Below are 57,671 nucleotides of genomic sequence, written 5' to 3'. Positions count from 1 at the left end.
TTTCACAGGATTGGCAGGAATTGACAATAATATTTACGTTCAGGTCGGACTCATCATGCTTGTCGGATTGTTGGCCAAAAACGCAATCCTTATTGTTGAATTTGCCGTACAGAGAAGAAATGCAGGAAGATCTTTACTGGAAGCTGCACTTCAGGCTTCGAGATTACGTCTGAGACCGATTCTTATGACCTCATTTGCATTCATCGTCGGGATGTTACCGCTTGTGTTTACGCAGGGCGCTTCTGCAAAAGGGAATCATTCCATTGGTTTCAGTACTGTTGGCGGAATGTTGACCGGTGTGGTATTCGGAATTTTCATCATTCCGGTAATGTTTGTGATCTTCCAGTATTTACATGAAAAAATGCCAAGCAGAAAGAAGAAAAGACTTCAAAGACAAAAACTGGAAGCTGAACTTTTAGCGACCCATTAAAAAAGAATTACCACTTTAAGAGATTTGAATTCAAACTAAAATTTTAAACGCAAAGATTTATTAACTCCAAATATTTCTTTGCGTTGAAAAAATTAAAAAAATTATAGCAGAATAATTTCGGAAGCAATCTCTCAAAGTTTTGTGATTCATTATAAATTAAAAATTATGAAAAGAATATTCAATATCATCATCGCTTTCGGACTGGCTCTGGGTTCGGTCTCCTGTGTGTCTAAACTGGCATACACAGAGCCTGAACTTGAGCTGCCTGAAACATTCAAATATACCGCAACAGCCGATACGGCAAGTGTTGCCAACCTGGAATGGAGACAGTTTTTTAGCGATCCAATGTTACAAACATTGATTGAAAAAGGAATTAAAAACAATTATGATCTACAGATTGCATTAAAACAGGTCGCTTCATCGCAGGAGAAACTAAAACAGGCTAAATACCTTCAATATCCTGACGTAGGCTTCGGAGTTTCTGCACAGATTTCAAAACCTTCGAAAAACAGCATGAATGGGCAGAGTTTGAATCTGTTTTTAGGAAAAAGCTATGTTGAAGATTATAATGCAGCATTCAATTTATCTTGGGAAGCAGACATCTGGGGGAAAATAAAAAACCAGCAGGAAGTTTCCAGAATGCAGTACCTACAGACTTATGAAGCCACGAAAGCAATTCAGACACAAGTTGTGGCAGCGATTGCCCAGGGGTATTACAATCTTTTAATGCTTGACAAGCAATTACAGATTGCTCAATCGAATTTAGAATTAAGTGCCAATACCCTTTCCCTGACCAAAAAATTATGGAAAAGCGGCGACACCACTTCGCTCGGCGTACAGCAGGCCACCGCTCAGAAGCAATCTACCGAACTTTTAATTACACAACTGGAACAGAATATTGCCATCCAGGAAAATGCTCTGAGTATTTTGGTCGGTGAAAATCCCGGTAAAATTACCCGAACCATTGAAATGTCTGAAACGTCTTTGCCACAGGATATCTCGGCAGGACTTCCGGCAGCGATGGTAAGCCGTCGTCCGGATGTTCGCCAGCAGGAACTGGTGTTGTTGGAATCCAATTCAGTTGTAGGCATTGCCCAGGCCAATATGTACCCTTCATTGAAAATCACAGCAAACGGCGGTGTAAATTCATTCAAGATCGACAACTGGTTTCAGATCCCGGCTTCCCTGTTCGGGTCGGTTTTGGGAAGCCTGACCCAGCCTATTTTCCAGAAAAGACAATTGAAAACAGATTTAAATGTTGCTAAAATACAAAGAGAGAAAAATGTATTGGCGTTCCGTCAGTCTGTTTTAAATGCGGTAGGAGAAGTTTCTGATGCTTTGGTTTCAAACGAAAGCTTAAAAGTACAGGAAGCGAAAGCAGCCGAACAAGTGACTACCTTAAAAGACGGCATCAAAAGTGCCGAAATGCTTTATAAAGGCGGAATGGCCAACTATTTAGAAGTCATAACCGCCCAGGGAAACTCTCTGCAGGCTGAGCTGAATCTTGCATCCGTGAAAAGACAGCGACTGAGCAGCATTGTAGATCTATATCGGGCTTTAGGAGGCGGATGGAAGTAGTAATTAAATTATATTTTGTTTTTGAATGCAGTCTTTAGGGGCTGCATTTTTTGTTTAAATGTGCTAACCGTTAAGATTTTGATTAAGAAATTAAGCTCAATTAAGAAAAACAAATAGATTTATGCAAAAAACGCAGTTCATCTTAAATATTAGCGATTTCTGACAGATATTTTTATGTTTAAATTAAACGCAAAAATCTCCAAAAGAATCTGTGAAAATCTGTGAAATCTGCGGGAGATAAAACTAAAGTTGTTCATTAATATATCCAATCAACCTATTAAAATTCTCCTGCGAGTATCCCAAGGACAAATAGTGAATATCATCCGCTTTCCGGTACCAGGTCAATTGTCGTTTGGCGTATCGCCGGCTGTTTTTCTTTATTTCGGAAACGGCAAAATCCAGATCCCATTCGCCATCAAAATACTTGAATAATTCAGCATAACCCACTGTATTTAAGGCTGTCAGATGTTTAAATTTCTCTAAACCTTTTGCTTCTTCCAATAATCCTTTCTCCATCATGATATCCACTCTCCTGTTGATTCTGTCATACAACTCTTCCCGCGGCGCTTCGATCCCGATCCTGATTGCATGAAAATCTCTGGAATCCTGAGAAACAGCGATCTGTTCAGAATATTTCTTATCCGTCTGCCAGATCACATCAATGGCACGTAAAAGCCTCCGGTGATTATGGATATCGACGATTGAAAAATAATCCGGGTCAAGTTCTTTTAATATTTCCTGAAGTTTTTCAATACCTTCATGCTCCAAAATTCCCTGAAGTTTTTCCTGATTTTTTTCGTCAGCTTCCGGTAAGTCATTCAGACCTTCAATGACTGCTTTCTCGTACATCATACTTCCGCCCACCAGAACAACAACATCATATTTTTCAAAAAGTTCATCAAGTTTTTTTAAGGCATCTTCTTCATATTGCCCGATCGAATAATAGTCTTCCACTGAAAGATTACCGATAAAATGATGAGGTGCTTCCGCCAACTCTTCTTCTGACGGTGAAGCAGTTCCGATTTTCATTTCCTTAAAAAACTGGCGGGAATCGCAGGAAATAATTTCCGTACCGAAATATTTCGCCAGATCAATAGCCAGCCTTGTCTTTCCAATCCCGGTGGGACCGACTACAGAAATCAACTTTTTCTTTTTCACATCGCTAATTTACGAAAATGAGTTTATTTAACCGGTTGGAAGATTGAAGTTAAAATCGGTATTCATTTATATCCACGACAATCTTCCCTATTCGTGCATCCAACTTCCAGCCTTACTACTTTAGCTAAACTATACACTTAAATGTTTATCTTTGTACAACAATAAAAAACTATGATTTTATCAATGACCGGCTTCGGTAGAGCCGAAGGTGTTTTTGAAGGAAAAAAGATTACCATAGATATTAAGTCACTGAACAGCAAAAGCTTTGATTTGAATATTAAAATTCCTTTACGTTATAAAGAAAAAGAATTTGAGATCAGAAAAATTCTTAACGACAGGATTATTCGTGGAAAAGTAGACTGCTACATCAACCTTGAGAATCTTGAAGAGTCTACTGATGTGAAAATTAATAAAAATTTAATTGATTCTTACATCAGCGAACTCCGTAATATCGCTTCAGACGGACCGGATTTCGAATATCTTAAAATGGCGGTAAGGCTTCCGGATGCGATCACCTCAAGACCCGATGAGCTGTCAGAAGGCGAATGGGAATCACTGGCGAAAATCGTAACTGCCGCACTCGACCGATTTGAAGATTTCAGAAAAACAGAAGGAAAGATTCTTCATGAAGAACTGGAAAGAAATTTGCAGAACATTGACAAAAATCTTGGTGAAGTTATCCCTTTTGAAGAAGAAAGAATCAATGCGGTAAGAGAACGTTACCAGAAATCTTTGAAAGACTTTGAAAATGTAGATGAAACACGATTCTACCAGGAAATGGCCTATTTTACGGAAAAACTCGATATCTCGGAAGAAAAAGTACGGCTTGCGCAACACTTAAAATATTATAAAGAGGTGATGGATAATGAAGATTTCAATGGTAAAAAACTGGGATTCATCTCTCAGGAAATAGGCCGTGAAATCAATACTTTAGGATCAAAAGCCAATCATGCACAGATCCAGAAACTGGTAGTCATGATGAAGGATGATCTGGAAAAAATTAAGGAACAAACGTTAAACGTATTATAATTAGTTAATAGGTTTTAGTTGATGGTTGTTGGATTTCTGCTGCGATCAACGAACAACCATTAACCACTAACAATATGAATAAAGTTATCATATTTTCAGCGCCGTCGGGAAGCGGAAAAACCACATTGGTAAAGCATTCCCTGGAGGTTTTTGATGAGCTTCAGTTCTCCATTTCGTGCACCACAAGGCAGCCCAGAGGGACTGAAGTGCATGCTGTGGACTATCATTTCCTGACTCCTGATGAATTCAGGCAGAAAATCGCGGAAGATGCTTTCGTAGAATTTGAAGAAGTGTATACCGATAAATATTACGGAACGCTGAAATCAGAAGTGGAAAAAATCTGGAATGAGGGTAAAACAGTAATTTTCGATGTTGATGTAAAAGGAGGAATTTCTCTTAAAAAATATTTCGGAGAACAGGCTTTATCGATATTTATTGAGCCTCCTTCCATCGAAGAACTGGAACGAAGATTGATTTCCAGGAATACGGATGATGCGGAAACCATTAAAACACGTGTCGCCAAAGCGGAAGAAGAAATGTCCTACGCCAAACAATTTGACAAAATCGTGATCAACGCCGATTTAGACATAGCAAAAAAAGAAATAGAAAGTTTAATAAAAAATTTCGTGAAAGAAACCAGAAGCTAGAAATTAAAAGTTAGTTTTTAAAAAGTAAAATTTTAACTAACATCTAATTTCTAAAATCTAACTTCTATAATAAAAAAACATTGAGGTTGATATGAGTACCGAAACATTAGAAAAAGCTAAATCTACGATTCCGGTAAAAGGATTTTTAGATATAAAAGATATAATAATTCCTGAAGGGGAAGAACTCGTGCAGGCTATTCTTCAGTTGAAAGAAGAAAAAAATGCGGTGATTCTGGCGCATTATTATCAACCCGGAGACATTCAGGATATCGCAGATTTTCTTGGAGATTCCCTCCAGCTGGCAAGACAGGCAAAAGATACGGATGCAGATATGATCGTATTTTGCGGGGTTCATTTCATGGCTGAAGCCGCTAAGATCCTTAACCCCACTAAAAAAGTAGTGCTACCGGATACGATGGCAGGATGTTCCCTTGCAGACGGCTGTTCAGGAGAAGGACTGCGAAAGATGCGTGAGCAATACCCCAATGCCCTGGTAGCCACCTACATCAACTGTAACGCGGAAACAAAGGCCGAAAGTGACATCATCGTCACCAGCTCCAATGCTGAAACCGTGATTGAAGCATTGCCTAAAGACAGACCAATTATTTTTGCCCCGGATAAAAACCTGGGACGATATTTATCTCAGAAAACAGGCCGCGATATGATCCTTTGGGACGGAAGCTGTATCGTCCACGAGGCGTTCTCCATGGAAAGGATTGCCAAACAGCTGGCCGACAATCCGGACGCGAAACTCATTGCCCATCCTGAAAGTGAAGAAGCGGTTTTAAAGCTGGCGCATTTTATCGGCTCCACTTCTGCCCTGCTCAATTATGTTGAAAAAGAGGACTGCCAGAAGTTCATCATCGCTACGGAAGAAGGAATTCTGCACGAAATGAAAAAGCGGGCCCCTCATAAAGAATTGATCCCTGCCTTGGTCTTCGACGAAACCTGCAACTGCTCAGAATGTTTCTATATGAAACGCAATACCATGCAGAAGCTGTATCTGTGTATGAAATACGAGCTTCCTGAAATCATTATCGATGAGGAATTAAGATTAAAAGCTTTAAAGCCTATTGAGGCCATGCTTGATCTTTCAAAAAGTATAAAATAAATGAGAAAGCGGGTTTTATACTCGCTTTTTTAAACTTTAAATCTGTACAAAATATTAGTGATGACTAAAATATTTCTTGAAGACGTAAAAATATATGCCTACCACGGCGTTTTACCGGAAGAAAATATCATCGGGACCTACTATCTTTTAAATCTCGAAATCCACACCGATCTATGGAAGGCCGCTGAAACCGACGAACTGGAAGACACGATCAGCTATGCCGATATTAACGGGATTATTCATAACGAAATGAAGATCAGATCTAAACTGCTGGAACATGTCGCAGGAAGAATCATCTTAAAAATTCATGAGAGCTTTCCTGAAATTTCTTACATGAAATTAAAAATCACCAAGACTGCTCCGCCTATGGAGGGTGAGATGAAAGGAGCGAGCATTGAGCTGGAAAAAAGCTTTTAAGCATGGTCATTTAAAAAAGTTGTAATTTTGATTTAAATACATATTACATTGAAATTCATCAGAATATTATTTCTTCTAGCTTCCATTACGGTTTTCGGACAAACAAAAGCCGACAATCAGGTGGCGGCGTACAATTTTCCGAAGCTGAAATCCAGCATTACGATGCCGGTTACCATACCGCTTTCTGAGATCAGCAATATGGTTAATGCTTCTGTAAAAGATCTTATTTATCAGGATGATTCTTATACCGACAACAACAATGACCAGTTTAAAGTAAAGGTCTGGAAAACCCGTCCCATAAGACTTGTCGGCGGCACCAATCAAAATATCCTCATTGAAGTTCCTCTGAAGATCTGGGCTGAAAAAGGAATCGGCACGCTCGGGATCTATACTTACCAGAATACGACTTTTGAAACGGTGATGTCTTTCAGTACCTCAATCGACCTAAAAAATAACTGGACGATTCTTACACACACCCAACCCAATGGCTTCAGATGGGTAACCAAGCCTATACTGGATTTTGGTGCCATAAAAATTCCCATCACTTCTCTGGTAGAAAAGAGCCTGAAGGAACAGCAGGAGAAGTTTTGTAAAACCATCGATCAGCAAATGAGCAGCCAGTTGAATTTTCAGAATTATGCGGTAGCTGCCTGGAATGCTTTTTCGAATCCTTTCCCTATTTCGCAGGAATTCAATACATGGCTGAAAATCACGCCGATTGGCGTTCATATTACACCACTGAAATTTTACGCCAACCAGCTCACTACCAGTTTGGGTATAGATATTTATTCTGAAACTTTTACCGGAAACCGGCCGGAGTCTTCACAACCTGTAAAGTCGGCTGCGGATTTTGGTTTTGTTTCGTCCCTTACCGATCAGTTTTTACTCCAGACAACAGCGAATGTTCCTTTTACGGAAGCAACAACGATTGCCCGTAATATGTTCTTAAACAAAGAATATGACGTCAGAGGATCATCCGTTAAAATTACGGATATAAAAGTATATGGCGTCGATGACCGGGTAATGATCGAAGCGCAGACGGAAGGCTATGTGAACGGTACGGCTTTCATTTCCGGAATTCCGGTTTATGATGATCTGAAAAAGAAAATTGTACTTTCCGATACAAAATTTAAGCTTAAAACTTCAAATATTCTACAAAAAACGGCCACACTGCTGTTCCGGGGAAGGATCGTAAAAATGATCGAAGACGAATATGGTATTCACACCCAGGATCTTGAAAATACCTCTAAAAAAAGTATTGAAGAAGCATTCAACAAAGAATATTATAAAGGTTTGAAAATGAGCGGACAGGTATTTAATTTAAAACCGGCAGATATCCTGATGAATCCTTTGGGCATCACGGCGGTTATCAATACAAGCGCTTCTTTAAAATTAATATTAAACGGAATGTAAAACTTATCTATTTAACCATGAAAAAAATATTAAAAATTGTAGAAAATAACAGAGCAACTTCCTGGAGCCGCTTCGGCAACTATATTATTGACAGGGTTGCTGTTCTTGCTTTCTTTGCGTTATTCGGATTTTTCGCTTCTTTTATGTACCAGCTTTTTGGCATCGAATACTTTATCAATGTAGCTACAGCATTAGGATCTGTAAATAAATTGATGGATATAATCATCACCTCAACCGTCTATTTTGTATATGCATTGCTGATGGAATATTTTACAAAAGGCAGAACCATCGGAAAGTACATTACCAGAACCAAGGTTATCTCAACGGATGGCACGGAACCTACTTTTAAAGATTATTTTATCCGGAACATATCACGTCTTGTACCTTTTGATGCATTATCTTTTTTAGGAGGAGGAAATGGTTGGCACGACAGCTGGAGCGATACAAGAGTCATCAACATAAAAAATTATAAAGCTGAAACCCAGATAAAAAGCGAAATAGAAAGCATCGGCACGAAAGAAATTGCCTGAAAAACTTTTGTCGAATCATATATTTTGTTATATTTGCACACCTAAAAATGGTAAAGACAGGGTACTTTGGCCGAGCGGCTAGGCAGTGGTCTGCAACACCATCTACAGCGGTTCGAATCCGCTAGGTACCTCACAAGCCTCTCTATATAAACTGGATTCCAGTAGATTATAGAGAGGTTTTTTTATTAAATGTCATTTCTATCATTCTAAAGCTGTTCCGGATTACTTATCCCATTTTCAACCATATCCTCTTGTAATTTAATTTTAATGCAAAATCCTCAGAATGCACCTGAGGATTAAAAAACTAATAACCATGAAAACTCAAATTGAGTATGAAAAAAGGCTACGTATATCGCCTGTAATTTATGTACGATAAATTAAGGAGCCTGGTTTTAAACATGGATAAAATTTAAATTTAACGGATCGTTCGACACTTTATCGGGCGAAATTCATCCTAACAAAAATAACTCCCATCCGGAAGCTATTTATTTTTAAAGATAATCAATTAACGTATAATTTTTTCTATGCCGGCTTTTGCACAGTTAAATGCGTCTTCAGCTTCTTCATGAAGGATATTAACTGAAATTTCAAAGCCACTTGCCATAAAAAAAGTCACATGCCCGTCAATATTGAAACTAAGAAAACCGATATGGTTTACATTAATAACCAATGGCTTGCCCAATACTTTGGCACCCTCGATAGAATTGGGCTTTTTTACAGTGATAACATTAGAAGCCTTTACATAGAGCAGGCCGTCTTCTGTTGTTTTTATAATATAAGACACTAGGTAATTTTAATGTAAAGATACATATTTTACCAATAGAAAAATCCCCGGCCAAGGCAGAGGATCAAATGAAAAAATTAATATTTAAGTGATGGTGTTTTCTTTAAAAATATTCTCAGATTGCTCCGAGAATATTGAATTGTAAAGTTCCCGTAGGATTTTTTAATAGTTGCATTTAGGTATTCAACTATTATGCCATGAATTCTTAATATTTATATTCCGTAAAAATTTATAAAATAAAGGAGGAGGCATTCGTGAAAAGAGGCATTACAAACAAAAAAGTCCCTGAATAACAGGGACTAAAAACTAATAACCATGAAAACTCAATTAAACATGAGAATCGGTACAAATTTATACATTATTTTTTTTAAAATCGTTGATTATGATCTATAATTTTCTGTATATTTTTCTTAGGCTATTTATGTTTTAAGTACATTTGTAAAAAACCGATGATATGACATTCAGCAAAGCATTAAAACACAAGAAAACAATTTTGAGAGAATCAAGCAATTTCACCAAAACTCTTTATGATTTCATCATTATACCTTCTATTGAAGAAGAGGGAAAGAGATTCCTTGAAGACTTCAGAAAATCACCATCCTCATTTGTTGACGAAAGCAGCAAGTCGTACAGCAGCAATTCAAGATTTAAATTATTTCTGTACTGTAAGAATCAAAATCCGAACGAATAACGCACAGGAAGGTATAGAAACCAAAATCATTTATTTAAACAAAAAAAGTCCTCATATTTCTACGAGGACTAAAAACTAATAACCATGAAAACTCAAATTAAACATGAGTGACTGCAAATTTAGTAAATGTTTGAGTGAATGGAAATGTTTTCTCCGATATATTTTATCTATTAACAAATTTTACCAATGATTAAAAAATATTTAAGCGCAAAAAAACAGCGGTATTCACCTTAAACAAAGCAGTTCAGGAATATTGGAAAGAAAATTAATTAACTAAAAATTTAAACAAACATTTAATTTATGTTAAACTCAATAAAAAAGGCTCTCAGAAATGAGAGCCTCTATAAGGTTGATATAAGAAGAATTATTCTTTAATGAATTTCTTCTGAACAGTTACCTGATTATCATCAATATCAATCACATACACTCCATTGACAAGCGTATGGACATCGATTTTGTTGTTTAAGATAACTCCTGAAGATACCAACTGACCTGCAGCATTGTAAATTTTATAATTCGCTCTACTACTGATATTTTTGACATTTAATACGGTTCTTACAGGGTTTGGATAAATAAGAATATCTGTCTGATTAACCGGGTTGGGAACAATCGGTTTAGAAATTCTTACAGTATAATCTTCTACCTCTCCATCCTGGAAGTTGGTACAGTTCACAGGAATTCCGTCCTTCTGCATCGCAACTCTCATTACGACATATTTAAAATCTGTCAGGCTGACGAATGCGTCTACAGGTACAGAGAAAGTTCCGCTTACCGTTTGCTGGTTATTCGGTCCTGAAACAAAAACCCTTTCATTAATATCGAAATATCCGTTTCTGTTGAAATCGATCCAGACAGCTACCCCGGCATTTGTACTGCCTGATATTTTCTTTTCAATAGTAATTCTATTATTGGAGGATCCCTGAATCATTTCGATAAACTTCGCTGTAATACCGGTATAATCAGTATAATTTGAACCTGCAGATTCGTTGATCTTTTCAGGTTTACCATTTGGCGTTACGGTTACTTTTGAAATATATTCGGAAGCAGAACCTGTAGAAGCCATCTGGCAATACGTTATCGTCGGTGTTGTAAACAAATACAGCAATGAATAATTACCAGGAGTACCGCCGCAAACATTGGCAACCTGCATCTCATATTCGGTAAGCTCAAGCAGGCCTGATAACGTTACCGTATTGGTATTTGAAGTAACAGTGGTCCAGCTTGGAATACCCACCTTTCTATATTTCAGGATGTATGTTGCTCCCGGGAAAGGATCCCAGGTTACCTGAGCGGTCGTGGTGGTAATATTTGTAATCGTTAACCCCGGAGGAGCAATATCACAAGTTCTTAATGTTTTAAATACTTTAGGATTAGACCAAGGATTCATTGTGCTTTCGTTATCACACATATTGGCAATCTGTACTTCATAACTCGTAAATACATCCAATGATCCCAAAGGATATGAATTAGCAGGTGCTGCTGGCAACGAAATCGTTGGGCTCCATCCACTGTCTCCACTTCCTACGATTCTGTATCTCATGAAATAATGTGAACTCGCTGCTAACGGAGACCAGGTAATTAATGCAGAGTTTGTCGTGATATTGCTGATTACCACATTCGGAGGTGTAGGATCGCATCTTGTGGTAAATGTATTGTTTGAAGGCGTTCCTTCAGTTCCGTTACAAACGGCCACTACCTGTACATCATATGAAGTTGCAGATAAAAGGTTATTTAACGTAACGGTATTGGTCGGCTGCGGATAAGGAGCTGCTGCCACACCGGTAGTCTGCCAGGTTGCTCCCGGCACCTGTGCTTTATATCTGACAATATAATTTGCCCCGCCAATATCCTGATTCCAGGTCAATACGATTGAGTTATGGGTTGGCGTACCTAATGTTACCACAGGAGTTGCGTTGCTGCACACTCTTAAATTGATATTGTCAATAGCCGCAGGAGGCTGTTCACCGCCGCCGCCGTCATTTTTCCATTCAAACACAATACGCATGGTGCTGCCTGCAAAGCTTGATACGTCTAATGTCGGATTCAGCACGGTTTGCCAGGTTGTTTGCGAATTATAATTGTTCCCTATCTGAATTCTGCCTGGTCCTGCATCGATCTGATTGCCTGAAGAAGGCATATACGTCGTAGGAACCAACCACACTCTTAAATAATCCCAGTTGGATTCTCCTTCTGCTTTCCAGTCAAAAGAGAAAGTCGCGGTAGTCGTCGTGGCTGGAATGGTAATATCTCTGTACGCATGCACTACACTCGACTCGCTGGTGTCGTACTCATTGGTAGAACCGTTGGTACTTGAAATATATAATGAGTTACCGGTATTTCCGGTTGCACTTCCATAAGTCCATTTGTTGGTTTGTGTACCGTTGGTATATCCTAAGTCACTTCCCGTCGTAAATTGCTGTACATATGGAATTGTTGCAGGGATTTGTGACGTGGTAAAACTAGGTCCCGCCATCCAGAAACTTGTATCTGAACCTGAACATACCGAACGTACCCAGAAATAATACGTTGTGTTCGGCGTCAGGGGAGACAGAGTTGCCGAAGTTCCCGTTGCACTTGAAGTGGGTGTACTTGAAGCTGTAGGAGGAACGTTAGTCGTGGTAAGATAAATCTGATATCCGCCGGCAGGTGCCGGTGAAGGAGCCGTCCAGCTGATGGATGCAGTATTGGATCCTACACTCGTTACCTGAATATTTTGAGGCACTTTACACGTTGGAATACTTAAATTAATATTATCAATGGCAACCGGAGGCTGTGTACCACCGAATCCGTCATTGGTCCATTCAAAAACAAGACGCACTACACCGCCTGCAAAAGAACTCAGGTCAAGCCCGGTGTTGAAGTAATTCTGCCAGTTAGACTGCTGATTTAAGTTTCCGTCAATTTGAATATTGCCTCCGCCGGAGGTAATCTCTGTTCCCGGATCAGGTACGTAACTTACAGGTACCAGCCAGATTCTTAAATAATCCCAGTTAGATTCACCTTCGCCTTTCCAGTTAAACATCAGTGTAGCATCAGTGGTTCCTGCAGGAACGGTGATATCCCTGAAAGCATGAACAATACTCGATTCACTGGTATCGTATTCGTTTGTCGTACCCCCGGTGTTGGAAATATACAATGAATTGGCAGGATTTCCCGTTGCAGAGCCGTAAGTCCACTGGTTCGTCATTGTTCCGTTACCAAGTTGAAGGTCATTTCCTGTCGAAAAGTCCTGTACGTATGGAATAGTTCCCGGGATCTGCGTTGTTGCAAATGGAGGTCCTGCTACCCAAACACTCTGATCCGTTCCACTACATACAGAACGCACCCACCAGAAATAGGTAGTGGCTGTCGCTAAACTACCAGGATTTGCCGTTGTTCCGGCATTCGAAATTAATGTACTTCCAGAAGCTGGAGGCGTATTTGTCGTACTGAGATAATATTCATATCCCACACCAGGTGCAGGCGTAGGCGCTGTCCACTCCAAAGTCGCACTATTAGGTGCTACAGCGGAAACCGTAAGAGCCGATGGCATGATACAGGTTGGAATACTGATGTTAATGTTGTCAATAGCAGCCGGAGGCTGAGATCCGAATGAATTATCGTTGGTCCATTCAAACACAAGTCGCATGGTTGATCCTGCATACTCACTGATATCCAAACTTGGGGTAGAATACGTTTGCCAGGAAGACTGCCCATTGAATTGTCCAACCTCAACAATTCCCGTACCCGTAGAGATGTTGGTCCCCACAGTAGGTGTAAAGGTATCCGGAACCAGCCATACTTTCATATGATCCCAGTTTCCTTCCGCTTCTCCCTGCCAGTCAAATGAAAAATTGGCAATAGTAGATCCCGCTGGAATTGTGAAATCCCTGTAAGCATGCACTATACTGGTTTCACCTGTGTCATACTCATAGTCAGCTCCATTATCGGAGATATACAAAGAATTGCCGCTGTTCCCAATAGCAGAACCATAAAACCATGCATTGGTAGCTGACCCGTTTAAGAGTGTAAAATCATTGCTGGTATCAAAGTCCTGTGAATAAGGTAATGTAGCTGGTGCTTGTCCATAGGCATCCGGTATGGCACCGAGATTTAACAAACACAGAAGAAGTACTAATAAAGTAGAAATTCTCTTCATAAGTTATCATTTAATATTAATCATTGCAAATCTAATTCGTTTTTTACTAATAAATACCATGCACTTAGATGTTTTTTCTAAATACTATGTTAATTAACAATCAGAAAATTTATTAAAACGAATAAAATGTTATTTTAAAAATAACGTACAAATCAAAATTTTAGTACTATTCAAGTATTTCTAATTATTAAAGAAATAAATCCTCCACTGATAGCATAATAATTATATCATTTCAATTATAAACTGTTTATGATTAATATTTATACACTCTCAATTTAAATATAAGACTGAATAATGTAATGAATCTATGATTTACAGTATTTCAGAAATTGAAATAATTTTATAGAAAAAATCCGTCTTACAACTGGCTGTGAGACGGATTCTTATAATGTTAACAATAAGCAGAACTATTCTTTAATGAATTTCTTCTGAGCAGCTACCTGATTATCATCGATATCGATCACATAAACTCCATTAATAAGCGTATGAACATCGATTTTGTTGTTTAGGATAATTCCTGACGACACTATTTGTCCGGAAGCGTTGTAGATTTTATAATTCGCTTTCTTACTGATGTTTTTTACATTTATCACGGTTTTTACCGGGTTGGGATAAATAAGAACACCAGTCTGATCTATTGAATTTTCTACCCTGGGCTTTGAAATTTTAACGGTGTAATCTTCCACTTCTCCATTAGGGAAATTGGTGCAGTTCACAGGAATTCCGTCCTTCTGCATCGCGACTCTCATCACAACATATTTGAAGTCTGTCAGGCTAATAAATGCATCGGCAGGTACAGAGAAAGTTCCGCTTACCTTTTCCAGATTATTGGGTGCTGAAACAAAAACCCTTTCATTAATATCGAAATATCCGTTCCTGTTGAAATCAATCCAGACAGCAATCCCGGCATTCGTACCGCCAGATAATTTCTTCTCAATCGTAATTCTGTTATTGGAAGATCCCTGGATCATTTCTATAAACCTCGCTGTAATACCGGTATAATCGGTGTAATTTGAAGCCTGAGATTCATTGATCTTTTCAGGCTTACCATTTGGCGTTACGGTTACTTTTGAAATATATTCGGAAGCAGAACCCGTAGAAGCCATCTGACAATAGGTTATCGTTGGTACAGTAAAGAAATAGGGTAATGTATAGTTACCAGGAGTTCCGCCGCAAACATTGGCAACCTGCAATTCATATTGCCCCAATTCCAATAAACCTGATAGTGTAATGGTATTCGTATTGGAAAAAACTGTCGTCCAACTTGGAATGCCCACCTTTCTATATCTCAATATATAAGTAGCACCCGGAAAAGGATCCCAGGTCACCTGAGCGGTCGTGGTGGTAAAATTAGTAATCGTTAACCCCGGAGGAGCAATATCGCAGGTTCTCTGCGTAGTAAACACCTTTGGATTAGACCATGGATTTAGTGTAGTTTCATTATCACACTTATTCGCAATCTGCACTTCATAGGTAGTATATACATTTAGTGATCCGAGAGGATATGAATTAGCAGGAGCTGCAGGCAATGGAATCGTTGCGCTCCATCCGGCATTACCACTTCCCACGATTCTGTATCTCATGAAATAATGTGAACTCGCTGCTAATGGAGACCAGGTAATTAATGCAGAGTTCGTCGTGATATTGCTGATTAAGACGCTTGGAGGTGTAGGATCGCATCTGGTGGTAAATGTATTATTAGAAGGCATTCCCTCGCTTCCGTTGCAAACCGCAACAATCTGTACTTCGTATGATGCTGCAGATAAAAGATTAGACAAAGTAGTTGTATTCGTTGGTGTAGGATATGGTGCAGCCGCGATACCTACTGATTGCCAGGAGGCACCCGATCCGACAGGTCTGTACCTAACGATATAACTTGCCCCGCCGCTATCCTGATTCCAGGTCAACACCACCGAGTTATGGGTCGGTGTTCCCACGGTTACTACAGGAGTTGCTTTACTGCATACCCGTAAGTTGATATTATCAATGGCCGCAGGAGGCTGTACACCACCAAAGCCGTCATTTCTCCATTCAAATACAAGACGCATGGTGCTGCCTGCAAAACTTGAGATATCCAGGGTCGGGTTAAGAACGGTTTGCCATGTAGTCTGTAACTGATAGTTGGCCCCGATCTGAATTCTCCCTGTTCCGGCAGCGATTTGAGTTCCTGAAACAGGCATAAAAGTAGTTGGAACCAGCCATACCCTTAGATAATCCCAATTATTCTCACCAGCTGATTTCCAATCGAACGAAAAAGTAGCCAATGTGGTTCCTGCAGGAATCGCAATATCTCTGTACGCATGAACTACACTCGAAGAACCATTGTTATAGGCATTTGTAGCGCCGTTGGTATTGGAAATATAGAGTGAATTGGCAGGATTTCCTGTTGCGCTTCCATAAGTCCATTTATTAACCTGATTACCATTGGTATATCCAAGGTCGCTACCGTTAGTAAATTGTTGGATGTAAGGAAGCGTCGCTGGGATCTGGGATGTTGTAAAACTTGGCCCCGCCACCCAGAAGCTTCTGTCTGATCCTGCGCATACCGAACGTACCCAGAAATAATACGTTGTGTTCGGCGTCAGAGGAGATAACGTCGTCGAAGTTCCCGTCGCACTTGAAGTGGGTGTACTTGAAGATGTAGGAGGAACATTGGCTGTCGATACGTAAATCTGATATCCTCCGACCGGGGCCGGTGAAGGGGCCGTCCAGCTGATGGATGCTGTGTTAGAACCTATACTCGTGATCTGGATATTCTGGGGAACTTTACAAGTTGGAATACTTAAATTAATATTATCAATAGCTATCGGAGGCTGTGTACCACCGAATCCGTCATTGGTCCATTCAAAAACCAGACGCATAACATTTCCTGCAAAAGAACTTAAATTGAGACTCGGATTGAAATAATTCTGCCATCCTGCCTGCTGATTAAAGTTACCGCCGATCCCAATTCTTCCGTTACCGGCAGTAATTTGCGTGCCGACCGTCGGTACATAATTTACAGGAACCATCCATACCCTCAGATAATCCCAGTTGGATTCTCCACTACCTTTCCAGTCAAACATTAACGTAGCATCGGTTGTTCCTGCCGGCACAATAATATCCCTGAATGCATAAACTACACTGGAAGAACCTATATTATACGCATTCGTTGTACCATTCGTATTTGAAATATATAGTGAATTGGCAGGATTTCCTGTTGCAGCACCATGAAACCATTTATTGGCTTGCGTTCCGTTAGAAAGCTGAAGATCATTTCCTGTCGAAAAATCCTGTGTATAAGGTATGGTTGCCGGTATTTGGGTTGTTGAGAAACTAGGCCCTGCAACCCATGCGCTTTTATCTATAGCACTGCATACCGACCGCACCCACCAGAAATAGGTTGTAGCGGTCGCTAATCCACCCGGGGTTGCTGTTGTTCCTGCATTCGTAAATCCTGTCGTCGCAGAGTTCGGAGGCGTGTTTGTCGTACTCAGATAATATTCATATCCTACTCCCGGAACTGGGTTGGGAGGCGTCCATGTAAGAGTAGCGGTATTCGTGGTTACTGTAGAGACAGCCATATTAGAAGGCATGATACATGTAGGAATACTGATATTAATATTATCCACTGCGATCGGAGGCTGGGTTCCGAAAAAATTATCGTTCGTCCATTCAAACACAAGCCTCATTGTAGATCCCGCATATGAACTAATATTCAAACTTGGCGTACTATAGGTCTGCCATGTAGATTGCTGATTAAATTGCCCCACCTGAACTCTCGCTGTACCGGCGGCAATATTACTGCCTGCAGTAGGTGTAAAAGCAGTAGGAACCAGCCATACCCTCAAATAGTCAAAGGTTGATTCTCCCTGCCCTTTCCAGTCAAAAGAAAAATTAGCAATCGTGGATCCCGCAGGTATCGTAAAATCCCTGTAAGCGTGTACTATACTGGTGGATCCGGTAGTATAGGCATTAGCACTGTTATTATTGGAAATATACAGAGAATTACCTGTATTCCCTGTAGCAGAACCATAAAACCATTTATTGACTGCAGAACCGTTTACGAGTGTAAAATCATTTGCAGTGTCAAAGTTTTGTGAATATGGCAACGTTGTTGGCGCCTGTCCATAAAGCACAGATAGGGATATAGACATAAATAAGCAAAAAAAACCTGAAAAAAACGTATAAATTTTCATCATAAGTTATCATTTAATGTTAATCATTGCAAATCTATTAGTTTTTTACTAAAAAACAGCACATAAAAGAATATTATTTACAAATAATCTATATAATTTTTGAAATAAAAAAACAATATAAGATAACCACTTTCACAAACAGTAGTGACAAAGCCGGGAATAATATCACAGATAAGTTTATGAATATAATATTTCCGACCTTCTTCTACTGTTTGAGAGAGAGCAAACGCCCAATAAATAATATAGGCTATCTTCCGAGAGGTATTCTTATTGCACGATGAAAACATCTTACCACGACCGGAATCACCTTCTAATAACGGACGATGAGAGATGTCTGCCCCGGCGGCGAAAGCATCTCTCAGAAAATAAAAACACATATCTTATTTAATTTATCATCAAAGGATCCTTTTTGCCCTCCCGGCATAATACATTTAAAGTGTAAAATACTAAATGATCCGACATAATGCCGGGTAAAAAAGAAAGCCTTTGAACTAAATATCCAAAGGCTTTCATTAAAAGTTTTATATAAGAGTAAATAATTACTAAAAGAATTTCCCCCTCTGTCTCATATTAGGATTGTGCATATGCTTTTGCATAGACGGCATTTTAAGCTGTTCCTTCATCATTTTGATCTGATCCGTCATCATTCCGGCACTGTCGAGTCTTTTCGCCTCGTCAAGCAACTTCTGTCCCTCCTGCTTTCTTCCTTTAGAGATTGCAGCAGCAGCAAGATTTAATGTGGCCATCGCACGGTCATGCTTCATATTCAGTCCATATTCCAATGCTTTTTTCATGAGAGGCTCTACTTTTGTCGGATGATCCTGGGCCTGTGTTAATCCCATCAGGTAGTGATAGTAGCCATATTGAGATTTATGAAGCTGTGCCTGATAATTGGTAATATTTTTCAGCCAGTCCGATGCTTTTTCCATATTCTGTTTTCTGAGCTGCCAGAAAGCCAGCAGGATATATTCATTTTTAAAGAAAAGCAAAATAGGTGCTGCCGCCAGAAGGAAAACCACAATACCCCAACCCAGATTTCTTGTAAAAAACATCATATAAAGTCCCAGTAAAATGAGAACTGCAGCAATGGCTATTTTTATATATTTATTCATTATTAAATTTTAGAAGTGCAAAGATAAGAAATTTGGTTGTTAGTTATTAGCTGTCAGCTGATGGTTCTCGATTAAAATTTCATCATTAAACAAACAAATACTACCCAACAATTTTTTCATACGTCTGAAAGCAAAAATCATATTGGTTTTTCTCGTCCTTTTCATGACATACCTCACCTGTTTTTTTCCATACTTTCGGATCGATTTTCGGGAAATAAGTATCGGCTTCAAGATCGGCTTTCACTAAAGTAACTTCAAGTTTATCAACAAGATCTATGGTCTGCTCATAGATATTGCCGCCACCGATTACAAAAACTTCCTCATCGATTTTTTTAGCAAATTTGAGTGCTTCCTTAATGCTTCCCACAATCAGGATTCCTTCTTCGAACCAGTCGGACTTTCTGGATACCACAATATTTGTACGGTTAGGCAGAGGTTTTCCGATGCTTTGATAGGTTTTCCTGCCCATGATCACCGGATGTTCTGATGTAATATCTTTGAAGTGTTTTAAATCTTTCGGAAGATGCCAAAGCAACTGATTTTCAAAGCCAATTTCGTTCTTCTCTCCCATGGCCACGACGATTGTTGTCATTAAAATTATTTTTTACAAAATTAGCACATAATTTGTATATTTGGTTAGCACAAAAATTTTTAAAAAAATTAAACTATGAAAAACAGAGGCTGTCTGAGCGCCGGAACCATCGGAATTGCTCTTCTGATCATCGTTGCCGTTTTATTCTTCTGGGGTAAAAGCGGCTATAACGATTTTGTAACTAAAGAACAGAACGTCAATACCAAGTGGTCTAATATTGAAACTGTTTACCAGAAAAGAGCGAACCTTATTCCTAATCTTGAAAGAACGGTAAAATCATATGCTAAATTTGAACAGGAAACACTCACAAAAGTTGTTGAAGCCCGTTCCAAAGCCACTTCTATAAACATAGATCCTACCAATATGACAGAACAGGATATGGCGAAATTCCGGGCTGCACAGGGTGAGTTATCCGGGGCATTAAGCCGGTTAATGGCTGTCGTGGAATCTTATCCTAATCTAAAAGCAGACCAGCAGTACATCAATTTCCAGAGAGAATATATTGCCATTGAAAACAGCATCCGTACAGAAACGGTATACTACAATCAGGCAGCTGAGCAATATAACACCGCGATAAAAAAATTCCCAAATAATATTTTGGCGAATTTCACCAATTTCAAGGAAAAACCTTATTTCAAAGCAGAAGCAGGAGCTGAAAAAGCACCTGATGTATTTACAGAATAATGGCCGGTAATTTCCTAACAAGTCAGCAGATAACTTCCCTTGTGGAAGCGATCCGGTCAGCAGAAGAACAATCTACCGGCGAAATCCGCGTGCACATCGATTCAAATACGGATAATGACAATGCTAAGACAGCATTTAAAGTTTTCGAAGAATTGTGTATGGATAAAACCACCGAAAGGAATGCCGTTCTTTTTCATGTCAATTTCGAACAAAAATATCTTACTATTATCGGCGACACAGGAATTCATGAAAAGGTAAGCCAGTCATACTGGGATCATCTTCATGATTTTATTACGTCTGAATTTGCTAAAGGAAATTACTACAAAGCCCTAAAAAGTGCTATTCTTGAAACCGGTCTTGAACTTAAAAAACATTTTCCTGTAACGGGACAAAACCCCAATCAGCTGTCTAATGAAATTACGTTCTCTTAAATCAGTACTTTCATTCATCCTTCTATGCTTTTACCTATTTGTATCAGCACAGTATACGGTTCCCAAAAAGCCTGCTGTTCTGTATCCGGTTTTTGACGAAGCCAATCTTCTTTCGGAACAGGAAAAGGATAATCTTAATAAAAAACTGATTGCTTTCTCAGATTCCACGTCGACTGAAATTGAAGTGGTCATCATCAAATCCACCAATGGAGAAGATGTGAATTTTCTGGCTAGTATGTTCGGGGAAAAATGGGGAATCGGGCAGAAAAATATTGACAATGGTGTTGTCTTTTTAATTGCAACTGAAGATCATACCATGTCGATTCAGCAGGGACGGGCAGTTGAACAATATTTAACAGCTTCTGTTGCCGGCCAGATCCTTGACTATATCGTCACCCCCAATTTCAAGCAGGGCAAGTGGTACGAAGGAATTGATCGTGGCACTACAGCCATTATGGAGGCCGTTCAGGGAAAATTCAAACCTTTAAAGGGAAACAAAAAAAGCAGTGATGGAGGCATCGTTAAAATCATGATTATCGCTTTTGTCATCTTCATCATCTTTGCAGTGCTTTTCGGAAACCGCGGTGGCGGAAGAGGCGGAAACGGAGACGACGATGATGTCATCCTTTCCAGAAGAGGGCGAAGAAACTATCCCGGCGGATTTTTTCCTTTTCCAGGCAGCTTCGGCGGTGGATTTGGCGGTGGAAGCTCTGGCGGAGGAGGCGGATTCGGAGGCTTTGGCGGAGGCGGAAGTTTCGGTGGAGGCGGCGCTTCGGGAGGATGGTAATCAGCAATACGGTCAGCATTAGCAAATTACAGTTCCCTGTAAAAATTTCAATATTATTTCGCAAAAAACCATTTTTACCGTACTTCTTTAAGCTTTATTAATAAAAATATTCAGTTATTGGTATTAAAAAATTAACAAACAAGGCTTAAAACTGTTTTTAATTTAAAAATTTTTCATTAAATTTACTGAAAACAGGTTTATGAAGAAGACATTGGTAGTTTTTGCGCATCCTTATTTAGAGCATTCAAATTCGAATGCAGAACTTATCAATTTCTATGTTCGTCAACAACATTTTACGCTTCGGGACCTGTACGAAGAATATCCTGATTTCCATATTGCCGCATTCAGGGAACGCAAAAGGATAAAAAACTACGAACGTTTCATCTTTCAGTTTCCTCTGATCTGGTTCGGAATGCCGCCTCTTCTTAAACTATGGATTGATGAGGTTTTCGACCGCGACTGGCTTAAAGAAGAGAATGAAAATCCACTGGAAGGAAAGGAAGTTTACATCCTGGTGACAACAGGTGGAAAGGAAAGATCTTTTCACAGGCAGGGAACCTATAAGTTTACGGTAGAAGAACTGATCAGCGGTCTTATCGTATCACTGAATGTTTTCAAGGCAGACATTAAAAATATCAAAATCGTTTACGAAGCCAATAAGATTTCGAAAAAAGAGATTATTTTACATAAACAGGAATTTTCAGACCTCCTAAATCAATAAAATATGGAAACAAGCCTAGCCATGAATACCCTTTTATTCCTGGGCGTTGCCATTATTATGGTTCCGCTGGCCAGGAAGTTCGGACTAAGCTCTGTAATAGGATATATTGCAGGCGGAATCATCATTGGCCCGTATGTCTTAAGATTGACGGGAAAGGATGTAAATGACATCATGCACGCCAGTGAATTCGGCGTCATCATGCTTCTTTTCCTGGTCGGACTTGAGCTTGAGCCCCGGAAATTCTGGGAAATGCGGAAGAAAATCGTAGGCCTTGGCCTCACCCAGATGCTTCTTACCATCTCTTTGCTTTTTCTTGTTTTCATTCTGGTCGGATGGCCCCTGGATAAAGCCATTGCCATTGCCATGTGTTTCGCACTTTCCTCTACGGCCATTGTTTTGCAGACCCTGCAGGAAAAAAACAACCTAAAAACCCTTGCAGGAGAAGCCTCGTTTTCCACACTCCTGTTTCAGGATATTGCCGTAATTCCCATTTTGGCCATACTTCCACTAATTGCCCATTACAAAGCCAGGCACCATGATAATGAGATCCAGGTTCTTATCCAGACACTTCCTGAATGGATGCAGTTTGCCACCGTAATTTTGGGAGTAGCCACATTAATATTATTAGGTCGCTATGTCTTTGTCCCCTTTTTAAGATATGTTTCAAAATCAGGAATGACGGAATTGCTCACCGCTTCATCCCTGTTCCTCGTCATCGGGGTTTCCGAGCTGATGGTGGCTATAGGCCTTTCACCTGCTTTAGGGGCTTTTCTCGCGGGAGTCATGCTGGCGAACAGTGAGTTCCGGCATGAGCTTGAGGCCCAGATCGACCCTTTTAAAGGACTCCTTCTTGCCGTGTTTTTCGTCAGTGTAGGATCAACCATGAATTTCAATATCATCCGGGAAGATCCCCTGTTTATTTTCAGTACCGTTTTTGCAGTCCTCGTGATCAAGTTTATTGTTTTGTTTGCGATCGGCCGGTTCTTTAAGATTGATACTCCTCAAAGTCTGTTTTACGCGTTTGCCCTTTCCCAGGTAGGAGAATTTGCTTTCGTTCTTATTAATTATGCCTCGAATCTGTATCTTTTAACACCCGAACTGAATGCGCAGCTGATGGCCGTAACAGCGATCACCATGTGCATAACACCGTTTCTTTTGATCATCAATGACAAGCTGGTTACCCCCAGGTTCATCAAGGAAATCCCTGATTCTGAAAACGATTTTAACATTCTGGACAGCACGGTCCGGCAGAAAAAAATCATCATCGTGGGATTCGGACATTTCGGGAGCACGGTCGGAAGGCTTTTAAAAGCCAATAAAATATCTGCCACGGTGCTGGACCGGGATTCTGACCGGGTAAAATTATTAAGAAGCTATGGCTTTAAAGTCTATTATGGCGATGCTACAAAAATCCCCACCCTGCGCGCCGCGGGAATTGAAGACGCTGAAATACTCGTTCTGTGCCTGGATGATCCCGACGACAATAAATTTATTGCCGATATTGTACGTGAAAATTATCCCAACGTGAAAATATTCGTACGGGCTAAAAACAGAATTGACGCCTATAATTATCTCAATAACGGCATCAATAATATTTATCGCGAAACACTTGGTACCGCTGTTGATATGGCTGTAGATGTCCTTCACGAAACGGGTATGCGCAAATACGCGGCCAGACGTCTCGGGCAGCGATTCATGGCCATCGACAAAGAATCGATCCGCAAGCTGGCGAAAGCGGATGAAGACGATGAAATCCATCTTTTTACCACAAAAGAAATCCTCCAGAGAGAGGAGGATTTATTGGCTTATGATAATCTTAACTTCGAAAATAAGCAATGGGAAGATTCTTCCAACGATGAGGATGAGGAAGAAGATAAGTAATTAATGGATACTTACACTTCCCCCGCTGCTCTCTTCTTTTGTTACCGAAGTTACGTTTCCTTTTTTGTAGACACTGACACTGCCCCCGGAAGAAGCTTCCGCAGAAATAGAAGAAGACGCACTGACATCTACACTGGCTCCACTGGATGCATCCACTTTAAGATGATCCGCTACAAAATCTTTAGCGGAAATACTGCTCCCCGATGACGATGAAATCTCAGCGTTTTTTGCTTTACCGGAAAGATCTAAACTTGATCCGGAAGAGGCTTCGATATCAAGATCTACCGCCCATATTTTTCCTGAGAAGCTGCTGCTGCTTCCGGTAGAAATTTCAAAATCATTGGCCTCAAGATTTCCGCTTACAGAACCTGCACTGGACACTTCGACCTCTGTTTTATCCTGAACGAATTTATCCATGACCGTAATCTCTGCGGCAGAATTGGCTTCAATCTTCGTAAAATCTTTAGCATAAATTTTTGCGGAAACATTATGGTTGTTCATGACCCTGATCCCTTTTTTATAATGGATATACAGCTTGCCGCCGCTGATCTCCACCAAAACATCATCCATGATATTTTCCGGAGCGGAAATGACTACTTTTTCCACATCGGATTTTATAATTTCGGCTTTAATAGCCTGGGAAACTTCAATCTCATCAAAATCTCCGGTAACCTGCTTCTGTTTTACAGGACCGTGATCCGTCGAAACGACATCCTTCACCCAGCTTTCGCCTTCATTGTCTCCATGTCTTTTGTCTTTCCGCCCATCACATGATGCCAGAAGTACAAATGCCGAAAAAATAAAAAGTTTTGTTGATTTCATATTCAGTTGAATTTTATGATTACTTAATTTATTGACAACTAATTTATAAAAAATATTACATCTCTGCCGATTATTACATAAGATTTGAATTGTCCCGAACCTTTCCAGATAAGTTTTTCTGTGAAACCAAAAGCTTAAGCTCTTTTTTAAACTAAGATTTAATATCTTTAGGCATTATTAATAAATCGTTTATGAAGAAGATTTCATCAGTATTATTAATTTCTGCATTAGCATTTAATCAATCCTGTACAACAATGAAAAGCACTGAAACCCAAAAGGAAGTCCCTTCACCGGACGCTTCCCTATCGTCAAATCCTTTCATGAAGAAAAGTAAACTTCAGTATGAAACTCCGGAATTTGATAAGATTAAGGACGAACATTTCAAACCCGCATTCGATTTTGGATTAAAACAACACGACGCCGAAATCCTGAAGATCGCCAACAACCCTGAAGCGCCAACTTTTGAAAATACGCTGGTAGCCCTTGAAAAAAGCGGTGAAATTCTGAAAAGAGCAATGATCGTATTTTCCAATCTTACCAGTGCCAATACCAATCCTACATTACAGGCTCTGGATGAAGAATATGCTCCTGTTTTCGCTGCACATTCTGACAAGATGTATCTGAACGAAAACCTTTATAAAAGAATAAAAGCAATTCCGGAAAGCGGTTTAGATACTGAAAGCAAAAGACTTCTGCAATATTATAAGCAAAATTTCGAAATCGCAGGAGCCAATCTTTCTGCTGCCGACAAAGAGAAACTGAAACAGATCAACCAAGAGCTGGCCTCACTGTCTACCCAATATTCCAACAAATTACTGGAAGCCAGAAAGCAGGGCGGCGTTTTCTTTAGTGATGCCAAAGAACTCGACGGTCTTTCTGCTGATGAAATCGCAGCTGCAGCAAGTGATGCCAAAAACGCAGGAAAACCGGGTCAGTATTTATTAGCTTTACAAAATACCACCCAGCAGCCTCTTCTGCAGAATCTGAAGAACAGGGCAACAAGAGAAAAACTGTTCAAGGCATCATGGACGAGAGCTGAAAAAGGCGACGGAAATGACACTCGGGAAACGATTGAAAAATTAGCGAAATTAAGACTTAAAAAAGCACAGATTTTAGGTAAAAAAAGCTTCGCAGAATGGAAACTTCAGGATCAGATGGCAAAAACGCCTGAAGCTGCCACTCATTTAATGAACCAGATCGCAACACCTGCCGTAGAAACCGCAAGACGTGAAGAAAAAGACATCCAGGATCTGATCGATCAGCAAAAAGGCGGATTCAAGGTAGAACCCTGGGATTGGAATTTTTACGCTGAACAAGTAAGAAAAGCAAAATTTGACCTTGATGAGAGCGAGATCAAACCTTATTTTGAAATCACCACCGTTCTGGAAAAAGGCGTGTTCTTCGCAGCCGAAAAATTCTATGGGCTTACGTTCAAGAAAAGAACAGACCTTCCCGTATACCATCCGGATGTGGTCACTTATGAAGTTTTTGACCACGATGGTAAATCGATTGCGATTTATTACCTGGATTTCTACACAAGAGATTCTAAAAACGGAGGCGCCTGGATGAGCAATTTCGTTGAGCAATCTTATTTATTGGGAACAAAACCGGTCATCGTAAACTGCTACAACTATCAGAAACCTGCTCCCGGAAAACCTTCTTTAATTAGCTTTGATGATGTTTCAACGATTTTCCATGAATTCGGACACTCGATTCACGGGATGTTTGCGAGCCAGAAATACCCTTCCCTGTCAGGAACCAACGTGCCGAGAGATTTTGTGGAATTCCCTTCGCAGATCAACGAACACTGGGCATTAGATCCTGTCGTTTTGAAAAATTACGCCCTGCACTACGAAACCAAACAGCCGATTCCACAAGCTTTGGTCGATAAAATAAAAAAGGCATCTACCTTCAACCAGGGGTATATGACCACAGAATTGGTTTCCGCGGCCGAGCTGGATATGGACTGGCATACGGTAACCAAAGAAAGTGATTTAATTCCGGTTTTAGATTTTGAAAAGCAGTCATTGGCAAAACACGGATTTACTTTGGCAACCGTTCCTCCAAGATATCACACACCTTATTTTGCCCATATCTGGGGCGGAGGGTATTCTGCGGGATACTATGCTTATTTATGGTCCGAAACCCTGGATAACGATGCCTGGGAATGGATCAAAGACAACGGCGGGCTGACCAGAGAAAACGGCGACCGTTTCAGAAAATATATCCTGTCGGTAGGAAATTCGGTAGACCTGAATCAGGCATTCAGGGACTTTACAGGACATGATCCGGATATCAAGCCTTTATTGAGAAACAGAGGTTTTATTAAATAGTAGCTTACCATAAAATATCGATATTAAAAATTATCGTCGGTATCTATAATAATTCTGACCTTTTCTTCATTCTGAAAACAATGAAGAGAGGTCAGAATCTTTTTATAATAGGCTACATTATAAATACAAAAACAACTGATATCAGATTTATCTAAAATTTCAAAATAAAAAAATTATAAATTAGCGTCGAATTTCATTATTAACGATAGCTAAATAGTGAAAGGAAAATAAGATATATTTTTAAATAACTATGAAAAAAATTCTTTTAAGCTCTTTAATTTTGGCATATGGTGGTGTTTATGCACAAAAAGTAAAACCACAAGCCCATAAAATTGATGAAAAGCTTGTAGGCCTATGGAAAGGCAGTGAAAAAGACCAGCAGATCGAAGGTGTTGAAAAACTGTGGATCATGGAAAGAAATCAGGACGGAACTTTTATGCTTCTTTTTACAACGGTTCAGGATTGCGAAGTGAATCAACATGTAGAAAAAGGCCAATGGTGGATTGAAAACGGAGAATTTCATGAATTGCATTACACCTCAGGGCAAACAGATACCTACACGTACGAGGTTCTTGACCCTTCACACATCAAATTCAAATCAAAACAACAATCTATGGAAATGGCGACCGATGACTATACTTTTATAGATACAAGAATTGAGGAAGAAGATCAGTAAAAATTAAAAGCATTCATTTTTGGATGCTTTTTTTAGTTTTTACACTAATGGCGCAATCTGCATCAATAAATTATTTTCTCTCGCTGATTTTGGAGATAACGCAGATTTAAATTAAATCGACAATCAAGCCCTTCAAAACTGCTTTTATTGATACAGGCTTTATTTCATTGGTGAAAATAATTCGCGTAATTTTGTGTCTTAAATTAAATAAATGAATTGTCCCTGTTGTTCCGGAAAAACCTACGAAGAATGCTGTAAGCCTTATCACGATGGCGTAAAGAATGCCCCGACTGCCGAAGCTTTGATGCGGTCGCGCTTTTCCGCATTTGCAATCCCGAATGGTGAATATTTAATGGAAACCACCCTTCCAAGCAAAAGAAAATACCACAATAAAAAGGATTTACAGGAATGGGGCGAAATCAATACCTGGACAAAGCTTGAAATCATTGACAAACCCTCCACAAATAAAGTCGAGTTTAAAGCCTTTTATACTGATGAAGACGGAACTCCTCAAACTCATCACGAACTGTCAACATTTAAAATAATCCAAAACCGATGGTTTTATGCCAGTGGAGAATTTCCTGAATAGCCATGTTTCTTTCTTACAGGATCAATAAAGTCATAATTAAAGCTTCAATTTCCATCTTATCCGTTCTTTATATTATCACCTGTTTACTTTCAATTTATAGTACGCATAGGTGAATCAGTCACGTCAGTAGCTCCTCCTGGAAATTGTTTTCAGGGTTAAATTGCATGAAAACATTGCCTTCTTCATTTAAACACCTTAAAAAAAACACACGTAACACACTGAAAAGTAACAAATTGTACTTGATCGCCTCTTCGGACTGGTTGAAGGCTTCTTCTAAACACTTGATTGTGCATTCGGACTGGTTGATGGCCACATCTGAGTGCCTGATTGCCAATTTGAAACACTTGATGACACATTCTGAGAGGTTGGCGGCCTTATCAAAGTAGTATATTGCCTGTTCGAAATCCCTGATTGTTTTGTTGAATTGATCTTTAATTCATAATGACACAAGACATGGTAAACCATTTTGCAATAAAATAAAAATAAGCTGTCCTAAAAGTCTGGATAGTAATTTTTTTACAATAGCCATAACTTTACCTGACAGTCAGGGTTTTTAAATAATTATTTTATAACATAGTGTAGGATTTGCTCCATCGGAGCAATATCTGTGTAGATCAGTATCATCATCTTGTACCAGAACTCCAGAGGAGTTCTATCTTATGATAGCACACGGCGTGCTTTCGATATTCTATTGTTTTTTTCTACTACACATATATTCCCCATACGGAGCATAAAAAATTTACCTGTTAAATTTTCAGGCGTAAAAAAAAGGCTGCCTAAACTTTTAGGACAGCCTCTTTATATTTGATTAGTGTGCTTCGTCTCCGTCGATCCCGTGGGCATGCCCGTGAGAAAGTTCTTCTTCTGTCGCAGGACGCGTATTTAAAATTTCTACCTGGAAATCTAAAACCTTTCCGGCCATTGGGTGATTGAGGTCGGCAATGACCGCTTCCGGTGTTACTTCCACTACGAATGCCTGGAAGTTATTGCCCTGATTATCGGATAATGGTAAAATAGCGCCCACCGGTGGTGTTCCCGATTCCTGGAACATATCGATCGGCAACTGAGCGATGGCATCAGGCTGTCTTTCACCATAAGCTTCTTCCGGCTGAATTACAAATGCTGCTTTATCTCCGGCTTTCAATCCCAGAATGTTTTGTTCAAATTTTGGGATCATCATTCCAACACCGTATAAAAACGTCAGTGGATTTTCTGCGGTGGTCTCTTCTACAAGAATTTTACTTCCGTCTTCTTCGATGGTGTGAAGGATGTAACTTACAGCTACAACATGATTGTTTTCGATTGTCATAATTTTTCTTTTTTTCGTGAATTTTCCACGATTAATGATACAAATATACTCTTTTTGGATTCACCGGCAGAAGAATAAGCGGCAAAGAAATATCCGTGGCGTTCTATTTCTGGTTTCTGGTTTCCTTTCTTTTTTTCTCCCTCAGCATAAAAAGATACAGACTTTCCACCTTGGTCCTGGCCCATGGCGTTTTCCTTAAAAACTTCAGCGACGAGCTGATACTCGGGTTATCCGTAAAGCATTTGATGTTGATCTGCTCACCCAGCCCTTCAAAACCCTGGTAATAGGCTACCAGTTCTTCCAGAATGGCATCAAGTCTTTTTCCGTGAAGCGGATCTTTAGATTGCTGTTCCATGCTGTAAAAATAGACATTAAATTGTATTTATGGCGAACAATCGTATCATAACAAAATATAATTATGATAATGGCCGGTTAAATGGAATTCATTACATTTGAATCATTAAATCATCATGCAGAATTTACCCCTTATTTTAAAACCCGGAAAAATAAAAAGCATCCTCTTAATGGTTATCAGTATTGGTTTTGTCATTTTAGGAATTTCCCTTTTAGACAAAAATCTTCTTATTGCCATTCTGAACATTGTTTTTTTCGGATTGTGCTTTGTAGTTTTTCTGATCAATTTTATTCCCGGCTCATCCTATCTTAAAATCGATGAAAATGGCATCGAGATGAAAAATCTTTTCAGGATCACTTTTATTCCGTGGGAAGCGGTCAGCACCTTTAAAACAAAATGGATCGTTTTTAACAAGCTTGTAGTTTTCGACCTCAACAAAACCCTGGTGGGCCATAAGATGAAGCTGCGACAGGGTGGTTTTCCGGATACGTACGGAATGCCTGCGGCCAGGCTTGCCGATCTCCTGAACGAGTACAAAGCAAAATTTGATCTTAAAGCATAAGTAAAAACTCCACTGAAAATCACTTCAATGGAGTTTTTGTTTTATTTAACCTGCGGGCCAACCTTTTCGCCGAATAATTCGATTGACGTTCTCATGATGTCATCAGCAGGATCTCCCACATCCATATGCCCGATGAATCTTGTAATTCCGAAAATCTCTTTCATATAAGCAATTTTGTCGGCAACTTCATTCGTATTTCCTATGAATAGAGCACCGTCTTTGCTTCTCCCGCCCTCATACTGCATTTTGGTAAAGGGCGCCCAGCCTCTTGAGGACCCGATCCGGTCCATCTGTGATTTATAATTGTTAAAATATCCGTCTACCACATCCTGATCATCACTGACAAACGTATGTGAATGAATGGCAATCTGCATCTCAGATTCGGGGTGACCGGCTTTCAGATATTCCTGCTTGTAGAATTCTATAAGATTTTTAAACTGTACCGGCATTCCTCCGATGATGGCTACCACCAAAGGTATTCCCAATTTTGCAGCGCTCAGCACAGACTGTGGTGTTCCGCCGACGGCTCTCCAGATGGGAAGCTTTCCGCCATTCTTTGCTCTGGGATAAACCGTCTGATTCTGCATCGGAGCACGCAGTTTTCCCGACCATGAAACATTTTCTTCTGAATTGATCTTTAAAAGCAATTCTAATTTTTCATCGAAAAGCTCTTCATAATCATTCAGAGAATATCCGTAAAGCGGAAAAGATTCAATAAAACTCCCGCGGCCTACGAAAATTTCGGCACGTCCGTCTGAAATTAAATCGAGTGTTGAAAAATCTTCGTACACTTTTACCGGTTCGGATGAGCTGAGTACGGTAACGCCGCTTGCCAGCTTTATATTTCGGGTAACACTTGCCGCTGCTGCCAGTACGATCTCGGGAGACGAAACCGCATAATCCGGGCGGTGATGTTCGCCCATGGCAAAAACATCAATTCCGACTTCATCCATCAGTTGTACCTGGCCAATGATTTCACGGATCTTGATTCCGGCGTCATTATATTTCCCGGTATTCGGGTCTATACCCAAATCACCGAACATTCCAATTCCTAATTCCATATTGTTGATTTTTATATGACAAAGATAGGTCAGCTAAAAACCTTATGCATTGATGTTTGATAAGAAAGAAATGCATCAGGACGGGTAGTTTTCTAACAGACTTCAAACAAAAAAGACAGAGACCTCAACACGTGAAAGATTCTCTGTCTTTTTTACATTTATTTTAGTGACAATTATTTTTTCAGATACAGATCAAAATAATCGGTTACTTTCTGCATCAGATGTACCCGGTCTTTTCCGATCACATTGTGCGGATGGCCGGGGTATACGAAATAATCCAGCTGTACACCGTTGTCAACCGCAGATTTGATAAACTTGATCGAATGCTGCCATACCACCACATCATCCTGTGCTCCGTGAATCATCAGCAGTTTTCCTTTTAAGTTCTGCACTTTATCAAGGAGATTAGCCTTTGCATATCCCTGCGGGTTTTCCTGTGGTGTATCCATATATCTTTCCCCATACATAATTTCATACATGCTCCAGTCGATGACAGGACCTCCGGCAACACCCACTTTGAATACTTCCGGATGACGAAGCATAAAGCTGGTCGTCATAAAGCCACCGAAGCTCCATCCGTGGATCCCCATTCTTTCTGAATCTACATACGGCAGCGATCTGAGGTAATCTACGCCTTTCATCTGGTCGTTCATCTCGGTGGTTCCCAGGTTTCTGAATACGGCCTGTTCAAATTTCAGTCCACGGTTAGACGATCCTCTGCCATCCATTGTGAAAATGATATAGCCATTCTGTGCCATGTATTCGTACCATAGATTTCCGGATGCCGGGAATGAATTGGTCACAAGCTGCAGATGCGGGCCATTATAGAGGTATACGATCACCGGATACTTTTTGTTCTGGTCAAAATTGGTCGGCAGAATGATCTTTCCGTATAGCGGAGTTCCGTCGTCGGCTTTTAAAACCACATTTTTAATCTCAGGGCGCTGATAGTTTTTCAATGGGTTCTCAGCGTTAAGAATAGTCGTGGATTTTAGTGTATTCGTATTGATGATATTGGCGATCCTTGGCGTATTTTCATTCGTATAAATATCATACAGATGGTTTCCGTCACTGCTTAGAATACCGGTGTGAACACCGTCGGTATTGTCCAGACGCTGCATCTTGAAATTGGTCCAGTTGATTCTGTATAAATGCTTTTCAAGCGGAGTTTCTTTGGTGGAAGCGAAGTAGATTTCCTTTTTCTTTTCATTAAAACCTAAAATATCGGTAACGAGCCAGTCTCCTTTCGTGATCTGGGCAACAAGACCTTTTTCCAGACTGTAATGGAACAGGTGATTGTAGCCTGTTCTCTGGCTCTGCCAGATAAAATCCGTATTGGAATTCGGGAAGAAAGTAAGCGGATGCTGCGGCTCAACGTATTTGTCACTGCTTTCTTCAAAAAGTGTTTTCACTAAATTTCCCGTAACGGCATCGTACTGGTTCATCTTCATGTGGTTCTGCGCTCTGTTCAAAACACCGACAAAAATGTATTTGGAATCAGGGCTCCAGGTAACGGCGGTCAGATATTGATCTTTCTCGCCTTCAATGTTTAAGAATACCGTAGACTGGGTTTTAAGGTTATAAACTCCTAATGTAACCTGGTGAGACGTTTGTCCTGCCATCGGATATTTGATGCTGTGGTTTACCGCAGGCGTTACCGACCAGTCGATGATCGGGTAATCGGCAACCATCGTCTGATCCATCCTGTAGAAGGCTACACTTTCAGAGTTCGGAGCCGGGAATATCCCGGTATCGATTCCGAATTCATTCCGGTGCACATTGGAAGCACCGTTCAGTATATTTTCATTGGTATCGTTCGTCACGGCTACTATTTTCCCGTTTTTACTGACGAATAAATTATTTTTCACGGTAAAAGCAAACGTTTCCTGATCCCCGAAAACTTTTACGTCAGAAGCATCCCGGTCTATTTCAACCTTGTTCTTTATTTTCCAGTCGCTTCCTGATTTTTCAACCCAGATCATTTTTCCTTCCGCATTAAAATATCCTTTCGTGTTGCTGGTGAATTTAATCTGCGGAACGGCTTTGAATTTATTTTCTGTAATGTTTTTATTCAGCTGCGTTAAAGAAACAAGAGTATCCTGCTTATTGGTTTTCAGATCTGTAATGAGGTAACCGCCTTTTACAGCCTGGATGTAAGACTTCCCGTCTCCGGACCATGAAAACTGGGAAATATTTTTCACGGCAAGATTGCTCCTTAATCCGTTTACAGCCTCCGCCATCGTAAATTTCTGGGTCTGGGCCCATGCAGAACCACCCAAAAACAGCATCAGTAAAGATATTTTATATAATTTCATTTGGTAAAAATTGAATCATCCAAAAGTAAGAAATAAATATGATTCGTTAAGAAGTGTTAAAATAAAAGATTTACTCCTAAAATCGTGGTAGCCAAGGAAAATATTAACTACCTTAATGAGGTTTAAATTAAATGTAAACTTTTAATTAAAATAACACCAAAATCATTTCTTATCCTACGTCAATGAATTGAACGTATCCCCTGCTATAAATTTGCATCATTAATAACAACCAAAAAATATAAATACAATGGCAACAAAATGGACTTTAGACCCAGCGCATAGTGAACTTACTTTTAAAGTAAAACACATGATGATTTCCAACATTAAAGGAAACTTCACCAACTTCACCGCAGAAATCGATGCTGATGACGATACTTTCGCCAATGCAAGAACAACCGCTACCATTCAGACCGATTCTGTCTCTACACACAATACAGACAGAGACAATCACCTGAAGTCTGCAGAATTCTTCAATGTTGAAGCCAACCCGACCATTACTTTCGAATCTTCTGCACTGAACAACGAAGTAACCGGAAATCTTACCATCAACGGGATTACCAAGCCTGTAACATTGGATGTAGATTTCAACGGAATCAATGTAGACCCATGGGGTAACACAAAAGCAGGTTTCTCTTTCGAAGGAAAAATCAACAGAAAAGATTTCGGATTAAACTGGAACGCAGCTCTTGAAGCGGGTGGTGTTATGGTAAGCGAAGAAGTAAAAATCGCCGGTGAATTACAGTTTGTAAAACAAGCTTAATTTATTCAGCAGAGTTTTTAATTCAACAAAATAAATTAAAACATAAAAGGTTCAGGGATCAAAAGTCTTGAACCTTTTTTAATAATGAACAAGAGATAAAAATGAACCTCAACGATCTTCAAAACATCAGTGATCTTTTCAGCAATACCGAAAAGATGCCTGTCTTATTTCTCGGACACGGATCTCCGATGAACGCTATCGAGGAAAACCAGTTTGTACAGGGATTCCGGAAAGCGGCGGCGGAAATCCCCACCCCTAATGCCATACTTTGTGTCTCTGCCCACTGGTTTACCCGGGGAACCAGGGTAACCGCCATGAAAATGCCCCGGACCATCCATGATTTCGGAGGTTTTCCGCAGGCGTTATTTGATGTACAATATCCTGCGCCAGGATCTCCGGAACTTGCTGAAGAAACGGCCGCCCTGCTGGCTCCCGTCATGGTAGAGGAAGACCATAGCTGGGGACTGGATCACGGTGCCTGGTCTGTGATTAAGCATATGTATCCGAATGCAGACATCCCGGTGATCCAGATGAGCATCGATTATACCCAACCTGCCCAATATCATTTTGAGCTGGCTAAAAAACTACATAAGCTCAGGGAAAAAGGAATTCTGATTATCGGCAGCGGAAATATTGTTCATAACCTGCGGCTTATCGACTGGAGGAACATTAACACCGTCGGAGCCGGGTGGGACTGGGCCGTGGAAGCACGCGAGAAAACCAACCACTGGCTGCTGGATGGCAATTTCAACAATATCATTCAATATCAGGATCAGGGAATTGCACTTCAGTATGCCGTACCGAGCCCCGATCATTACCTGCCGCTGATTTATACCCTCGGGCTGAAAAACCAGTCGGACGAATTGTCTTTGTTCAATGATGAACTGATCGGCGGTTCACTGAGCATGACCAGTGTAAGGATCGGATAAAATTTCACAAAAAAAATCGGAAGATAAAAATCTCCCGACTTAAGATATGCGTAAAATTGTTAGATTCTTGTGATCGCAACAACGTGTGGTTTACCCTGAGTTGGCTGATAGATTTCCACAATTGCCTGCCAAACCACATCTGCCGGTGGTACGGAAGCATCACATCTGAAACGGTAGTTGGTTCCGTTTACTACTTGTGTCGATACTTCAAGGGGAGTATATTTTACCCCAAGGAATCCCTGCATGGCTTCGTCAAATACTTTACGGTCTTCAGGAGTTAATGGGTGAAAAGCTGTCCACCCTCCTACTAGTGCTTCTTGTTGTTCTGTCATGATTAATATTTTTTGTTTCCTACTCTTATGGCCTTTCGGATACGCCCCGTTTTTTCAATGGTTTCTGGTCTCCACAGTTTTAGTTTTTGATATTGTGAAATAATTAAGTTCCAATACATCCATACCGGATGAGTACAAAGTATTAGATTCTTGTGATGGCCACAACGTGTGGGTTACCATCGATAGGCTGGTAAATCTCTACGACTGCCTGCCAGATCACTTCTCTCGGTGGCATAGATGCGTCACATTTAAAACGGTAGTTGGTTCCGTTTACCAATTGTGTCGAGACTTCAAGGGGAGTATATTTTACCCCTACGAATCCTTGCATGGCTTCGTCAAATACTTTCTGGTCTTCCGGAGTTAACGCGTGGAATCTTGTCCACCCTCCTACTAATGCTTGTTCTTGTTCTGTCATGATTAATATTTTTGTTTCCTACTCTTATGGCCTTTCGGATACGCCCCGTTTTTCAATGGTTTCTGGTCTCCACGGTTTTAGTTTTTTATATTTTTTTCTCATGACACCTATATTATTCTTTGTTATAAGCCCCTCATGATTAAAAATATATGGTTGTGATAACATGACAAAGCTACTTCAGATCACAGATATTCTGTAGAGTACATTTACTCATTTTTCGGAATACGTATAATTACTTAGAGCCTGTTCAGGTTCTTTAGCTTAACAACTCAGATTTTAAGCAATTCTTAAATCAATGTACTTGGCCTATTTACCTTGAGTATTGCTTTACTTACCTCTGGTAACGCTCTACTTACCTTTGGTAACAGTCTACTTCACTATGGTAACGCTCTACTTCACTCGGGTAACGGTTTACTTCACTTTGGTAACAGTCTACTTCACTTGGGTAACGGTCTACTTCACTTGGGTAACAATCTACTTCACTTGGGTAACGCTCTACTTACATCTGGTAATGCTTTACTTACCTTTGGTAACAGTCTACTTCACTATGGTAACGCTCTACTTACCTTTGGTACTGCTCTACTTACCTTGAGTATCATCTTACTTACCTCGGTAATGCTCTACTTATCTCTGTTCTCAGTCTACTTACCTTGATCTTGTCTCTTTTGCGACTTTTTGGTACAGCATCTGCCTTTTATCACTAAAAATTTAGTAATATTGTTTACCATGAAAAAAACAATCGTACTACTGCTCCTGTTATTTCCTTTTTGTCTTGCATTTGCCCAGATGATTAAAGGAACTGTTGTGAATGACGCCGGCATACGAATCGCCAATGTGAATATCTATATCGACGGAACCAAAACGGGAACGACCTCCGCCGAAGACGGAACCTTCGCCTTAAATGTTGCCGGGAAAAATTTGGGAAATGTTATTTTCAGAAAAGAAGATTATGAAACTTTTGTAACGCCGGTTTCCGGGGTTATCAATAAAACCCTGAAAGTGGTACTTCTTAAAAGCAATGACATAGAAGAAGTACGGATTGTACCGTATACCGAAGAGGCTTATACTAATTACATCAATTATTTCCTGGATAGTTTTATCGGCTTCGACAAGCAAAATGTGAAAATTAAAAACCAGCGCACCCTAAAGTTTTCCTTTGATAAAAAAACAAAGATCCTGAAAGTAAAAGCACCCAAAACACTCATTATTGAAAACAAAAACCTCGGCTACGAAATTGAATATAACCTGGTGAATTACTCTGCAGATTTTAATACCAAAATTGTCAACTGCTCAGGAACAAGCCTTTTTAAAGAAACAAAAAACACCAGCAAAACCAGGCTCAACAGGATGAATGCCTACGACGGAAGCATGCTTCACTTTTTCAGAAGCGTATACAGCAATACGGTGGCTGAGGATAAATTTATCGTAAATCATGTTGTAAAGATGCCCAATCCCAAATATCCATCGGAAGAAGAACTGAAAACACTGAGCGATTACAGAAGCATGATGACCAACGCAAAGGTGGCCAACCTTCCTGAAAACATCCGCGATATTGCCGCAAGGAAAAGCAGTGAAAGCCCATATTCCCTGGCGATCGTGAAAACATTGATCCCGGATTCCGAGTATGTAAAAAGAGATAACCATGAAGTTGTTTTTTCCTTTAAAGATATATTGCAGGTGAATTATAAGAAATTCGATTATGAGCTTAAAGGAAAAGATGTTGTTAAAAGTAATATCCCCGTAGTGCAGACTTCATTTCTTTATCCCGAAGGCGAAACGTTTGAAGTATCAAAAGACGGTAATATTTCAAATCCGGATCTCCTGATCACCGAAGGAGAATTTACAAAAAACAAGATTGAAAATATGCTTCCCCTGGATTATCAGCTGGGAGATTAAGATATCGTATTACCGTCTTTAATTGTTTTAATGTTTACTGCACAGCCTGCAGGACATTGATATTTCCATAGCCGTAGCTTGAATTCGGAGTCGGATAATAGGTGGCAGACTGTCTCATTTTATTGAGTACCTGATCTCTCGTCCATGAAGGATTCTTAGCCCATACCAAAGCGGCTATTCCTGCTGTGGAAGCAGTGGCTACAGAAGAGCCGCCCACGTAATCGGTTTGCCCGTTGTAATAGCTTAAGACCGGAATACTGTTCCCTGAAGCCCGCTCCATCTGGTAGGTAAAATCAATCTCGGCCCCGGAATGGCAGACCTCACACTTCTGATTGGATGTATTTTCTTTTACACCGGTTATCGCCTGCGTCTCTGGCATCCACGCCGGGAAGATCACGCCTACGAAATTGGTGAAACTGGTTGAAGTTCCGCCCGCACAGAAGATCAGTTTCCCTTTTGAATAAGCATACTTTACGCCGTCTTCAATTTTTCCTACGGAGAAGATATGCCCCATCGACATAGAAATGATCTTTACGCTATTGTTATTTGCCAGTTCGGTAAACGCGATCTTTACGCCGTTCTGCTCATGGTAGCCATCCAGCACAACATTGGAAGCCGCTCTGTAGGTTACGAGACTGGCATTGTAAGCGACGCCGACCGGTTGTCCCAAATTATTTCTGGGAGCTGCCACCGCCGAAGCCATGCTGGTGCCGTGACCGCATTGATCTGCAGGACCGTCGTACCCTGAGCTCCATGGCCATATCGAATCTACATACACTCCATGTTTACTGATGCTCCTGCCGGAAGAAAGACCGTTGTTAAAAGAAGATCCCAGTAAAGACTGCTCCGGAGAAACGCCGCTGTCGATGACTCCGATGGTGACGCCTGCTCCGGTACTGTAGCTCCACGCATTGATAATATTATGTTTGGTAAAAGACCACGGCGCCTTTGCATTGGGTGTAACCGTCGTATAATCTGCCGTGCTTAAAGCCGTAGATTCGAAGCCGCAGCCTGATGACGAACTACCGGATTTCGATGCATTGCCGAATTGCTTTTCATTTTCAAAATACCGGTAATCTGCGGGCTCTACGTAGCGGATGCTTTTCATTTTGCGTAAAGCGATGACCGTTTCCTGCTTTTCGATCGTGACATCCATCTGGTTGAGGTACTGATCGGATGAAAGAAGGAGCCTGCTGCTTTTTCCTTCATACTGTTCGATTACTTTCATAATCTCCTCTTCAACGGATTTGCTGTCGGGAGTCAGGCTTCTGTCGAAAGAAGAACCGAAACCGATGGAAGCAATTTTATTTCCCCGGAAAATAGCGCTCCACACAAAATGATCGGATGACTCTTTCCATGAGAACCTTCCTTTGGTCCTGATCGTTTCATTGATTTTCTCATTAATCTGCTTTGCCGTTAAAGGATCTTTCTGAACGACTTCCATGTTTGCCGCCGAATTCTGCAGATCGTCCCTGTTGCATGCCGTAAAAACAAAGAACAGCATGAATAAATAAAATACATTTTTCTTCATGTTAAATACTATTTGATTGGTAAAACCAAGATATCACTTTACATTGAAGTACAGAACATTAAATAAAAAAATCAAAACATTTTTTATTATGCCTGCAATAGGACTACAGAGGTTTTGTGTAGCAGACACTGGTCTCAACACCGATGTACTGCCCGTAATTCGGAATTCTGGTATAGCCGATTTTCTCATATACCGCCACCGCTTCGTTTTGCTTCAGGGATGTTTCAAGCACTGCTTTTGTGTAGTTTAATTCTTTTGCCCAGGCTTCGAGTTCTTTTACAATAACGGTGGCCAAACCTCTTTTCCTGAAATCCGGGTGGGTATACATCCTTTTGATCTCTACCGTCCTGTCATCAAATTTCTTGAATGCTCCACACGCCGCCGGAACGTCATCCATATAAACTACAATGCAGTTTTTAATGGAATCAAGTTTATTAAACTGATTAAAGAAAGCCTGCTTTTCGCCGTTGCGAACAGCCAGATCTGCATCTAAGAATTTTACGAGTTCCTGAAAATCTCTATCGGAAGAATCTGTTCTGTTTATCTTCATTTTTATCAAATTAATTTTATACTTCTATATAAAAACACCGGACTGTGTTGCAGAAATCTGCGAATAAAAAAGGCTTTCATTTCTGGAAGCCTTTTGATATCTGTTTAGATTAATTTACTACAAATTTTCTTTCGTTAATCAGTTCTGCGATGGCCAGCATATCTTCTCCGATGAGGCGGTCGTCTTCCAGCTTAGCCACTTTTGAGCGGAGTATGGCAAAGTTTTCTTCAATGATCTTTGAACATTTGGAAGGTCTTCTGAACTCTAATCCCTGTGCGGCAAACATCAATTCCACGGCTAAAATATTTACTAAATTCCCAAGCACCTGATTGAACTTTCTTCCTGAGATACTTCCCATGGAAACGTGATCTTCCTGCCCTAAACTCGTCGGGATCGAATCTGCCGAAGCCGGGAAACACAGCGTCTTATTCTCCGTCACCAATGCCGCTGAAGTATATTGAGGAATCATAAAGCCTGAATTTAATCCTGAGCTTTCCGTTAATAATCTTGGCAGTCCGTATTTTCCTTCCAATAATAAATAGCTTCTTCGGTCTGAAATATTACCGAGCTCAGCCGCCGCTAAAGTTGCATAATCCAATGGTAGAGCCATCAGCTGACCATGGAAATTTCCTCCTGAAATCGATTCTTCAGCGCTTAATACGATAGGATTGTCGGTTACGGAATTCAGTTCTGTTTCGGCCATCATCTTAAGATGTTCGAATGCATTTCTGCTGGCCCCGTGGACCTGCGGAACACATCGCATCGAATACGGATCCTGCACCCTTTCGCAATCTTCATGGGCCTGCAGGTTTTCCGAGCCTTTTAAAAACTTCAGCATCCTTGCCGCTACTTTTTTGCTTCCCTCGAAAGGCCTGATGTCATGCAGCTCTTTCCTGAACGGACTTGCCGAGCCTCTGTATGCTTCAAGGCTCATGGCGGCCGTCATGTCTGCAAGATCAAGTAAGTATTCAAATTTCTCCAGGCCTTTGATGGCGTGGGAAAGAATGAATTGTGTCCCGTTGATCAGTCCCAACCCTTCTTTTGGTCCTAAAGACAGAGGTAAAAGGTCATTTTTATCTAATATTTCAGACGTATTGAACATTTCATTTCCAACCCATACTTTACCCAATCCTAAAAGAGGCAGTACCAGATGCGCAAGGGGTGCCAAATCGCCGGAAGCCCCTACGGATCCCTGCTCGGGAACCACCGGAATAATATCTTTTTCCAGCATCAGGATCATTCTCTCGATCACTTCCAGGGAAACCCCTGAGAATCCTTTCGAAAGCGCATGAACTTTAGCAATCATCATGATCTTTGAAAGTTCTTTATCGATAGGTTTTCCTACCCCTACTGCGTGTGAAATGATCAGGTTATACTGCAGCAGCGCCGTTTCGTCTGCCGAAATCTTGGTATCGCACAGCGGCCCGAATCCCGTGTTGATTCCATACACACACCGGTCTGACTCTACAATTTCCTGAACATTCTTCTGTGATTTTAAAATCTGCTCTTTCGCTGCTTTATTAAGTTTAGCTTTATGAGGCGTTTTACAGATCTCCAAAACATTATGGAAACTCAAAACATCTACACCGTATATCATTCTCTAAATTTTGTCTTAAAATTACACATTTAGCCATAATTGGGAAAACTAATTTTCCGGACTGAAGATTTTATGAAAAGAAGAGGATTAATTTCCTATTTTTACCGCCGAAATAAAAAATTAATATCCTTATGAAACTAAAAATGCTGATGCTTGCACTGGCTCTGGCAAGTACCGCTTCTTTCGCACAGAAAGTAAAATACACCAAAGAAGAAATCAAAAAGATGGAACAATACCTTTTCAACGAAGGGTTCAATACGCCATCTCCTAAGAAAACATCCACAGTGATCCTAAAAGACGGAAGCATCCACAAAGGTTTCTGCAGTAAGACCGACACGAAAAAAGGACAGATCTTCGAGGTTGCCCTTAAAGATAGCATCACGAAAAAAAGCCAGACTTTTGAAGCAGACCAGATCGCAGAAATGTACATCTACCCGAGCAATGCCGAGAAAATGGCAAAAGTGGCCAAATACATGGGCAACATCAGAAACTACAGCACCCGAAAACTGACGAAGACCACCAATAATGACAGAATCTATTTTGTAAACCAGACCGTTTCGTTAAAGAACAAAAAAGATGACCAGGAGTTCCTGATGCAGGTGATCAATCCTGGGTTCGACGATATTATTTCCGTTTATCATGATCCCAGAGCGAAAGAAACCGGAGGGGTTTCATTTGGTTATGGTCCTCAGCTTGGCGGTGGAGTGATCAAATCGTTCTATGTAAAAAAAGGAGGTAAAGTGCTTTGGTTGCATAAGGATGATTTTGAAGACAACTATGATTTTCTTTTTGGGGATAACGCAGAATTCATGAAAAAATATCCTAAAAAATCGGTGGAGTGGGATTACTTCAGCTTCCTGGTCAATGAATATACACAGATGACCAACGGATAATCAAACCGAACTTATATAAACAATGCTGCTTTTTCAAAGGCGGCATTTTTTCTGCACATTTCCGGAATGCTGCGCAGGTTTATGGTAAAACGTAAGCATCTTTTACCCAAAACGTCGAAACCTTTTAAGTAAAACGTCGGGAGGTTTTCACCAAAACGTCGAAAGGTTTTGTTTAAAACGTCGGAACGTTTTCCAGCAAAGAAAATAACGATTGAAAATCAACACATTACACCAGCATCATTAAGTTTAAATCTTTCATCTTTTATCCGAATAGGTTTTATTTAAATAAAATCTGATTAAAACGTATCATTTATTTAAATAAATGAAGAAACCTCTTAACCCATAACTCACTGAGATACTTCCGAAACTGTGGTAGCGCAACGGCTTTTTTTTATGGCTTTAAATTCGCTAAATTTGTTATATGAATCCTTCTCTAGAATTACAGCTGAAAACTTTACCATCTGAACCGGGCGTTTATCGTTATTATGATAAAAACGACCAGCTACTTTATGTGGGTAAGGCTAAAAATCTGAAGAAAAGAGTCCTTTCTTATTTCAATAAAAATCTATCGGGCTACAGAACCCGGATCATGGTGGGCAAAATCCAGCGCCTGGAAACGACGATCGTCAACAGTGAGTATGATGCCCTGCTGCTGGAAAATAATCTCATCAAGGAACATCAGCCGTTTTATAATGTGATGCTGAAGGACGACAAGACCTATCCGTGGATCTGCATCAAAAATGAAGATTTCCCGAGAATATTCCTGACGAGGACCAAAATAAAAGACGGCTCCGAATATTACGGACCGTACGCCAAAGTGCGTCCTGCAAAGATCCTGCTCGATACCATTAAACATATTTACAAGCTCAGGACCTGCAACCTGAACCTCGCTCCGGCCAAGATCGAAGAAGGAAAATACAAGGTCTGCCTGGAATATCACATCAAAAACTGTGAAGGGCCATGTGAAGGACTTGAAAGCAAGCAAGATTATGATGAAAAGATTGATGCCATCCGCGGTATCATTAAAGGGGATTTCCGGAAAGCAAAAGAGTACCTGGTAAACCAGATGATGAAATATGCGCAAAACCTGAAGTTTGAAAATGCACAGATCGTAAAGGAAAGGCTGGATGCCCTGGAAGACTACCAGGCAAAAAATACCGTTGTAAACCCAAGTATCGATGATGTGGATGTTTTCGGAATGACGAGTGACGAAACGGCAGCTTACGTGAACTTCTTCAAGATCAGGAATGGAAATATCATCCAGAGTTTTACTACTGAAATCAAGAAAATCCTTGAGGAAACTGATGAAGAAATCATGGAACAGGCTTTAATTGAGATCCGTCAGAAGTTTGATTCCGATTCAAAAGAGGTTCTGCTACCCTTCCATCTGCCAATTGAAATTCCGAATGTTAAGCTGATCGTGCCTAAAGTGGGTGACAAAAAGCGTATCGTAGAACTTTCTGAAAAGAATGCAAAAGAATATCGCCTGGAAAAGCTGAAGCAGGTGCAGATCGTAGATCCTGAAAGACATACCAACCGCATCATGGCCGAAATGCAGAAATTGTTGAGGATGCCTGTAGAACCACGCCACATCGAAGGTTTTGATAACTCGAATATCCAGGGAACCAATCCCGTTTCCGCATGTGTTGTCTTCAAAGACGGCAAACCGAGTAAAGCCGACTACAGAATCTTTCACCCGAAAACGGTAGAGGGAGCAAACGACTTCGCGACCATGGAAGAAGTGATCTACCGACGTTATAAAAGGATGCTGGATGAAGGAGAAAGCCTCCCACAGCTGATCCTGATCGATGGCGGAAAAGGGCAATTGTCGTCGGCGGTAAAAAGTTTACGTCTTCTCGGTTTATACGGGAAAATTACCATTGTGGGAATTGCCAAAAGACTGGAAGAGATCTTTTTTCCCGAAGATTCTATTCCTTTATATCTCGATAAAAAATCCGAAACCCTGAAGATCCTTCAAAGAGTGCGTGATGAGGCCCATAGATTCGGAGTAAAACATCACCGGACAAGACGAAAGAATTATACCATAAAATCTGAGCTTGAGGAAATCCCCGGCGTGGGCGGAAAGACGATCGAATTGCTTCTATCGCGGTTGAAATCAGTAAAAAGAATTAAAGAATCCAGCATGGAAACCTTGGAGGAAATCATTGGGAAAAGCAAGGCGAAAATTGTTTGGGAATTTTTCAATACTCCTTGATTTATATTGAAATATTTACTAATTTTAGCCTATATTTTAAAAAAAATGAAAAAAACCATTTCTCTTATTTTACTGATTAGTATAAATTTTTATTATTCTCAGTTTTTTGAACGTGTAGGTGCTAAATATGAGCTGTCTACGACCAGCACCAAAGCAGAACTTTTAAATTATCCGGAAATCAAGGGATCACCTTACCTGAGCGAAGGTTTTACGACGGCGAAAGTTGCATGCTGTAATGAAGTATTACCAATGAGATACGACACCTACGCAGATCAAGTCGAATATTCAAAAGACGGACAAGTCTATATTTTAGCAAAAGAACAACCTTATACAAAAATAATTTTTAAGGATTCAAATACCACTCTTGTTTTGGAAAATGTTGAGAAAAACAGTGAGCCAAAATATTTTGTGCTATTAGCAGACGGAAAAAATTCTTTACTTAAGAAAGTAGGATCTATAATTCAGCAAAACAGTGCTACAACTGCTCTTAACAGGAATCCTGCGGCTTATTCTTCTGCTAAAGCAGGTGAAAAAGCTTCTTTTAAAATGGTAAACCTTATTTACTACCTGAAGACTGCTACAGGCAGGATTAGTGAGATTAAGGATAAAGGAGACGTACTTGCCCTATATCCTGATAAGACGAATGAACTGAATACTTTTTTCAAATCCAATAAAGTAAAGTTTAATAAAGAAGAAAGCTTAATAAAGCTTGTTACTTTTATCAATAGCCTGCCATAGATCCGTTTCGAAAAATACTGAGTTAGACTTAAAATAATTCATTAAGAATTAATGAATATTGATAATATTATTTAGTAATTAAAGAGACTTCCTTTTGTGACAGTCTCTTTAATTGTTTGCTATTTTTTAAGAATTTTATTCAGAAACTCTCCTTTATTCGTTTTGGTCTTTAAGAAATATATTCCTGAAGTCAATTCTGATATATTGACTTTTCCATTGAAGTCTGAAATATTTTTAACCAGTTTACCGCTCGCATCAAATAATTTAAGACTTTCGATTTTAGTATCGTCCTTAACTTTCAGCGCAAACTCATCCGAAACAGGGTTTGGATATACCTGAATGCCAGGGCTGACATTCTTCGCACCCGACACTGCATCATTCACAACTAAGTAAACAGGAAGCGGATCTGTAACTGTATACAATTCATTTCCATGTTCCTTGGTATAGATGGTCAAGAATAATTTTTCATTATCCGTACCCATCTTGAGAATATTTTCATTGGCGAGTAACTGGTTATCATCATTGGTAATAAAAATATCCAAAGGAACTGTACCTGTTGAAATCCCATTAGATCTCCACACCTTTTGAGAATCTCCATTCAGGAAATACAGATAATTATTAACGCAAGTCATATCTTTTATTGCAGAGAAATTGGCTCCTAAACTCACCGTTCCTGCGGTTGTACCATCAGTTTTCAACAATTCCGTCGAATTGTTATTGGTGAAAAACAATTGATTTCCACATTTTTTAAATTTAACATCACCAAAAAAATTAACCGGTGAAACTTGCGTGGTTCCGGCCACCGTTCCATCAGTAAAATACAGTCCTGACGGATATCCTGTAACGGCATAAAACAATTTATTATTCAAGATTTCCGTATCACTATTAATATTTGCCGAACCATATAAATCACTGTGAGATCTCAATAAAACAGAAGAAGCCAAATCACCATTGGAAGCAAAAAGCTCTGTATTCGAGATATTTGAGAATCCTTCTTTCCTCGTTGAATAAAATAGCTTGTTATTTAAACTTCCGACCACTTTAATATTTCCGTCTGTTCCATCCTGGAAATTAACCTGAATTGTTTTTGTTGTATTCGCTTCAGTTCCGTCCGATTTCCAGATGCCGAGTTTACCGTCCTGTTTGGCCACAAAATAAGCAAATCCGTTCAGCACAGTTGTTTTCGAGTCTGTATTGTACATACTTCCCATACTTTCCGTTGAAATATCTTTCACAAGAACCGCTGTATCCGAATTGTTATCAATTTTCCAAAGTTCTGTTCCTAATACGTTGTTGTATCCTGAAAACAGTAAGGTATTGTCATTAAGATTAACGTAGAATGAATTATCATAAATTACGGTATTTCCCGTAGGTATAACAGCTGAATTTGCAGAAGTTCCGTCTGTCCTGTAGAATCCACTCACCGGATTGGGCGTGTTGTTTTTAGTGTAGAGAAAGTTTCCGACTTTAAAAAGACTATCTTTAAAATTCGTATACATTCCCTGGCCAAAAGATCCATAGGTAAAATTGGTAAATCTTGTGATCTGCTGGGTGGTTTTATTTCTCTTGTAAAACTGGCTGTTGGATTCTCGGTCTGCCGCAATAAAAATCAGATCATTATTCAGCAATTCGTAGGAATGAGGCGAACTGCTTTCATATCTGCTGATATCCGATGCCAAGACAGCGGATTGCGCAGACGGATCCAGGGAATATAGTTCCATCCCATTCTTAGAGCTACTGCCAGCCAGATAAACTTTTGAATTATAGTCCACAACGCCGTTGGCTGCTGTCATGCCAATTGTGCTCATTTCAAATGTCTGGGCAGAATTTCCATTGGTTATCCAAAAGCGGTTCCATTCATTCGGTTTTGTAAGAATTAAATATTGTTCATCCGAACTTGTGCGGTATAAAACATTATTGGTAGGTGTATTAAATAAAACGGTTCCGGCTTCGGTGCCGTCTGTTTCCCAAATGTAATTGCCATAGCCCGGACTTATTCCGTTTGTGTTGTTGTCAAAGTAAATTTTATTGCCCAGTTTCAGAAACTTCTGATTGATACTCATAGAACTGGTCGTTCCGGGATAAATATCTTTTAAAATTTTTGTTCCTGCAACGGTTCCGTCTGAGATCCATGGCTCAGAACCTCCGGAAGCATTAAATCCCATAAAAACAAAATAATCTCCTCCTGAAGCGCCTTCCAGTTGAGGGGTATTCTGCATTGGGAGCAGGGGATTTGTGCCTGCCATAGTTCCGTCACTTTCATAAAGCACATACCCGTTCGCCGTATTCGCCATGAAATAAAACTTTCCATTGTTTAGCGTTAACATTTTAAAATCTGAAATACTGCTTCCGCTGTTAGGCGCAATATCTTTTACTAAAGAGGTTCCGGCAACGGTACCGTCGGATTTCCATATTTCTTTGCCCGAAATTCCGTCATTTGCCGCAAAGATCAACTGATTATTGTAGGGATATAATTTTACATCCCCGGAATATTCGAATGTTTTTAATAAAGAAAGGTTATTCGAGACTGTATCGAATGCCCAGAGTTCCCTGTTCTGATAATAGAAAATTTTATTTCCTACAACGACGAACTCATTAATGGAATAATTGGAATTGATATCCTGCCTTTTTACTGTTCCTGCAGGCGTTCCATTCGTTTCCCAAATCTGATATTCTGAATAATTTTGCTGTGCCAAAAAGTAGACTTTGTTATTCAGCTTTACAAATATGGAATTGGAAGGGATCCCGCTATTATGTCCGGCAAAAATATCTTTCAGCAATGTCGACTTCTGTGTTGCGGTATTATAAACCCAGGGTTCCAATCCTTCATCCGCATTTCGGGATGCTGCAAAAATAATGAGATCATTGAGTCTTATTAAATTGTACGGAGAACTTCCTGCTCCATAATGAATCTCATTCAGTTGGGTGTTAAGTATCTGAGCATATGAATATGTAGCAAATGCGATTAACAGAGTCGTACAAATCTTTTTCATGGTTCCTTTTTTTGGTAATCCCTGACTCATTCTTTCATTTGAGGAGGGGTAAAACATTTCTGTTTTATATTTCTAATTATTTCTTTGTAAATATCTCTTTAATATATGCTCCGTCACCCTTCGGAATTTCTATTACGATATTTCCGTTTTCATAATAGCCAAGTGTAGATTCTCCATTCTGAAGCTTTACTCTGAAAACATCATTTTTTGTTGTTGTCGTAAAGGTGGCAAACGGTGAGGAACTGCTTGAATTCACTAAGATATACTGAGCATTATCAATCTGAACCTTCTGCAGATCAATTTTACCATTGCTGAATCGTACGACAGAGTTATCGGCCATTGTTGAAGAAGAACGATCAGCTGACTCAGCTGCCGGAATCACTGCTTCCTTAACGCTTTCCTTAGTAACCGTATGATTATTAACTGGATTGGCAGTAGCAATAGATACAAACGTCCTGTTTAATGCGTCCTGGTAACCTTCCTTATATTCCTTGATGCTTGAAGCACCTTTTACAGAGGAGATTACTTTATCATTACAGTCTTTAAACTGAAGCATTACTTTATTTCTCAGGAAACCGCTGTCGTTTAATACATCAGCGATCAACACATCACAAGGGTTGGCCTTCGCTTCTGTCGGCCATTGTAATTTATCGGATGGAATTACAGTATAATTCTTAGACCGTAAAGTTTTCGTCAGAAGGTCTGCCAGTCCGAAATCTTCCTTAAAAGTTTCAAATTTTGCCGGAAGAGAGATGTATTTGTAGTCGGAAACTTTTTGTCCGAAAATCAGCATCGAACAGGCTGTCAGTATAGCAATTGATAATTTTTTCATTTTTTTTAATTTAATCATTTCTGAACTGTCCCATATCCAGTTTCAGGGAGAAAAAGTTGGAATAGAAATTCGATCCGCCGATTCCTGAATTGGTGATTGCATAGTCTAAAGTAAGCCCTCTGTAACGGATCCCGATCCCTGCGCTCGGCTGGAAAGAAACTTTTCTTCTCAGATCTTCGATATCGGTGATGGATTGGAATCTGTTGACCCCTAATCGTACAAAAATCATTTTCTGGTAGCCGAGTTCCGCTCCGGCGTAAGGCGTTAAACTGGCGAAATCCGTGGAAACCAAAGCCGCCGTTTTCGCAAAATCCACATTGATCCCAGCTTCCGGCAATACATACACACTGCTGTTGATTTCAAACATTTTGCTGGCGCCTACATTCAGTTTAGGCATGGTAAGCTCCATTTTGTCTTTCGGGGCCGGGTTGAATTCCTCACCGTTCACAACGGTGGAAAGTTCTTTCTGATTTACACTCCAGAAGTTTACCGTAGTCGTAGCGTCTCTTAACATCCCTCCAAGTTTCCAGCCGTTGTCCAGTTTGTAAATGGCTCCGACATCGAAACCAAAGCCGTATCCGTTGGCAAATTTCCCAACGTTCCGGTAGACGATTTTGGCGTTGATCCCGACATCCAGCTTGGTATTTCCCCCAGGATTAAAAGCATACGAAAGGATCGCCGCATAATCGGACTGAGAGAATTTCGTGATTTTATCGTAATCAATATTTCCTTCGGTATCGATCAATTGGGTCGTATTTAAGATGTTATCGACTCCCAATCTTACAACAGAAACTCCGAAAACGCCTGTTTCCAGCACTTTGGCATAAGCAAGGTAATCGTATTTTGCAATAGACTCAAAATATTCGGCGTGCATGGCAGCTCCCTGCCAGTCTCTTTCCACGCCCATCAAACCCGCCGGGTTCCACATCGGAGAATAGACGTCATCCTGGTTGGAGATTACCGCTCCTCCCATGGCCAGTCCCCGGGCACCCGCTCCGATGTTTAGGAATTCGTTGGAGTATTTCCTAATGATCTGGGATTGCGACATCCCAAAAACCAGGGCGAACACAAATAAAAGATATTTTTTCATCATATCAATTGATGCTTAATTTAAAGTTTTTTGTTTCTTAGCTTTTATCAATCCGTTGACAATGATTGCCAGTATCATAACTCCTGAAGCGATATAAAAAACCGGACTCATGTGTTCTGATTCTCCAAAGATAAAAAAAGCTAGTATAATTCCGTAGACCGGTTCTAAATTAACTGTTAAAATTAACGTAAACGGCGAAATATATTTCATCAGGTTCACCGATTCCAGCATCGGGAAAGCCGTGAAAACACTTGCCAGTAAGCCTATTAACGCAAGATCACGGTAACTTATTTCATTGATCTCAAAAATCTGTCCGCTGAACAGATAAAACAGCATCAAAATAAACCATCCTGAGAATATTTCGTAAAAAATAATGTTTCCGGAGCTCGTTTTCCCAAACATCTTCCCGTTGAAAACCGAAAATATCGTCCCGAAAACGGCACAGAGTACTCCGTAGAAAATTCCCTCTTTATACTGAAATTCCGTTTTGAAGATCAATAAAATGCAGGCTACGATCACCACGCCCATAATGACTTCCGAAATATCAATCTTCCTTTTAAAGATAACCGGTTCCAGAATCGAAGCAAACAGCGTCGACAGGGATAGGCAGCTCAGGGCAATCGAGACGTTGGAGATTTTAATCGAATGAAAGAAACAGTACCAATGCAGCGCCATCGAAAGGCCGATGGCTGCTAACTGAAAAAATACTTTCTTCGAAACCTTAATGCTGTCTTTTCTGAAAACACGAATATATACAAACAGACAGATGGCCGCAAACAGCATCCTGTAAAAAACCAGGATTTCCGCATTCGCATGAATCAGTTTTCCCAAAATTGCCGTAAATCCCCATAAAAACACAATCAAATGCAACCTGAAAAGAGCTAATTTATGCATATCCTACCTTCTTATACAATTTTTGCAAATTTACAAATAGGTTTTACAAATAGCATAATAAATTTATATTAAAACAATGGTTTTTTTTGAGAAAGTTTAACGGGTATTATTAGCAAAATTTTAGGAATAACAACAAAAGTTTTTAACGCTAACGATGCTAATAATAGGTTACGTTCTATCCGCATATTTTCCGGGCGCTAATGCATTTCATTCAGCAAATGATAGCACTGGATATTATTTAAAACTGTCTCTTAAAGATTACCGAAAAATTTTGAAATCCGTTAGGTTTATGTAGTCCTCCAATACATGGATTCTGATATTTCCAAGAGCATTCCGGAAAGCATTTATATGGATATATAAAAAAAACCCTGAAAATTTGTTCAACTTTCAGGGCCTTCAAATAATAAACTATTAAAAAAATAAACTAGGAACTAGAGAAGGGTGAGATATCACTCTCACTTTCTCTATGGTAAAGTTAGCAATTTACGAACCATAAAAAATATATTTTTTGTTAAAAATTTCATAAATTTCTGAAAACCAATTTATTAAACAATTGTTTACATCAACTTTTATTCCATCCAAAAAATAGTATCTTTAAAGGGAAAAAATTGAAATTTTTATGGACATTGAATTCAACAAAAGAGAAGATCAGAACAGATTAAAATTATCCGAAATCAATCGCCTGCTCTCAGAAATAAAAAAAGGGGGTGGTGAAAAGAGGCTTCAGAAGCTTCGTGAAGAAGGTAAAATGACAGCCAGGGAGAGAGTAGAATATCTTCTCGACAAAGATTCAGATTCCATAGAGATCGGTGCTTTTGCCGGTTATGAAATGTACGAAGAGCATGGCGGCTGCCCAAGCGGCGGTGTTGTCGTAGTAATGGGCTATGTTTCAAGAAGACAATGTATCATTGTTGCCAATGATGCTTCGGTAAAAGCCGGTGCATGGTTCCCGATTACCGGAAAGAAAAACCTGAGGGCCCAGGAAATTGCCATGGAAAACAGGCTTCCGATCATTTATCTGGTAGATTCTGCCGGGGTTTACCTGCCAATGCAGGATGAAATTTTCCCGGATAAGGAAATGTTCGGAAGGATTTTCAGGAACAATGCCAAAATGAGTGCGGCAGGAATTGTCCAGATTTCCGCAGTGATGGGCAGCTGTGTGGCCGGAGGGGCTTATCTTCCGATTATGAGCGACGAAGCAATGATCGTGGAAGGAACAGGATCAATCTTTTTAGCGGGAAGTTATCTTGTAAAAGCGGCGATCGGAGAAAGTATCGACAATGAAACGCTGGGCGGAGCAACCACACACTGCTCGATTTCCGGGGTTACCGATTATAAGGCAAAAGACGACAAGGATGCGTTGAACCGGATCAAAAATATTATGAAGTCTCTCGGAAGTACCGAGAAAGCTGGTTTCGACAGAATTGAAAGTGCCCAGCCGAAAGAAAAGCCGGAAAATATTTTCGGAATCGTGCCGGTTTCTAGGGCAGAACAATACGACACGTATGAAATCATCAAATGCCTGGTTGATCATTCGGAATACGAGGAATATAAGCCTGATTACGGTAAAAGCATCATCTGCGCCACGGCAAGGATTGACGGCTGGTCCGTAGGAATTGTGGCCAACCAGAGAAAGCTGGTAAAGAGCGGGAAAGGCGAAATGCAGTTCGGAGGTGTAATTTACTCAGACTCTGCAGATAAAGCAACCCGGTTTATTGCCAACTGCAACCAGAGAAAAATTCCATTGGTATTCTTACAGGATGTTACCGGTTTCATGGTCGGTTCCAAATCCGAGCACGGGGGAATCATTAAAGACGGTGCAAAAATGGTGAATGCCGTTTCCAATTCCGTAGTTCCTAAATTTACCATCATTACAGGAAACTCTTATGGAGCCGGAAACTACGCCATGTGCGGAAAAGCCTATGATCCGAGGCTGATTGTAGCGTGGCCATGGGCAGATCTTGCGGTAATGGGCGGCGCACAGGCAGCAAAAGTTTTGGCTCAGATCCAGGAATCCACCCTGAAGAAACAAGGTAAGGAAATTACGGAAGAAGAACATAACGAAATTTTAGACACCATTTCTAAAAAATACCAGAAACAGACCGAAGCGACCTATGCAGCGGCAAGGCTTTGGACAGATGCCATCATCAATCCGGTAGACACCAGAAAGTGGATCTCTATGGGAATTGAAGCAGCGAACCATTCACCGATTACTGAAAAATTTAATTTGGGAGTGATACAGGTTTGATAATTGATAATTGATAATTGATAATTGATAATTGATAATTGATTACAAAATAAAAAAGATGTGAAGAAATAATTTCACATCTTTTTTATTTTATCAGGGAACATATTTTTATTTACTTGTACTGCTATCCGCCACTACCTTTTAAGCCGTGTCTTCCACCATAGCCCCGATTGCCGCGGCATCCTTTTTTTGAAGTGGGAGAGGCAAGGAAAAAAAAGATATAGCAGAAAGCGGGAAATAGCTCCTAAAAATAGAATCAGGAAAAGAACACCCCCGTTCTGAATCTTTCTTTATTCAGTTTTTTATTGACGGCCAGGCCCCAAAGGATAAATTCTTTCAGGAACAGCATGTCTTCCGGCTTTGTATCAGGCTGGTACTTTTCGATGATTTTATCCAGCGGACTGATCCTGTTTAAATTTTTAGCATACACTTCATCCGAAGATTCATCGGTGATTTCCAGGAATCCGTCGTCTTCCATAAACCAGTCCGTAATCTGGCTGAACGGTCCATCCACATTCTTTTTTTCCAGCTTCTCGACTTTCGGAAAATAGGTCATAAATAATGTTTTTACCGCATTATCAAGCAACATTTGCGCTACTGCTTCGGCACCTTCCTGCTCACCTTCATACACCAGTTCCACTTTTCCGGTAATGGCAGGGATGACGCCTACGAAATCGCTTAGGCGAACCGATGTGGTTTCTTCTCCCGTCAGCAAAGCTCTTCTTTCTGCGGTACTCAGTAAATTTTCAAAAGCGGTAATGCTCATTCGGGCACTTACCCCGCTTTTGGCATCCACATATTCACTTTCCCGGGCTTCAAATCCGATCTGTTCCAAAAGGTCTTTCGCCAGATCAGGAACATATACTCCATTTTTCTGACGGCTATCCAGACTCGATTCATAGCGGGTAATTTCTTTCGCAATATGTATGTTTTCAGGATAATGCGTTAAGATTTGCGATCCGATCCGGTCTTTCAAAGGTGTTACAATGCTTCCCCGGTTGGTATAATCTTCCGGGTTTGCCGTAAACACAAACTGGATATCCAGTGGCATCCTTACCTTAAATCCACGAATCTGCACATCGCCTTCCTGCAGGATATTAAACAGCGAAACCTGGATTCTTGCCTGAAGATCGGGCAATTCGTTAATGACAAAGATGGATCGGTTTGCCCTTGGAATCATCCCGAAATGGATTACTCTGTCATCGGCATACGAAAGCTTTAAATTAGCCGCTTTAATGGGATCGACATCTCCGATAAGATCCGCTACCGTTACATCCGGTGTTGCCAGCTTTTCGAAAAACCGCTCATCACGATGCAGCCATTCGACCGGCGTATTGTCGCCTTCTGTTTCTATCAGTTCTTTTGCATACCGCGAAATCGGGTTCAAAGGATCGTCATTAATTTCGCTTCCCTGTACAAAGGGAATCCACTCATCCAGCAGCGAGGTCATCATTCTTGCCAATCTGGTTTTAGCCTGCCCTCTTAATCCTAATAAATTAATATTATGCCGGCTCAGGATAGCCTGTTCCAGCTGAGGGATTACTGTATTTTCGTATCCGAAAATTCCTTCAAATACAGATTCTTTATTTTTTATTTTGTTTCTTAAATTCTCTCTTAGCTCGTCTTTAATGCTTTTGGTCTGATAACCTGATGCTTTTAACGAGCCTAATGTTTTTATCTCTGGCTTTGCAGTCATTGTACTTAAATGTAATTATAATATTTGATTGATGTTTAGAATATCAATTGTAAACGATTAACGTATTTTTTTCTTACGGTTGGCTTCATAATCTTCGAATATCATTTGCCCAAGTCCGTTAAGTCCTGTATAAAATGCTTTTCCCTGATTGGCTTCCGTAAATTCGCTTACAAAATGCTGAAGATAAGGATCCTGGGCAATCATAAAGGTGGTGATCGGAATATGCAGCCTCCTGGCTTGCGCAGCCATATTGTAGCATCTCTGCACCACATAATCGTCCAGGCCGTAAGAATTCATATAGTAGGTCCCATCGGGCTCGCGTACGCAGCTTGGTTTCCCATCGGTGATCATGAAGATCTGTTTATTGGTATTCCTTTTCCGCCTTAAAATATCCATCGCAAGTTGAAGTCCTGCAACAGTATTGGTATGGTAAGGCCCCACCTGCAAATAAGGCAGTTCCTTTATTTTGACCGGCCAGGCATCATCCCCAAAAACAATAATATCCAGGGTATCCTTCGGGTAACGGGTGATAATCAGTTCAGCCAGCGCCATGGCTACTTTCTTCGCAGGGGTAATACGGTCTTCTCCGTACAGGATCATGCTGTGGCTGATGTCGATCATCAACACTGTACTCATCTGCGACTGGTGGACACTATCTTCCACGATCAGGTCATTTTCCGTCAGATGAAAATCACCGATCCCGTTATTGATCTGTGCATTTTTTAAACTTTCCGTGATGGAAATTTTCTCAACAGGATCCCCGAAATTATAATTTCTGAATTCGCCGGTCGTATCTTCACCGGTTCCGCTCTTTTTAGTCTTATGGTTTCCGTTTCCGCTTTTTCCCAGGTTTCCGAAGATCTGATTAAGAGCCTGCTTTCGGATGTTCTGCTCCATTTTTGAACTCAGCTTAATTCCGTTTCCACTCCCGTTAGGATCAATTTCCTCACGGATGTAGCCTTTCTTTTTAAGATCTTCAATAAAATCGTCAATGGAATATTCAGGGGTTGTCAGCTGGTACTCCTCGTCCAGCATTCTGAGCCAGTCAATCGCTTCATCAAAATCCCCGGAAGTGTGCGTCAACAGATCCGTGAAGATTTCCAACAACCGATCGAATACGGATAATTCCGGTGCTTTGTAGGTTTCAAACCTAAAACCTTTCACAATATGCTCTTTCATAATCTAAAGTTACGATATAAATCTACGATAGCCCGAAAGATTTCGTCTATTTTAGTTTTTATGATTAAGAATAATTACAGAATAATGCAATTTTTCAGGAGCTGCTTCCCGGTATCCACTCTTACTCCTCGCGCCGATCTTAGCCCTGGCTTAAAGCCTTCCTTTGCCTTTTCTGCTGTGGGGTATCCGTTTCTATCGGGGCTAGGGTGGCAGACAAGCGTATAGGCAGTAGGCAGTAGGCAGTAGGCAGTAGGCAGTAGGCAGTAGGCAAAATTAAAGAACCGGGAGATAATAATGGTGTTCTTGTTTAAATAAAACTGGATATTTTTAAACCTTTTATTCAAGATCGTTTTTCTCGTCCTTTCTTAAACCGTGCTTTTCCTACTTGATTCTTTTTCCTTCTTACTTAATTCTTTTTACCTTTTCCCTGGCTCTTTTTCCTTTTCCCTTTGGCTCTTTTCTCTGGGGTATAGACATAAAAAAACCTCACACATTGCTGTATGAGGTTTGTAAAAAAACTGGCGGCGACCTACTCTCCCGCGTTAGCAG

The 57,671-nt window shown here is 40.2% G+C and carries 47 protein-coding genes and 1 tRNA gene (1 of these 48 running past the window's edge); 26 read left to right on the top strand and 22 right to left on the bottom strand.

From position 1 onward, the window contains the following. Both AC0N32_RS12555 and AC0N32_RS12550 read left to right on the top strand, forming a co-directional pair. A protein-coding gene (locus AC0N32_RS12555) for an efflux RND transporter permease subunit (RefSeq protein WP_476394212.1) crosses the window boundary here: on the top strand, window positions 1-430 show its final stretch. 2,750 nt of this gene lie to the left of the window's left edge; only the last 430 of its 3,180 coding nucleotides appear in the window; the start codon falls outside the window, past its left edge; its stop codon occupies window positions 428-430. A 165-nt stretch (window positions 431-595) separates the two neighbouring features. Then, window positions 596-2,008, top strand: a complete 1,413-nt coding sequence (locus AC0N32_RS12550; protein WP_476394211.1) for an efflux transporter outer membrane subunit — start codon at window positions 596-598, stop codon at window positions 2,006-2,008. Window positions 2,009-2,251: 243 nt separating this feature from the next. On the opposite strand, the gene miaA is transcribed toward AC0N32_RS12550, so the two are convergent. After that, window positions 2,252-3,166 (bottom strand): tRNA (adenosine(37)-N6)-dimethylallyltransferase MiaA, encoded by a 915-nt coding sequence (gene miaA, locus AC0N32_RS12545; protein WP_476394210.1) that lies wholly within the window; start codon window positions 3,164-3,166, stop codon window positions 2,252-2,254. A 171-nt stretch (window positions 3,167-3,337) separates the two neighbouring features. Here miaA and AC0N32_RS12540 point away from each other — a divergent pair, with 171 nt between their 5' ends. The 7 genes from AC0N32_RS12540 (at window position 3,338) to AC0N32_RS12510 (ending at window position 8,444) form a co-directional block, all read left to right on the top strand. Then, window positions 3,338-4,195, top strand: coding sequence for a YicC/YloC family endoribonuclease (locus AC0N32_RS12540; protein WP_476394209.1), 858 nt, complete (start codon window positions 3,338-3,340; stop codon window positions 4,193-4,195). 74 nt (window positions 4,196-4,269) lie between these two features. Then, on the top strand, window positions 4,270-4,842 hold the full coding sequence (gene gmk, locus AC0N32_RS12535) for a guanylate kinase (RefSeq protein ID WP_476394208.1): 573 nt from the start codon (window positions 4,270-4,272) through the stop codon (window positions 4,840-4,842). A 91-nt stretch (window positions 4,843-4,933) separates the two neighbouring features. Continuing rightward, window positions 4,934-5,953, top strand: coding sequence for a quinolinate synthase NadA (nadA, locus tag AC0N32_RS12530; RefSeq protein WP_476394207.1), 1,020 nt, complete (start codon window positions 4,934-4,936; stop codon window positions 5,951-5,953). 57 nt (window positions 5,954-6,010) lie between these two features. Continuing rightward, window positions 6,011-6,370, top strand: coding sequence for a dihydroneopterin aldolase (folB, locus tag AC0N32_RS12525; protein ID WP_476394206.1), 360 nt, complete (start codon window positions 6,011-6,013; stop codon window positions 6,368-6,370). Between the two features lie 48 nt (window positions 6,371-6,418). Next, window positions 6,419-7,783 (top strand): DUF4403 family protein, encoded by a 1,365-nt coding sequence (locus AC0N32_RS12520; RefSeq protein WP_476394205.1) that lies wholly within the window; start codon window positions 6,419-6,421, stop codon window positions 7,781-7,783. 17 nt (window positions 7,784-7,800) lie between these two features. Then, window positions 7,801-8,313, top strand: coding sequence for an RDD family protein (locus AC0N32_RS12515; RefSeq protein ID WP_476394204.1), 513 nt, complete (start codon window positions 7,801-7,803; stop codon window positions 8,311-8,313). 60 nt (window positions 8,314-8,373) lie between these two features. Continuing rightward, window positions 8,374-8,444, top strand: a tRNA-Cys gene (locus AC0N32_RS12510). A 374-nt stretch (window positions 8,445-8,818) separates the two neighbouring features. On the opposite strand, the gene AC0N32_RS12505 is transcribed toward AC0N32_RS12510, so the two are convergent. Continuing rightward, window positions 8,819-9,097, bottom strand: coding sequence for a hypothetical protein (locus AC0N32_RS12505; protein WP_476394203.1), 279 nt, complete (start codon window positions 9,095-9,097; stop codon window positions 8,819-8,821). 454 nt (window positions 9,098-9,551) lie between these two features. Between AC0N32_RS12505 and AC0N32_RS12500 the strand changes: the two genes are divergently transcribed. After that, a complete protein-coding gene (locus AC0N32_RS12500) occupies window positions 9,552-9,788 on the top strand; it encodes a hypothetical protein (protein WP_476394202.1) in 237 nt (78 codons plus the stop codon). 364 nt (window positions 9,789-10,152) lie between these two features. Here AC0N32_RS12500 and AC0N32_RS12495 read toward each other — a convergent pair whose 3' ends face one another. The 4 genes from AC0N32_RS12495 to AC0N32_RS12480 all read right to left on the bottom strand — a co-directional run bounded on the left by AC0N32_RS12495 (window position 10,153) and on the right by AC0N32_RS12480 (window position 19,808). Then, window positions 10,153-13,926 (bottom strand): fibronectin type III domain-containing protein, encoded by a 3,774-nt coding sequence (locus tag AC0N32_RS12495; RefSeq protein ID WP_476394201.1) that lies wholly within the window; start codon window positions 13,924-13,926, stop codon window positions 10,153-10,155. A gap of 407 nt (window positions 13,927-14,333) precedes the next feature. Beyond that, the gene (locus AC0N32_RS12490; RefSeq protein WP_476394200.1) at window positions 14,334-18,062 is read right to left on the bottom strand and encodes a fibronectin type III domain-containing protein; all 3,729 of its coding nucleotides are present in this window, start codon (window positions 18,060-18,062) and stop codon (window positions 14,334-14,336) included. Window positions 18,063-18,646: 584 nt separating this feature from the next. Next, complete coding sequence (locus tag AC0N32_RS12485; protein WP_476394199.1) at window positions 18,647-19,216, bottom strand: DUF2892 domain-containing protein; 570 nt, start codon at window positions 19,214-19,216, stop codon at window positions 18,647-18,649. Window positions 19,217-19,316: 100 nt separating this feature from the next. Beyond that, window positions 19,317-19,808 (bottom strand): dihydrofolate reductase, encoded by a 492-nt coding sequence (locus AC0N32_RS12480; RefSeq protein WP_476394198.1) that lies wholly within the window; start codon window positions 19,806-19,808, stop codon window positions 19,317-19,319. Between the two features lie 75 nt (window positions 19,809-19,883). On the opposite strand from AC0N32_RS12480, the gene AC0N32_RS12475 reads away from it, so the two are divergent. The 5 genes from AC0N32_RS12475 (at window position 19,884) to AC0N32_RS12455 (ending at window position 24,312) form a co-directional block, all read left to right on the top strand. Further along, window positions 19,884-20,492 (top strand): LemA family protein, encoded by a 609-nt coding sequence (locus tag AC0N32_RS12475; protein WP_476394197.1) that lies wholly within the window; start codon window positions 19,884-19,886, stop codon window positions 20,490-20,492. Beyond that, entirely contained in the window at window positions 20,492-20,923 is a 432-nt protein-coding gene (locus tag AC0N32_RS12470) for a TPM domain-containing protein (protein WP_476394196.1), read from the top strand. The genes AC0N32_RS12475 and AC0N32_RS12470 overlap by 1 nt, the downstream gene beginning before the upstream one ends. After that, complete coding sequence (locus AC0N32_RS12465; RefSeq protein ID WP_476394195.1) at window positions 20,904-21,710, top strand: TPM domain-containing protein; 807 nt, start codon at window positions 20,904-20,906, stop codon at window positions 21,708-21,710. The genes AC0N32_RS12470 and AC0N32_RS12465 overlap by 20 nt, the downstream gene beginning before the upstream one ends. Window positions 21,711-21,909: 199 nt before the next feature. Then, window positions 21,910-22,431 (top strand): NAD(P)H-dependent oxidoreductase, encoded by a 522-nt coding sequence (locus AC0N32_RS12460; protein ID WP_476394194.1) that lies wholly within the window; start codon window positions 21,910-21,912, stop codon window positions 22,429-22,431. Between the two features lie 3 nt (window positions 22,432-22,434). Next, window positions 22,435-24,312, top strand: a complete 1,878-nt coding sequence (locus AC0N32_RS12455) for a monovalent cation:proton antiporter-2 (CPA2) family protein (RefSeq protein ID WP_476394193.1) — start codon at window positions 22,435-22,437, stop codon at window positions 24,310-24,312. Here the strand turns inward: AC0N32_RS12455 and AC0N32_RS12450 are convergent, their stop codons facing one another. Then, window positions 24,313-25,134, bottom strand: a complete 822-nt coding sequence (locus AC0N32_RS12450) for a GIN domain-containing protein (protein ID WP_476394192.1) — start codon at window positions 25,132-25,134, stop codon at window positions 24,313-24,315. It abuts the gene before it with no gap. A 191-nt stretch (window positions 25,135-25,325) separates the two neighbouring features. On the opposite strand from AC0N32_RS12450, the gene AC0N32_RS12445 reads away from it, so the two are divergent. The 3 genes from AC0N32_RS12445 to AC0N32_RS12435 all read left to right on the top strand — a co-directional run bounded on the left by AC0N32_RS12445 (window position 25,326) and on the right by AC0N32_RS12435 (window position 28,732). Then, entirely contained in the window at window positions 25,326-27,467 is a 2,142-nt protein-coding gene (locus AC0N32_RS12445; RefSeq protein WP_476394191.1) for a M3 family metallopeptidase, read from the top strand. 250 nt (window positions 27,468-27,717) lie between these two features. After that, complete coding sequence (locus tag AC0N32_RS12440) at window positions 27,718-28,143, top strand: hypothetical protein (protein ID WP_476394190.1); 426 nt, start codon at window positions 27,718-27,720, stop codon at window positions 28,141-28,143. 211 nt (window positions 28,144-28,354) lie between these two features. Further along, entirely contained in the window at window positions 28,355-28,732 is a 378-nt protein-coding gene (locus AC0N32_RS12435) for a YchJ family protein (protein WP_476394189.1), read from the top strand. Between the two features lie 808 nt (window positions 28,733-29,540). Here the strand turns inward: AC0N32_RS12435 and AC0N32_RS12430 are convergent. Next, window positions 29,541-30,041, bottom strand: a complete 501-nt coding sequence (locus AC0N32_RS12430; RefSeq protein ID WP_476394188.1) for an FKBP-type peptidyl-prolyl cis-trans isomerase — start codon at window positions 30,039-30,041, stop codon at window positions 29,541-29,543. A 103-nt stretch (window positions 30,042-30,144) separates the two neighbouring features. After that, window positions 30,145-30,396 carry a VF530 family protein gene (locus AC0N32_RS12425; protein WP_476394187.1) on the bottom strand — a complete coding sequence of 84 codons (252 nt, stop codon included), beginning with the start codon at window positions 30,394-30,396 and terminating at the stop codon, window positions 30,145-30,147. 115 nt (window positions 30,397-30,511) lie between these two features. Between AC0N32_RS12425 and AC0N32_RS12420 the strand changes: the two genes are divergently transcribed. Continuing rightward, window positions 30,512-30,958 (top strand): STM3941 family protein, encoded by a 447-nt coding sequence (locus tag AC0N32_RS12420; protein ID WP_476394186.1) that lies wholly within the window; start codon window positions 30,512-30,514, stop codon window positions 30,956-30,958. Between the two features lie 41 nt (window positions 30,959-30,999). Here the strand turns inward: AC0N32_RS12420 and AC0N32_RS12415 are convergent, their stop codons facing one another. Further along, complete coding sequence (locus AC0N32_RS12415) at window positions 31,000-32,019, bottom strand: LLM class flavin-dependent oxidoreductase (protein WP_476394185.1); 1,020 nt, start codon at window positions 32,017-32,019, stop codon at window positions 31,000-31,002. Between the two features lie 173 nt (window positions 32,020-32,192). Then, complete coding sequence (locus AC0N32_RS12410; protein ID WP_476394184.1) at window positions 32,193-34,334, bottom strand: S9 family peptidase; 2,142 nt, start codon at window positions 34,332-34,334, stop codon at window positions 32,193-32,195. A 247-nt stretch (window positions 34,335-34,581) separates the two neighbouring features. Between AC0N32_RS12410 and AC0N32_RS12405 the strand changes: the two genes are divergently transcribed. Next, window positions 34,582-35,094, top strand: a complete 513-nt coding sequence (locus AC0N32_RS12405; protein ID WP_476394183.1) for a YceI family protein — start codon at window positions 34,582-34,584, stop codon at window positions 35,092-35,094. A 101-nt stretch (window positions 35,095-35,195) separates the two neighbouring features. Beyond that, window positions 35,196-36,023: a 4,5-DOPA-extradiol-dioxygenase gene (gene ygiD / locus AC0N32_RS12400; RefSeq protein ID WP_476394182.1), complete on the top strand. Its 828-nt coding sequence runs from the start codon at window positions 35,196-35,198 to the stop codon at window positions 36,021-36,023. A gap of 59 nt (window positions 36,024-36,082) precedes the next feature. Here ygiD and AC0N32_RS12395 read toward each other — a convergent pair whose 3' ends face one another. Further along, window positions 36,083-36,355, bottom strand: a complete 273-nt coding sequence (locus AC0N32_RS12395; RefSeq protein WP_476394181.1) for a hypothetical protein — start codon at window positions 36,353-36,355, stop codon at window positions 36,083-36,085. A 142-nt stretch (window positions 36,356-36,497) separates the two neighbouring features. Beyond that, a complete protein-coding gene (locus tag AC0N32_RS12390; RefSeq protein WP_476394180.1) occupies window positions 36,498-36,770 on the bottom strand; it encodes a hypothetical protein in 273 nt (90 codons plus the stop codon). A gap of 726 nt (window positions 36,771-37,496) precedes the next feature. Here AC0N32_RS12390 and AC0N32_RS12385 point away from each other — a divergent pair. Beyond that, entirely contained in the window at window positions 37,497-38,666 is a 1,170-nt protein-coding gene (locus AC0N32_RS12385; protein WP_476394179.1) for a carboxypeptidase-like regulatory domain-containing protein, read from the top strand. A 34-nt stretch (window positions 38,667-38,700) separates the two neighbouring features. Here AC0N32_RS12385 and AC0N32_RS12380 read toward each other — a convergent pair whose 3' ends face one another. The 3 genes from AC0N32_RS12380 to hutH form a co-directional block, all read right to left on the bottom strand. After that, window positions 38,701-40,197 carry a S8 family peptidase gene (locus AC0N32_RS12380; protein ID WP_476394178.1) on the bottom strand — a complete coding sequence of 499 codons (1,497 nt, stop codon included), beginning with the start codon at window positions 40,195-40,197 and terminating at the stop codon, window positions 38,701-38,703. A 103-nt stretch (window positions 40,198-40,300) separates the two neighbouring features. After that, a complete protein-coding gene (locus AC0N32_RS12375; protein ID WP_476394177.1) occupies window positions 40,301-40,747 on the bottom strand; it encodes a GNAT family N-acetyltransferase in 447 nt (148 codons plus the stop codon). 109 nt (window positions 40,748-40,856) lie between these two features. Beyond that, on the bottom strand, window positions 40,857-42,344 hold the full coding sequence (gene hutH / locus AC0N32_RS12370) for a histidine ammonia-lyase (RefSeq protein ID WP_476394176.1): 1,488 nt from the start codon (window positions 42,342-42,344) through the stop codon (window positions 40,857-40,859). Window positions 42,345-42,475: 131 nt separating this feature from the next. Here hutH and AC0N32_RS12365 point away from each other — a divergent pair, with 131 nt between their 5' ends. The 3 genes from AC0N32_RS12365 (at window position 42,476) to AC0N32_RS12355 (ending at window position 46,190) form a co-directional block, all read left to right on the top strand. Next, window positions 42,476-43,237, top strand: a complete 762-nt coding sequence (locus AC0N32_RS12365) for a hypothetical protein (RefSeq protein ID WP_476394175.1) — start codon at window positions 42,476-42,478, stop codon at window positions 43,235-43,237. Window positions 43,238-43,658: 421 nt separating this feature from the next. Next, window positions 43,659-45,452 carry an excinuclease ABC subunit UvrC gene (gene uvrC / locus AC0N32_RS12360; RefSeq protein ID WP_476394174.1) on the top strand — a complete coding sequence of 598 codons (1,794 nt, stop codon included), beginning with the start codon at window positions 43,659-43,661 and terminating at the stop codon, window positions 45,450-45,452. Between the two features lie 45 nt (window positions 45,453-45,497). Then, window positions 45,498-46,190: a hypothetical protein gene (locus tag AC0N32_RS12355; RefSeq protein ID WP_476394173.1), complete on the top strand. Its 693-nt coding sequence runs from the start codon at window positions 45,498-45,500 to the stop codon at window positions 46,188-46,190. Between the two features lie 119 nt (window positions 46,191-46,309). Here AC0N32_RS12355 and AC0N32_RS12350 read toward each other — a convergent pair whose 3' ends face one another. The 4 genes from AC0N32_RS12350 to AC0N32_RS12335 all read right to left on the bottom strand — a co-directional run bounded on the left by AC0N32_RS12350 (window position 46,310) and on the right by AC0N32_RS12335 (window position 51,999). Further along, window positions 46,310-49,183, bottom strand: coding sequence for a T9SS type A sorting domain-containing protein (locus AC0N32_RS12350; protein WP_476394172.1), 2,874 nt, complete (start codon window positions 49,181-49,183; stop codon window positions 46,310-46,312). Between the two features lie 76 nt (window positions 49,184-49,259). Next, entirely contained in the window at window positions 49,260-50,015 is a 756-nt protein-coding gene (locus tag AC0N32_RS12345; protein WP_476394171.1) for a hypothetical protein, read from the bottom strand. A 10-nt stretch (window positions 50,016-50,025) separates the two neighbouring features. Further along, window positions 50,026-51,108, bottom strand: coding sequence for a putative type IX sorting system protein PorV2 (locus tag AC0N32_RS12340; RefSeq protein ID WP_476394170.1), 1,083 nt, complete (start codon window positions 51,106-51,108; stop codon window positions 50,026-50,028). Between the two features lie 12 nt (window positions 51,109-51,120). Then, a complete protein-coding gene (locus AC0N32_RS12335; RefSeq protein WP_476394169.1) occupies window positions 51,121-51,999 on the bottom strand; it encodes a DMT family transporter in 879 nt (292 codons plus the stop codon). A gap of 619 nt (window positions 52,000-52,618) precedes the next feature. Between AC0N32_RS12335 and AC0N32_RS12330 the strand changes: the two genes are divergently transcribed. Then, on the top strand, window positions 52,619-54,247 hold the full coding sequence (locus AC0N32_RS12330; RefSeq protein ID WP_476394168.1) for an acyl-CoA carboxylase subunit beta: 1,629 nt from the start codon (window positions 52,619-52,621) through the stop codon (window positions 54,245-54,247). Window positions 54,248-54,503: 256 nt separating this feature from the next. On the opposite strand, the gene AC0N32_RS12325 is transcribed toward AC0N32_RS12330, so the two are convergent. Continuing rightward, the gene (locus AC0N32_RS12325) at window positions 54,504-55,943 is read right to left on the bottom strand and encodes a sigma 54-interacting transcriptional regulator (protein WP_476394167.1); all 1,440 of its coding nucleotides are present in this window, start codon (window positions 55,941-55,943) and stop codon (window positions 54,504-54,506) included. Between the two features lie 57 nt (window positions 55,944-56,000). Then, window positions 56,001-57,122 carry a vWA domain-containing protein gene (locus tag AC0N32_RS12320; RefSeq protein WP_476394166.1) on the bottom strand — a complete coding sequence of 374 codons (1,122 nt, stop codon included), beginning with the start codon at window positions 57,120-57,122 and terminating at the stop codon, window positions 56,001-56,003. Window positions 57,123-57,671 lie beyond the last annotated feature (549 nt).

This window comes from Chryseobacterium endophyticum, from assembly GCF_056333165.1.
Note: the sequence above shows the minus strand (reverse complement) of the source record. Positions and strands in the feature narration are given on the sequence as shown.

What these genes read in the sequence shown, in the direction of transcription:
- AC0N32_RS12375 (WP_476394177.1), bottom strand. Translation starts at nt 40,747, where the DNA reads ATGAAGATAAACAGAACAGATTCTTCCGATAGAGATTTTCAGGAACTC.
- AC0N32_RS12500 (WP_476394202.1), top strand. Translation starts at nt 9,552, where the DNA reads ATGACATTCAGCAAAGCATTAAAACACAAGAAAACAATTTTGAGAGAA.
- AC0N32_RS12420 (WP_476394186.1), top strand. Translation starts at nt 30,512, where the DNA reads ATGCAGAATTTACCCCTTATTTTAAAACCCGGAAAAATAAAAAGCATC.
- AC0N32_RS12495 (WP_476394201.1), bottom strand. Translation starts at nt 13,926, where the DNA reads ATGAAGAGAATTTCTACTTTATTAGTACTTCTTCTGTGTTTGTTAAAT.
- AC0N32_RS12515 (WP_476394204.1), top strand. Translation starts at nt 7,801, where the DNA reads ATGAAAAAAATATTAAAAATTGTAGAAAATAACAGAGCAACTTCCTGG.
- AC0N32_RS12540 (WP_476394209.1), top strand. Translation starts at nt 3,338, where the DNA reads ATGATTTTATCAATGACCGGCTTCGGTAGAGCCGAAGGTGTTTTTGAA.
- AC0N32_RS12365 (WP_476394175.1), top strand. Translation starts at nt 42,476, where the DNA reads ATGAAACTAAAAATGCTGATGCTTGCACTGGCTCTGGCAAGTACCGCT.
- AC0N32_RS12390 (WP_476394180.1), bottom strand. Translation starts at nt 36,770, where the DNA reads ATGACAGAACAAGAACAAGCATTAGTAGGAGGGTGGACAAGATTCCAC.
- AC0N32_RS12445 (WP_476394191.1), top strand. Translation starts at nt 25,326, where the DNA reads ATGAAGAAGATTTCATCAGTATTATTAATTTCTGCATTAGCATTTAAT.
- AC0N32_RS12380 (WP_476394178.1), bottom strand. Translation starts at nt 40,197, where the DNA reads ATGAAGAAAAATGTATTTTATTTATTCATGCTGTTCTTTGTTTTTACG.
- AC0N32_RS12455 (WP_476394193.1), top strand. Translation starts at nt 22,435, where the DNA reads ATGGAAACAAGCCTAGCCATGAATACCCTTTTATTCCTGGGCGTTGCC.
- AC0N32_RS12415 (WP_476394185.1), bottom strand. Translation starts at nt 32,019, where the DNA reads ATGGAATTAGGAATTGGAATGTTCGGTGATTTGGGTATAGACCCGAAT.
- nadA (WP_476394207.1), top strand. Translation starts at nt 4,934, where the DNA reads ATGAGTACCGAAACATTAGAAAAAGCTAAATCTACGATTCCGGTAAAA.
- AC0N32_RS12385 (WP_476394179.1), top strand. Translation starts at nt 37,497, where the DNA reads ATGAAAAAAACAATCGTACTACTGCTCCTGTTATTTCCTTTTTGTCTT.
- AC0N32_RS12435 (WP_476394189.1), top strand. Translation starts at nt 28,355, where the DNA reads ATGAATTGTCCCTGTTGTTCCGGAAAAACCTACGAAGAATGCTGTAAG.
- AC0N32_RS12475 (WP_476394197.1), top strand. Translation starts at nt 19,884, where the DNA reads ATGAAAAACAGAGGCTGTCTGAGCGCCGGAACCATCGGAATTGCTCTT.
- AC0N32_RS12330 (WP_476394168.1), top strand. Translation starts at nt 52,619, where the DNA reads ATGGACATTGAATTCAACAAAAGAGAAGATCAGAACAGATTAAAATTA.
- AC0N32_RS12430 (WP_476394188.1), bottom strand. Translation starts at nt 30,041, where the DNA reads ATGACAATCGAAAACAATCATGTTGTAGCTGTAAGTTACATCCTTCAC.
- AC0N32_RS12395 (WP_476394181.1), bottom strand. Translation starts at nt 36,355, where the DNA reads ATGACAGAACAACAAGAAGCACTAGTAGGAGGGTGGACAGCTTTTCAC.
- AC0N32_RS12425 (WP_476394187.1), bottom strand. Translation starts at nt 30,396, where the DNA reads ATGGAACAGCAATCTAAAGATCCGCTTCACGGAAAAAGACTTGATGCC.
- AC0N32_RS12490 (WP_476394200.1), bottom strand. Translation starts at nt 18,062, where the DNA reads ATGTCTATATCCCTATCTGTGCTTTATGGACAGGCGCCAACAACGTTG.
- AC0N32_RS12465 (WP_476394195.1), top strand. Translation starts at nt 20,904, where the DNA reads ATGAAATTACGTTCTCTTAAATCAGTACTTTCATTCATCCTTCTATGC.
- AC0N32_RS12350 (WP_476394172.1), bottom strand. Translation starts at nt 49,183, where the DNA reads ATGAAAAAGATTTGTACGACTCTGTTAATCGCATTTGCTACATATTCA.
- AC0N32_RS12335 (WP_476394169.1), bottom strand. Translation starts at nt 51,999, where the DNA reads ATGCATAAATTAGCTCTTTTCAGGTTGCATTTGATTGTGTTTTTATGG.
- AC0N32_RS12480 (WP_476394198.1), bottom strand. Translation starts at nt 19,808, where the DNA reads ATGACAACAATCGTCGTGGCCATGGGAGAGAAGAACGAAATTGGCTTT.
- uvrC (WP_476394174.1), top strand. Translation starts at nt 43,659, where the DNA reads ATGAATCCTTCTCTAGAATTACAGCTGAAAACTTTACCATCTGAACCG.
- AC0N32_RS12405 (WP_476394183.1), top strand. Translation starts at nt 34,582, where the DNA reads ATGGCAACAAAATGGACTTTAGACCCAGCGCATAGTGAACTTACTTTT.
- AC0N32_RS12320 (WP_476394166.1), bottom strand. Translation starts at nt 57,122, where the DNA reads ATGAAAGAGCATATTGTGAAAGGTTTTAGGTTTGAAACCTACAAAGCA.
- ygiD (WP_476394182.1), top strand. Translation starts at nt 35,196, where the DNA reads ATGAACCTCAACGATCTTCAAAACATCAGTGATCTTTTCAGCAATACC.
- hutH (WP_476394176.1), bottom strand. Translation starts at nt 42,344, where the DNA reads ATGATATACGGTGTAGATGTTTTGAGTTTCCATAATGTTTTGGAGATC.
- AC0N32_RS12460 (WP_476394194.1), top strand. Translation starts at nt 21,910, where the DNA reads ATGAAGAAGACATTGGTAGTTTTTGCGCATCCTTATTTAGAGCATTCA.
- AC0N32_RS12550 (WP_476394211.1), top strand. Translation starts at nt 596, where the DNA reads ATGAAAAGAATATTCAATATCATCATCGCTTTCGGACTGGCTCTGGGT.
- AC0N32_RS12410 (WP_476394184.1), bottom strand. Translation starts at nt 34,334, where the DNA reads ATGAAATTATATAAAATATCTTTACTGATGCTGTTTTTGGGTGGTTCT.
- AC0N32_RS12485 (WP_476394199.1), bottom strand. Translation starts at nt 19,216, where the DNA reads ATGAATAAATATATAAAAATAGCCATTGCTGCAGTTCTCATTTTACTG.
- gmk (WP_476394208.1), top strand. Translation starts at nt 4,270, where the DNA reads ATGAATAAAGTTATCATATTTTCAGCGCCGTCGGGAAGCGGAAAAACC.
- AC0N32_RS12470 (WP_476394196.1), top strand. Translation starts at nt 20,492, where the DNA reads ATGGCCGGTAATTTCCTAACAAGTCAGCAGATAACTTCCCTTGTGGAA.
- AC0N32_RS12440 (WP_476394190.1), top strand. Translation starts at nt 27,718, where the DNA reads ATGAAAAAAATTCTTTTAAGCTCTTTAATTTTGGCATATGGTGGTGTT.
- AC0N32_RS12325 (WP_476394167.1), bottom strand. Translation starts at nt 55,943, where the DNA reads ATGACTGCAAAGCCAGAGATAAAAACATTAGGCTCGTTAAAAGCATCA.
- AC0N32_RS12340 (WP_476394170.1), bottom strand. Translation starts at nt 51,108, where the DNA reads ATGATGAAAAAATATCTTTTATTTGTGTTCGCCCTGGTTTTTGGGATG.
- AC0N32_RS12345 (WP_476394171.1), bottom strand. Translation starts at nt 50,015, where the DNA reads ATGAAAAAATTATCAATTGCTATACTGACAGCCTGTTCGATGCTGATT.
- AC0N32_RS12355 (WP_476394173.1), top strand. Translation starts at nt 45,498, where the DNA reads ATGAAAAAAACCATTTCTCTTATTTTACTGATTAGTATAAATTTTTAT.
- AC0N32_RS12450 (WP_476394192.1), bottom strand. Translation starts at nt 25,134, where the DNA reads ATGAAATCAACAAAACTTTTTATTTTTTCGGCATTTGTACTTCTGGCA.